This window comes from Pseudomonas sp. BLCC-B112 (assembly GCF_028550695.1).
In the GTDB taxonomy this organism is placed as follows: Bacteria; Pseudomonadota; Gammaproteobacteria; order Pseudomonadales; family Pseudomonadaceae; genus Aquipseudomonas; species Aquipseudomonas danubii.
In genome coordinates this window covers 56585-114255 of the sequence record NZ_JAQQGK010000013.1, presented here as the reverse complement: position 1 = coordinate 114255, position 57671 = coordinate 56585, and the positions used below count along the sequence as shown (strand labels likewise).

The window sequence follows — 57671 nt, the reverse complement described above, 5'->3', positions numbered from 1 at the left end:
AGATCGTCCGGCTGGATGGCCAGCGTCGGCACTAGGCTGGAGCCGGTATCGATGTTGCGCCAGTAGCCGGCGCTGGCCGGGTCGTCCAGGACCACGCTGCGCACCTGGGCAAGCGCAGAGCCGGCGAGTTCTTCCAGGCGTGCCGCGGTGCAGAGGACCAGCACGGCCTGGGAATCCCCGGCGATCTTTTCCAGGCGCGACACCGGGCTCAGAGGGTCCACCGGCACATACACCACCCCCAGCCGCAGGGCCGCCTGCATGACCGCCACCAGGTCCACCGACTTGTGCGCCCAGAGCAGGATCCGCTGCCCCTGCCCGACCCCCAGGGCACAGAGCATTGCCACGAATTCCCGGGTCCTGAGCTCCAGTGCCTCGTAGCTCAAGGCATCCTGCTCATCCACCACCGCCGTCTGCCGCGGGTAGCGGGCAAGGCTGTGCATCATCCGTTCATGGAGCAGCTTCATAGCTTCAGCTCCCGGGCAATGATCTCGTGCTGCATGTCGCTGGTGCCGGAAAAGATCGTAGTGCCGATGGAATCGCGCAGCATCGCCTCGATCCCGAAAGACTCCAGGCAGCCCCGGCCGCCAAAAATCCTCACCGCATCGATGCTCGATGCCAGCGCCCCCTCACTGATGGCCAGTTTCGACAGGGCAATGTTGAGCTGCCCCGGATCGCCCTGGTCCATGCCCCAACACGCCCGGAACAGCAGCAACCGCGCCGACTCCAGGCGCAGCTTCATTTGCGCGATACGGTGCGAAACCGCCTGGTTGTCGCCAATCGGCTTGCCAAACTGGCGCCGGGTGCGCGCATGCTCGATGGTCTGTTCCAGTTGCCGCTCCATCATCCCCAGGAACGCTGCGAACAGGCAGGCACGCTCCCAGCCCATGGAGCTCTGGAACACCTGCCGGCCCTGCCCCTCCTCACCCAGGCGGTTGACCTCAGGAACCAAGCAATCGTCAAAGAACACTTCACCCGCGGGGCAGCTTCTCAGGCATACCTTGTCCAGGGGCTCACTGACCCTGAGCCCCGCACTGCTGCGGTGGACGATAAAACCGCTGACCCCCAGGGCACCGTACTCGGGCTGGGTGGTGGCATAGGTCACGAAGATGTCGGCAATCGGCGCATTGCCGGCAAAGCTCTTGTGGCCGTCAAGGCGATAACTGCCATCGGCCTGGGGCCAGGCACGGCTCTTCAAATTGCTAGAGTCGGAGCCGGCCTCGGGTTCGGTGATCGCGTTGGAGCCGATGAATTCACCGCTGGCGAGTTTGGGCAACACATCGCGTTTGGTTTCCGGTGTTGCGAACTCGACGATCGGCATCGCACAGGCAAACTGGTGGGCCGCCGCCGCGAACACCAGGCCCATGTCTGTGCAACCCAGGCCAAAGGCGTGCATGGCAATGGCCGTCGACAGTGCACCCAGGCCCTGGCCACCGTATTCCCGGGGAATCGACAGCCCCAGCAATCCGGCCTCGCCGCAGATCGCCCATTGCCGGGCAGTGAAATACCGCGAGTGTTCATTGCCACAGGCCGCCAGTTGCTCGGCACACACCTGGGCGATCATGGCCGCATGTTTTTTCTGGGTATCGTCGTAGTTGAAGTCCATTTCAACTCTCCTTGCGCAGGGAAGGCTTTCTGAAGGATCGATAGAAAATCAACCGTCCGACCTCTGAGGGCACTTGCATCAGGCCCCACCAGAGCGCCTTGAGCTTTCTCAAGGTGGTCAGTTGATAGACACGAGCGTGAGGATTAGCAAAATCAAAAATAGGCGGAACAAAACTGGCGTTGGCAAGCTCCGCAAAGATGCTGCTCGCCGCGTGCGCAGCAGAGACCTTGGCGCTTCTGACGTCATCACAAAGGCCCAGCGTCGTGTTGAGAATATCCTTGTACCCCTGATACAGAGGCATCCAGAAACCGTCCTCCGCGAGCTGGTCGATTTCATCGAACACTCGCGGGTCCAGGTCCTTGGCAAAGGCATCGTTGATCTTGCGCGCGGTGATGGTGGCGGCAATCGACTGCAGCAGCCAGACACGGGCGAAGGCATTCCACAGCACGGGGTCGCGAAACGACACATAGGCCGCTGAGGCGATCCGGTCACTCAAGCTGATGATGCTGTCCTGGGTCAGGACAAAATCATTCAGGGCCGGGCTGCGGTAGTCACCGCTGTGCGCCGCCTTGATCAGCCGGTGCGCCAGGGCCAGAACCAGTTCCGCAGCATTGGACAGTTTGCGCGAGAACAACAGATCGTTGCTCGCGGCGCCCTCATCGAACATCAGGCAGCGGCGTTCGAGCGCCGTGCGATAGACCTGCCGGGGCGGCTGGCGCAGCGCCCACTCGCGCACCCGCCGGGCGCCGGACAGGTGCCGCCCCAGGCCGGGGTACAGCTCGATCAGGCCGGCCAGGACCTGGTCGCCGTCCATGCTCGGGCAGAGGTCCTCACGCAGTGAAACCAGCACGCTGACCAACGGGTTGCGCGAGTGCTGATGGTTGTTGAACGGGATGACCCCCACCCAGCCCCCATCGAACACGTGATGCAGAGTGCCGCCATGCCACTGGCCGGGAAAATCGCCCTGCACGCACTCATCGAACGGCACCACCCCGAGCATATGAGTGGAGAATTCCAGGGTCCGGGTCTTCTGCGTCGAAGGCTGGCTGACCAGGCCCGCCTGCCGCGCCAGCACCTGGCCGCCCTGGCTGCCATCAACCATGAAATCGGCAGTGACCCAGCGTCCCAGCGCCGTAGCTACCTTGACCCCGCTGTCCTCGACCAGCACCTCGGGGCTGTTGTCGATCTCCACCAGCTGCGCGCCATAACCGATGGCCGCCGCCAGCAGATAGGCATCGATATCGGGCCTGAACAGATGGTTCTCACCATGCTCGGAGGGCACGTTGAATTGCAGCGCCTGGCCCAGGTCCACCGCCCGGCTGCGCTGGTGATAGATGAACCCGAGGTTCTTCTTGACCCCGGAAGACGGCATCACCTTCTGCTGGATATCCCGGGTGCGGGCGATATTCTTTATTTCCGGCACGCCATAGCGGTCGGCAATCAGCTCGAAAATCATCGAGGTATAGGGAATCGTCGCCTCACCGGTAAGGTCGGGGGGCATCTGCCGGTTGCGCAACATACCGACCCGGACCTTGTTCCGGGCCAGGCAGGCGGCGAGCATGATCACGCTGATGCTGTTGCCCGCCAAGAGAATGTCGTAATGCTCTGGCGCCTTGCCAGACTGCACATCGTTCATAACCACCTCAATCACAGATCATGGGTCTGGGTTGCACTGCCCGCGGCCCGTCAGGCCTCGGCCACGCAGCCCTGTTCCTTTATCGAACGGGCCAGGAAGTCCGGCCACATCAGGCCCGGACACTCAAGAAACTCGCGGGCCTTGATCTCCAACTTCAGATCGCGCCGGCAGCGGGCGACCATGTCCATCACCAGCAGCGAATCCAGGCCGAAGTCCATCAGGCTGCCGCCATCCTCGAGCTTGGCCCGCACCTGTTCGGTCTTGACCCCGAGCAACTGCGCGTACTGCTCCCACACATAGTCATCCAGCAATGCCAGGGCAGCGGCTTCGTCGGCGCCCGCCAGTTGCTGCAGGATCTCCACGTTGCTGCTGTCGCCGGCCCTGGCGGCCGGAGCCTGGCTGCGGATGTACTGCAGCAGCGGTTGCGGGCCGCGGGATTCGAGCAGTGGTTTGAAGCGATTCCAGTCCACCCCTGACACCACCAGCTGGGGCAGCTCGCTGGCCAGAATCCGCGACAGCAGGCCGACGTTCTGTACCGGGGCGATCTGTTTCAAGCCAACGCTGGTGAGGAAATTCAGCACCTGCTCGTCGAACAGGTGACTGCCGCCGGCCCACAGTCCCCAGTCGATCACCAGGGCACTCAGGCCCATGGCCCGACGCTGCCACGCCAGGCTGTCGAGGAACTGATTGGCGGCTGCGTAGCTGGCGACATGCTGCGAACCCCAGACACTGGCGATGCTCGAACACAGGGCAAAGAAGTCCAGGTCCAGCCCCAGGGACAGTTCGTGCAACAACCAAGTGCCCTCGACCTTGGGCCGCATCACCTGGTCGAAACTGTCACGGTCGACGTCCTTGAGATCCTGCGGAATTGAAATCCCGGCGGCATGGAAGATGCCCTTCAGGCTCGCGCCCGACGCCTCCAGACCGCAGAACAGCCGCTGCATGTCCTGGGGCGAGGTGATGTCGGCCTGGACGTAACTCACCCGCGATGCCGCAGCGCCGAAGCGCTCCAGGCCCGTAGCAACCTCCTCCAGTGGCCGCCGGCCGGTGATCAGCACAGCGCCAGCGCCTTTATCCAGAAGCCACTGGGCCATGGCCAGGCCAATTCCGCCCATGCCGCCGGTAATCAGGTAACTGCCCTGCGGGCAAGGCGCATAGGCCTGTGCTGGCAACTGCGCAGCGCTGAAATGGTTCAGGCGCTGGACATAGCGCTTGCCCGGGCGCAGGCAGATTTTGTCCTCGCCATCGGGGTCGCTGACTTCTTCGGCCAGGGCCCTTGCCCAGTGAGGATCGTCGGGGGCCACGTCGATCAGCCCGCGCCAGTGTTCGGGGTGCTCCAGGGCGAGCGTCTTGCCCAGCCCCCACAACGGCCCGGTCGCCACTTGCAAGGGCTGGTCGCGATCCAGGCCAACGGCGTTTGCGCCTTGGGTCACCAGCCACAACCGGCCACCGCGCGGGCCCAGTTCGATAAGCGCCTGGACCATCTCCAGCAACGGGTGGAACAGTGTCGCCTGCAGGCTCGACAGGCTCTGCAGCGTGGTCGAGCCGGCATCCTCGATGTCTTTGCCATCGAGCACGATGATATCGGCGGCCAAGGCCTCGCCTTCATCGGTCAATGGCTGGCTCGGGTCCTGGGCCAGCACCCTCCGTGCGCTATCGAGCAACTGCTGCGGGCACAGGACCCGGGCACGATGCCCGCCACGCTGCAGGTGTTCGACCAGGGGAGCGGCGGTCTCCGGCGAGCGGCTGACCAGGGTGAACAAGCGGTCCTGCTGCGGCACTTCGGCGCGCTGGCGAGGGCGTTCGAGCCAATCCAGGCTGTAGAGCACGTCGGGCTGGTAAAGCATGCCACGCAGCACCTCCTCGCTCGGGGAGGCAGCCAGGGTCAGCCCTTCCAGGCTGCCTACACACTGGCCGTGCGCATCGTACAAGGCGCAGTCGAACTGCTGCGGATGTGCCTGGCTCGTGGCAATCACCAGGCTTTGTGCCCGGGGCGAAGCGGACCGGCTGGCAACCCAGCGGCGGATGCCGCTTATCGAGCCCGGCGCATCACCCGGCACCGCCTGCCCCAGGTACTCGAGGACCTGCCCAAGGCGATTGCCGTGCGGATCGGGCTCTGCCGGCAACTGCATGTGGTAGACAAAGCCTGCGTCCTGGGTGGCGGCATGGCCCGGGTCCGGCAGGCTGCCACGGATAGCCGCCGGCATGCCTTCCAGGGTCAGCGACAGGACCGGCTGCCAATCGGCACCGGCAACCTTGGCCGCTGCGCTCAGGGCCGAGCAGTTGACCTCCCAGGCCGCCCCGGACAGCGGCTTGAGTTCGGTAAACAGATGCAACTGGTCATCGACATGGAACGCCAGGGCCGGGGTGATGCTGGCGAGGCTCACCCCATAGGTGTCCAGCTGCAAGTGGCCGGCCAGCTCATCGCTCAGGGCTGCCAGCAACCGGTCAGTACGCAGCAGCGCCAGGTCATCGCGGATCTCGCCGCCCACGGCCTTCAGGAGCGCGCTATCCAGCGTCGACTCGAATGCCGGAGTGGGTGCATTGACCGAGTGCCCCAGCAGCCGGCCGACCGCTCCCGCAGCGACCTGTTGCAGGGGCGAGCCGCTGGCGTTGTCGAACCAGTAGCGCTGGCGCTGAAACGCATACCCGGGCAAGGCCTGGCGCAAGGCCCCGTCATGCTCGTGCAGCCGGGCCCAGTCGAGGTTATGGCCGCCCACGTAGAGCTGCGCGGCGGCCAGGCGCAGGTCCCTGGGCGGATCGCCGGCCCGGCGCAGGCTGGCCAGGACCAGGCTGTCGTCCGCCAGGGGGTGACGGCCGATCAGCGGCGTCAACACAGCATCGGAGGCCACTTCAAGGAAGGTTTTCACCCCCAGCTCTGCGATCAGGGTGTTGACCCCTTCGCTGAACCTCACGGCCTGGCGGGTGTGCGTACACCAGTAATCGGGCGAGCTCAGGCTGGAGAGCGTATGCACCCGGCCAGTGACACTGCTGATGACCGGCAAGCGCGGCTCGCTGAAGGTGATCTGCGCCACCGTCTGGCGGAACGCTTCAAGCATCGGCTCGGTGGCTGCGGTATGGAAGGCATGGGAAACCGCAAGTTTCTTGACCTTGCAACCGCTGGCGAGCGCCGCTTCGGCCAGCGCCTGGACCTCGGCCTGCGGCCCGGCCACCACCACGTCTTGCGGGCTGTTGACCGCCGCCAGTTCGATCGCGCTGCCGGGCCGGTCCTTGAGCAGCTCCAGCAGTTGCGCCTCGCTCATGCCCAGTGCGTACATCACGCCGCCGGCCGTCATCAGTTGCTGGGCCAGGCGCCCACGCGCCTCCACCATACGCAGCGCGTCAGCCAGGGATACCGCCCCGGCCACACAGATTGCACTGATCTCGCCGAAACTGTGTCCGAACAGCGCATCGGCAGCGACCCCCCAATGCATCCACAACCGCGCCAGGGCATATTCGACCGCGAATATCGCCGGCTGGGCATAGCGGGTCTGTTGCAGGTAGCTGTCACTGGCCGCACCCGCGTCCAGCACCAGGGTCAGCAGGTCCACGTCCATCAGCGGCTGCAACAGGGCGCGGCATTCATCGATCTGCGCCTTGAAGAATGGTTCGCTGTCATACAGTGCCTGGGCCATCGCCCGGTACTGGCAGCCCTGCCCCGGAAAGAGCATCACCAGCGGCGCCACCGCTCCCTGGCAGCGCCCTTCGAATACATGGCCCACCACCTTGCGTGACGCATAGGCCGCCAGTTGCTCGCGCAGCCCTTCACGGCTATCGGCCACGGCCGCGAAACGATGGCCAAAGTGCGCCCGCCCGACGTTCGCCGTGTAGCACAGGTCCTTGAGTTCGAACTGGCTGTTGTCGGCGATAAAACGTTCATAGCGTCCGGCAATCTGGCGCCTGGGCGTCTCGCCCTTGGCCGACAGAGTGATCAGCTGCCAGGGGTTGTCGCGCCCCTGGGCACGTTCGCGCAGCGGCGCGTCGCCCACTAGCACATGGGCGTTGGTGCCGGTGACACCAAACGAACTGACACCAGCGTGCCGCGCCTTGCCCTGGCGTGGCCAGGGCGTGGATTCGGTGACCACCTTCAGGGCCAGGCGATCCCATTCGATCCGCGGATTGGGCGTGTTGAAGTGCACCTGGGGCACCAGGGCCTCTTGTTGCAGGCACAGCAGGACCTTGGCCAGCCCGGTCACCCCGGCGACCGGTTCGAGATGCCCCATGTTGGCCTTGATCGAGCCCACCAGCAGCGGCGCATCCACGGGCCGCTGCTTGCCCAGTACCGCATGCAGGGCGTGCAGTTCGATCGGGTCGCCCAGCGCGGTGCCGGTGCCATGGGCCTCGACATAGTCGACCTCGCTGCCCTGGAGCCCGGCCTGGCCGAGCGCCAGCCTGATCACCTCTTCCTGGGCGTGGATGTTGGGCACGGTGATGCCGCTGCTGGCGCCGTCGTTGTTGACCGCACTACCCTCGATCACGGCCAGCACCGGGTCCTGGTCGCGTACCGCATCGCTCAGCCGCTTGAGCGCAAGGATCACGCAGCCTTCGGCACGCCCGTAGCCATCGGCCGCAGCGTCGAAGGTCTTGCAGCGGCCATCGGGGGCCACGGCCCGCAGCTTGCTGACCAGGATGAAACCGTAGGGCGACAGGATCAGGTTGACCCCACCGGCCAGCGCCAGCTCGCTCTCACGACTGCGCAGGCTGTTGCAGGCCTGGTGCAGGGCCACCAGGGATGAGGAGCAGGAGGTATCGAGCACCACCGCCGGGCCCCTGGAGCCCAGGGTGTAGGCAATGCGCCCGGCGACGAAACTGGTTTCGCCATAGAACTGGTAGGCGTTGACGTCCTCGACCGCGCCCAACTGCTGGCGCAGGCGCACGTAATCATTGGTACTGACCCCCATGAACACGCCGAGCTTCTTGCCATGCAGGCTGTCGGGGGCGATTGCGGCGTTCTCCAGGGCCTCCCAGGCGACCTCCAGGGCCAGGCGCTGCTGGGGGTCCATGCCTTCGGCTTCCTTGGGCGAAATGCCGAAGAAGCCCGGGTCGAACTGATCCACCCCCTCGATGAAGCCACCGCGCATGACGTAGGCCTTGCCGGGTGCCTGGGGATCAGGATGGTAATAGTCGGTGCCGTACAGACGGTCGCGGGGCATGTCGCTCACCGCATCGGTGGCATTTTTCAGCAGGCTCCACAGCCGCTTCGGTGTGTCGGCACTGCCCGGCAGCCGGCACCCCAGGCCCACTACGGCGATCGGTTCGACAGGCGCCGAGCTCTTGCCGGCCACCTTTTCCTTGAGCGCACGGATGGTGGTGATTGCCTGAGCAAGACTCTCTTGCAGCTGTTCCTTGCTTACATCGCGGACATCGTTATCCATAAAGGCCTCGATCAGTGATTCTCTGGCAGTTGTCATCCAGCCCCAGGGCTAGTAATTGGCGATATCGCGCAGCTCGTCTTCGAGAGCACCAATCAGCTCGGCCCGTGACAGTTCATGCAGGTCCTGATGCCGCGACGCTGGCGACACAGGTTCGGGCGCCGCCACCGGCTCCCGGGTTTCAGGCGCCAGGAGCTGGCCCATGAGATAGTCCGTGACCTGTTCGATGGAGGTGTATTCGAAGCCGAAGGTCGAAGGCAGGTCGATGCTCAACGCCCGGCCCAGCCGTGAGCGCAGGTCCAGCGACATGACCGAGGACATGCCCATGTCGAAGAAGCCCTTCCTGACATCGAGTTCCAGGCCATCGGCAACGCCGAACACTTGCCCCACTACCTCGCAGACCAGCGCCTGCATGGCCCGGCGCTGCTGCAGCGGTGGCAGGCCAATCAGCTCGGCCAGACGCTGATCCGATGCGCTATCCGCTGCACCCAGGTGTTCGAGCAAGGGCCAGGGCAGCACGCCCAGGTACAGCCCTTTGAGTTGTTGCCAGTCGACATTGAGCAGCCCGCACTGGCCCTGGCCGCCCAGCACGCGGGCTATGGCTTGCACTATCTGCGAGCGCTGCAAAGGTTGCAGGCCGCTGCCTTGCATGGCCGTGCGGGCTGCGGCGCCCTGCTCAAGCTCCTGTTCGCTCTGCGTCAGGTGCAGCAGCTGGCAGTTCAACCCCAGGCGCCGGCGCTGTGCATGCACCCACGAGGCATACGCATCGGCAATCGCCGAGCGGGCGAAGCCGGCCCCGCCAAGCAGGGAAGACACGCTGCCCAGGATCAGGAAGAACGCTTCGGGGTCATCGATCAGCTGGTGAACCTGCTGCAAGACCTCAAGCGGCCGAACGCCTTCCTGCATTCGCACGACAAACTCTGGCTCCTTGAGCGCAACCGTGCGCCAGTCAAGATCGAGGTGGATAAAGCCGGCGATGCGGTCTTGCTCTCGCAGCGTCGCGAAGGTGTCAGCCAGTTTTTCCCGGCTCAGGTCCGAGAGGCTGCTGATCGCCATCGCTTCGGGCATCCGCTCAGGCATGTGCAGTTGCCCGGGGGCCTCGCAGAGCAGCAGCACACGCTGCACACCCCGCTGCCCGAGCGCCGTCAGCACAGGCTCCAGGTCAGATCCCGGGACGGCATGCAGCACAACGGTTCCGTTCAGCGCCGGCGGCTCCAGGCGCTGTAGCGGATCGGCTTGATCCTCCACCAGGTATTGCACCTCGACCCGGGCGCCGCTGATCGCAAAGTGATCATGGCCAGGTTGGCCGTGCAACAGCCGGCAGAGGCTGGCGTAGCTTCTTCCGTCGCTGCCCTGCAAAGTCACCAGACCGCCCCACCAGGCAGGATGCTCCAGGGCGAAGATATGCGCGGCGCCCTGCCAGGTGGCCTGGACAGCGGCCATGGCCGGCGATGCAGCATCCCTGGCATGAAGGGCGAACCAGACCGGCTTTGCCGGTGTTCCGACGTTGGCAATCGCGCCGGCGAAGGCCTGTACCAGCGCCGCAGAGGCCACCAGGGATGTACCGAGGCCGTCGGCCTCCTGAGCATCAACGCCGGCAACGATCACCCCCAGGCAGGACGGATCGGCCACTGCCCCGCGCAACGCCGAGGACAGTTTGCGGGCCAGAGGTTGTTGCCCGGCGTGCAGCTCGATGACTTCGACCGGACGCTGTTCAGCCGCAAACGCCGCAGCCAGTGGCTGGACCTCGGCGGTGCTCCAGGCCAGCACCATCCAGTAGCCCTCGCGTTGCCGAGCACCCTCGCCCGGTATCGGATAGTCCTGCCATTGGCGAACGATCATCGGCAGGTCGAGGGGTGCGGTCTGGAGGTCGGGCAAGTACCACGAACCAGGATGGCCAAACTGCGGACCTTCGAACAGTGCCAGCTGGCAACCCCGGGCATCCACTACCTGCAGGCTGTCGGGTTTGTCGGCGTCATGGCCGGCCAGCACAATCCATACCTGCGCCGGTAGGTCTGCCCATACCTGGAGCCCGGAGAACCCGACCAGCGCGGCGGCGTGGGCGCCTTCAAACAGCTCGACCACACTGGCCAGCAACTGGGTCTGGCGCTCAGCCGCCGTCAGGGAGTGGGCAAAGCGGTACAAGGCCCGCTGCCCGCCCGTGGCCGCACACCCGGACCATGGGCACAGGCCAACGTCCGGCGCCGGCGGTGAAGGCTCATCGAGCATCGACACCCCGCGCAGGGTTTCCTCCTGCAACTGCGCTGTACAGTCAACCAGGGTTCCGCTCATGCAGACCTGGCGGCGCTCGTCGCCGGCCCCTTGCAAGGCCAGTTCGAAGCAGGCGTCAGGGGCCTGGGTGAGGTGGATGCTCAGGTGCGAAGTGAGGTGCTGTTCGCCGCGCAGACGCAACTGGGCAATCTGCAAGTCGCGGATCTGCTGCACGCCCCGCGGGGTTTCCCGCACCGCCTGGAGCACGGCATCCAGCAACAGGTGAGTCTTGACCCTGTACCCCTGTTCGCCCAGCGGATCGTAATGCCCGGCCTGAGGAGCGAGAGCCCCCGACCAGTACCAGAGCTGCCCGGCCGGCCGTACCAGCATCTGCAGGCAAGGATGGCCCGAGGCTGCCCGGTCGGGCTGCATCGCCGTAGCCGGCTGCCCAGCATCGATCCAGTAGTCGTTGAGCTGCCACGGATAGGTGGGCAACCCGATGGCCTGACAGCCGTCCGGCAAGCGCTCGGGGCCCGGCGGCTGGACGCCGCGGCCAAAGGCCTCGGCCAGGGTTGCCCAGGGTTCGCCGGCCGCGGGTTTGCGGTCATTGGCGATGGGGCTGCCGGCCAGCCAGGCCTGTAGTTCCTGAGCCAGCTCGCGGCAATCCTGGCCGTGGACGACCAGGCGTTCCTTGAACGCCGTGCGCCGCACCAGCGCGTTGTAGCAGATGGTCTGTGGGCAGTGCTCGGTAGCGCCCAGGAAGGACACATAGCGCTGGGCCAGCTCCGCCAATGCCGCCGGGGTGGCCGCGGACAGGCACAAGGCCACTGGCGCTGTGGCGGGAGGCAAAGGCGCTGTCGCTGGCGCCGTATAGCCCTTGAGCAGCACATGCACGTTGGTCCCGGTGAAACCAAAGGCACTGACCCCGGCCACCCGCGACTCTGGCCGGCCCGGCCAGTCCATGGCCTGATGCGCCAGCTTGAGGTTCATGGTCGCCCAGTCGACACGGGTGTTGGCCCGCTGCAGATGGGCTTGCGGGGCAATCCGGCCGTGCTCCACCACCAGGCAGGCCTTGATCAGCGAAGCGATGCCCGCTGCCGCCTCGAGGTGCCCGATATTGGCCTTGACCGAGGCCACCGTCAGCGCCGGACTGTCGGGGCTGGCCTGGCGATAGGCGTTGTGCAGGGCGTTGAGCTCGATGGGGTCACCCAGCACCGTGCCGGTGCCATGGGCCTCGACGTAGCTGACTTGCCCCGGATGCACACCGGCGTTGGCCAGTGCTTCGCTGATCAGCGCCTCTTGCGCCGGACCATTGGGCACTGTCAGCCCGGCACAGGCACCGTCGTGATTGACCGCCGAACCGAGAATCGTCGCGACAATCGGGTCACGCTCCCGCTCGGCCTGGGCCTGGCGCTTGAGAATGACCACGCCGCAGCCCTCCCCTCGACCGTAACCGTCGGCACTGTCGTCGAAGGCCTTGCTGATGCCGTCCGGGGCCAATGCGCCGGCCTGCCCCATGGATTGAAAGATCGACGCCGAGGCGATGACATTCACCCCACCCACAATCGCGATGTCGCACTCCGCGGCACGCAAGCTGTTGCACGCCAGATGGATGGCCGTGAGCGATGACGAGCATGCGGTGTCCACCGTCAGGCTCGGCCCACGCACGCCGAGAAAATGTGAGAGGCGCCCGCAGATCGCCGAAAACGAACTGCCAGTGCCGTAGTGGGCATCCACGCCTTGCGCGCTACCCAGGACCCGGGTTTCGTAGTCGTGGGAGTTGGCCCCGACAAACACCCCGACCCTCTGTTCCAGCAGCTTCTCCTGAGGGATACCGGCCCGTTCAAGAGCCTCCCAGGCCACCATCAGCAACAGCCGTTGCTGGGGGTCCATGCTCCGGGCTTCCTTGGGGGAAATGCGGAAGAACGCTTCGTCGAACCCTTCGGGGCGCTGGATAAGGCTGGCAAACCGCGGGAAGGTTTCCCCCGGTTTGGCGCCGGCGAGCCGGGACGGCGGTACCGGCCCTACGGTGTCCGTCTGTTCCAGCATCAGCTTCCAGAGTGCCTCGGGGCTGTCGGCCTGGGGAAACCGGCACGCCATGGCCACCACGGCGATGCTCCCCGCGGCGTCGCTCGCCCCGGCATCGACCGTTACCGGGGTGCTGGCCGGCTCTCGGGACAGCAGCCCTTCCAGGTACTGGCCCAGCCGGTTGATGGTGGGATAGTCGAAGCCCACGGTCGCCGACAGCTTGAGGGCGAACTGGCGTTCCAGCATGCGCTTGAATTCAACCAGGGAAATCGAGCTCAGGCCCAGTTCGAAGAAGCCTCGATCCGGGTCCGGGTCGGCACAGGCCACGCCGATGATCTGCGTCAGCAGTGCACCAATCTGCGCCCGCACATCCCCCACCGGCTGCGCCGCTGCGGGCACCTTGGCCGGTGCCGGCACAGCGACTTGTGCCAGCTCCGGCACGCTCAGCGCCACATCGTTGGCCTGGGCGCAGAGATTGCCCTGGGCGTCATACACCAGTACCTGCGCCCGCAGCTGGGACACGAGCCCTGCCGGCTGCGGCCGCGGCGCCGGGGCAAACCAGAAACGCTCCTGCTGCCAGGGATAGGCCGGCAGCTCCAGCGCCGCCTCCCTGGGTTGGAAGGCTTGCCAGTCGGGACCCGCGCCCCACTCGTACAGGCGGGCAACAATACTGGCCAGCTCCAGGGCGGCGTCGCCCTGCTTGTGCAAGGCGCCGCACACCAGCCCCTGGGTTCCCTTGTCGGCCAGGGCCTGGTTGATCGACGCCGCCAGCACGGTGTGCGGACCGATCTCGACGAACAGCCGGTGCCCCTGCTCGATCAACTGTTCAATGGCGCGATCGAAGCGCACGATGCCACGGGCATTCCTCGCCCAGTAGTCGGCATCTGCCAGGATCGGCTCCTCGGGCATCGCGCTGGTGGAAATCCAGGGCGTGTGCGCGGCAACCACCGGCAAATCCTCCAGCCCCGCGCGGATCTGCGTCAGGCACTCATCCATCTGGCAGGAGTGGAAGGCATATTCCGCCGGCATCAGGTAAGTGAAGATGCCTTCGTCACGCAGTTGCTGATCCAGAGCCTGTACAGCCTGTGGGCTGCCGGACACCACACAGCTGTTTCGACTGTTGACCACCGACAGTTCCAGTTGCGGGTTGTTCGCCAGACGCGACTGGAGCGTCGGCGCGGGCAAGCCCACCACCAGCATCCGCCCCTGCCCCAGGGTGTCCTTCATGGCCTGGGCCCGATGGTGGATGACCCGCACCGCCGACTCCAGGTCCAGTGCTCCGGCGCAATAGGCCGCGGCCACCTCCCCCATGGAGTGGCCGACCACCGCCGCCGGGATCACACCCCACTGGCGCAAGCATTCACTGATCGCCACCTGGATGGCAAAGATGCAGGGCTGGGCAAATTCGGTCAGGTGCAGGCGGGACCCACTGGCGTCGCTGCGCAGCTCGGCCTCCACCGACCAGTTTGCCCACTGGGCCAGCGCCTGGTCGCAACGCCGGATCATCGCCAGGAAGGCCGGCTCCCGTTCAAGCAGGTCGCGGCCCATTCCCACCCACTGGGCGCCCTGCCCGGTAAACACCAGCACGGGCCCGCGCCGATCCTCTTCGTCCGTCGCGCAGGCCAAGGTCGGGGCCGGCAGTTGCTCCAGCTGGCTCTTCAATTGCGCGGCGTTCGCACCCACCACGGCCGACCGGTAGGGAAAGTGATCACGACGATGAATGGCGCTGGCGACAAAGGCTTGTAATTGCCTATCGTCCTGCTGCGGCAGATGAACGGCATAGGCCCTGGCCTGCTCCACCACGGCCTGCGCGGACCTGGCCGATACCGGCAGGACCCAGGGCCGGCCCTGTGCCGATCGTTCCTGCTGCGGCTGTGCCTGCCGATAGGCGCTGGCATCTTCGAGAATCATGTGGACGTTGGTGCCACTGAGCCCGAAACCGCTGATTCCAGCCAGGCGCGGCCGGTCGGGCAACGACTCGATCGCCGTGGGCACCGCCAGCCGGGAACGCTTCCAGTCCACCAGTGGGTTCAACTGTGCGAGATGCAGTTGCGCAGGCACCTCGGCGTGCTTGAGAACCATCATGGTCTTGATCACGCTGGCCATTCCGGCGGCCGCATCCAGATGGCCCATGTTGGCCTTGACCGAGCCCACCCACAGCGGCCGCCCACGCCCCTGGAAGGCTCTGTCCAGCGAAGACAGTTCGATCGGATCGCCCAGGGGCGTACCGGTGCCGTGGGCCTCGACATAGTCGATGTCGTCCACGCTCAAGCCGGCCACTTTCAGGGCCTGGCTGATCACCGCAGCCTGGGCATTGGCGTTGGGCACGGTCTGGCCGGCACTGGCGCCATCCTGGTTGATCGCCGAGCCCCTGATCACCGCCTGGATCGGGTCGCCATCGCGCAGGGCATCTGCCAGGCGCTTGAGCACCGTGACCCCGCAGCCCTCGCCCCGGACGATCCCGTCGGCCGCCGCATCGAATACCCGGCAGCGGCCACTGGGCGAGATCGCCCTGATCTGACTCATGTAGATCGTCAGGTCCGGCGCCAGCATCAGGTTCACCCCTCCGGCCAGGGCCATGTCCGCCTCCCCTGCCTGCAAGGCGCGACAGGCCAGGTGCATGGCCACCAGGGAAGAAGAGCATGCAGTGGTCACGGTCATTGCCGGCCCATGAACACCCAGGTGGTAGGCAATACGCCCGGCGGCGAAGCTGAATTCCTTGCCGGCGGCATAGTAGGGATTGATCTGTTCGATGCCGGCCTCGCGGGAATGCAGCGCCAGGTAATCCATGCCCAGCATGCCGACATAGACCGCGGTCCTGCTGCCTTTGAGCTGCTCGCGGGTCAGGCCGGCACGGGCCACGCTTTCACAGGCGACCTCCAGCAGCAGACGCTGCTGCGGGTCCATTTCCTTGGCTTCAGAGGCCGAGATGCCAAAGTAATGCGCATCGAAGCGGTCGATGTGCTCGAGGAACGCCCCCACCTTGCTGTAGGTCGTACCGGTTTCAGCAGCGTTCTCATCGTAGATCGCTGCTGTGTCCCAGCGCTCTGCGGGAACCGGTCCGACAAAATCGGTCCCAGCACGAAGGAGCTCCCAGAATGCCTCGGGGGTCGATGCACCTTTGGCAAAGCGGCATCCACTCCCGATGATTGCAATGGGTTCAAAATCCATGGGCGCACGAGCATCCATTCAGTCATCTCCTTCGACTGGGTGTTTAGTGTTTAGAACGCGGGTTTGGCGGTAGGAACCTGCATGTCGCCCAGGTACTTGTGCCAGAGGTGTTCCGGGTCGCTTTCAACCGCAGCGATGATTTCGCGCATCTTGTCCAGCACTTCCAGGCGCTTGCCGCTGTAGACGTCCCCTTGCAGCAATTGCAGGATGTCCAGGCGGTAGCGTGGGTCTTGAACGAACGCGGTGAAGAGGATGTTCAGGCGGTAATAGAGCGTGATGAACTCATACCAGTTCTTGATGCCATTCCTGATCATGCCTTCGTAGTGAGTGAAACTGGACTTGCTGAAGTCGTTGTTCTTCACCGCCTCGATGATGTCGCCGCTGGCGATGCGCGCACTGTTGAGTGCAACGCTGACGCCGCTGGAGAAGATCGGGTCGACGAACCGCGCGGCATCGCCGATCAGCACGAAGCTGTCGCCACAGACTTCTTTCATGCCGTAGCTGTAGTCCGCCTCTTTCTTGAACGGGCGGACCTGCTCCGAGGCCTTCAGCGCGTCATGCAGGTTTTCCCGGGTCTTCACCGCTTCCCAGAAGAACTCTTCATAGGTGAGGTCGGAGTTGGTGTAGTTCTGCTTCTGCGTAACCACGCCCACGCTGGTAATGGTTTCGGTGATCGGGATCTGCCAGACCCAGGTATTGGTCATCGGCAGGAAGTGAATGAAGATGTAGTCGACCTTGTCCGGGCTTTGCGTCGCCGACTTGCGGTCGAAGTTGTCGAACCAGGAGTGAATCGCGAACTGGTTGAAGACCGGGTCCTTTTCTCGCAAGCCCAGCCGGCGGCCCAGCAGCACGTTGCGACCGCTGGCATCCACCACCATCTTCGCCTTGATCTCGACGCTGCGCTTGCCCAGCTTGGCATTGACAATGACATTGCCCGGGCTGAGAAACTCGACGTCAGCGATCTCCACGCCCTGGAAGACCTTGGCCCCCAGCGAACCTGCGTGCTCCAGAAGAATGCGGTCGAACTTGCCGCGGTCGACGTGGAACGTGAAGTCGCGATCGACCCCTTCCTGCTTGCGCTCGTTGAAGAGGATTTCCGCCGAACGGAAATCGTGGTCCAGCCCCTGGAAGCCCATCTTGTCTTCGGGGCCGGAATCTGCCGAGGTCCAGGCAGCGCCGAACTTCTTCGGGAAGTTGGCTTTCTCGATCTTTTCCATCGCCCCGATTTCCAGCAGCACCGGAGTGGTGGCCGGTACTAGCGACTCGCCAACATGCTCGCGCTCGAACAGTTCTTTTTCGAACACCGCGCATTTGACACCGGCTTTTGCCAGGTAGGAGGCCATGGTCGAACCCGCCGGCCCGCCACCGATAATCACTACATCATAATCATGATCGCTCATTGCCCACTCCCTGTTAGGCGCACTCGGCCTTTAGTTGCTCGACAGTCCTGGATATTGCATTCAGGTCTTTGAAATATTTGCCGGTGATATGGGTACTTGGAATCGAGACACCCATTTCATCCCTGATGTAGACCATGAGCTTGACGATATTCATCGAGTTGAGAATGCCCCACTCCAGTAGTGGAGTCTGGTCATCAAGCTCATCTTCCTTTGCACTTGGCCCGATCAAATCTTCCATGATGTAGCGACGAATCTTTTCTTTAACTTCCTCTCCGTCCATAGACGTACGCTCCTGCACTCGACAATCGTGGGTTGGGAAAACCCGTCTACAATCCTCAATAAGAATGCACTTGTGAATAGCCGATTTTGCAAAAGGCCTTTGCATATCCGCAAAGGCAAAACAGCCCCGACAACATCGAAGCCAACACAACTTAACGATGTTCCACAGGCCTATATGACGACCTTCAGAAAGTCATCTTCGAGCCCCAAAGCATAGTTTTGGCGCTCTGCGCAATTAGCCACTAGAACTATTTTTGTATCCAGATAGTGCAAACCAAGCCTTGCACTTGGACGGTGTTCCGCTCTGCGCCGGGTAGAGCTGTGGCGCCTGAAATATTATGAATCAATTTTACCAAAGCCAACTAATCATGGCCCCAGCACTGCTTGACAAACAAAAAGCCTAGCCGTACTAAGTAGGTTGTCATGATCTATTTGTAATTTTACTTTACAAAAAAAAGACACTAAAAATTCTAAAAGGATTTAGGAATGAAGGCGCTAGGCGTTGTCAATGACATAGACCTTTATATATCCGTAACTAAAACGGGTAGTTTCTCCGAAACAGGAAGACTACTTGGCATCCCACCTTCTTCGGTGATGCGCAGAATCAATAGCCTCGAAAAAGAACTTGAAACCTGCTTATTCAATCGATCGACAAAATGTTTGATACTTACCGACACAGGCCTGCTCTTTCTCGAACATGCAAAGAACATCTCGAGATGCATTGGGCATGCTAGATCAGAAGTAAAAGAACACACTGCATCGACCCTTGGTATTCTCAAGGTTTCAGCACCCGTGGCCTTTGGACGGCGCCATGTAGCGCCTTTGTTGAGCAGAATACTGAACCATCATCCCGGTTTGAAAATTGAATTCTCGCTTAACGACAAAGTTCTCGACCCCAGCATCGATAACGTCGATATCTGTATCAAGCTGGGCATATTGCCGGACAGTAATCTGATTCCAACGAAACTTGCGGATATGCGGCGCGTGCTCTGCGCAAGCCCGGAATACGTCCGGCAACACGGCTGTCCGCAAACTCTTGAAGACCTGTACCAACATGCCTGCCTGATCCACAGCACCTGCAGCAACTTCTCACTGACTTGGCAATTCAAGGTCGATGGCCTGCTCAAGAAGCTCATGCCCAGCAGCCGGCTATCGGTCAACAGTTCCGAGTTGCTGGTGGACGGCGCCCTTCAAGGCATAGGAATCATCCACGCGCCCACCTGGCTGGTGCATGAACAGATCGCCAGCGGCCAACTGGTGTCGCTGCTCGACGAATATTGCGAGGCCGATCCGCAACAGGGAGCGATTTACGCACTGAGGGCACGCAGCAGCGTTGTCCCGGCCAAGACTCGCCTGTTCATCAATGAGTTGAAACGCTCGATCGGCAGCACGCCTTACTGGGACTTGCCGTTTGAAAAGGAAATACCGCAGACCCTGGCCACCCTGCATTTCGATACCGCAATGCATTCAGCGCTTTCCAGAGCCACCACCTTGCAAGACAAGAGCCAGACATCATGAATCAGTACGACGTCATTATCATCGGTAGTGGTATCGCCGGCGCGCTGACCGGCGCCGTCCTCGCGAAGTCCGGGCTGAACGTTCTGATCCTCGACTCGGCCCAGCACCCACGATTCTCCGTCGGCGAAGCGGCGACACCGGAAAGCGGTTTTCTGCTGCGCTTGCTCTCAAAGCGCTTCGACATCCCTGAAATCGCCTACCTCTCGCACCCCGACAAGATCATCCAGCACGTCGGTTCAAGCGCCTGCGGGATCAAGCTGGGCTTCAGTTTTGCCTGGCATCAAGAGAACGCGCCGTCGTCCCCCGACCACCTTGTGGCCCCGCCGCTGAAGGTGCCGGAAGCTCATCTTTTCCGGCAGGACATCGACTATTTCGCTCTGATGATTGCCCTGAAACACGGCGCCGAATCCAGACAGAACATCAAGATCGAGTCGATCAGCCTCAACGACGACGGGGTCGAGGTGGCATTGTCCAACGCCGCCCTCGTCAAGGCCGCGTTCATCATTGACGCTGCTGCCCAAGGCTCTCCGCTCTCCCGCCAACTGGGCTTGCGCACCACCGAAGGGCTGGCGACCGACACCTGCTCATTCTTCACCCACATGCTCAATGTGAAGAGCTACGAAGATGCCCTGGCTCCGTTGTCCCGCACTGGTTCCCCCATCGAACTGTTCAAGAGCACCTTGCACCACATTTTCGAAGAGGGCTGGTTGTGGGTCATCCCCTTCAATAACCATCCGCAGGGCACCAATCAGTTGTGCAGCGTCGGCTTCCAGTTCAACAACGCCAAGTACCGTCCCACCGAGGCGCCGGAGATCGAGTTTCGCAAACTGCTGAAAAAGTACCCGGCCATCGGCGAACACTTCAAGGATGCGGTCAATGCCCGGGAGTGGATCTACGCGCCGCGCATCAACTACCGCAGCGTGCAAAATGTCGGGGATCGCTTCTGCCTGCTGCCGCAAGCCACAGGGTTTATCGACCCGCTGTTCTCCAGGGGGTTGATCACCACCTTCGAGTCCATCCTCAGGCTGGCCCCCAAGGTGCTGGACGCCGCCCGCAGCAACCGCTGGCAACGGGAACAGTTCATCGAAGTCGAGCGCCATTGCCTGAACGCGGTGGCGACCAATGACCAGTTGGTTTCCTGCTCCTATGAAGCCTTCAGCGACTTTCACCTGTGGAACGTGTGGCATCGGGTCTGGCTCAGCGGCTCCAACCTGGGCAGTGCCTTTCTGCAAAAGCTGCTGCACGACCTGGAACACAGTGGCGACGCCCGCCAGTTCGATGCAGCGCTTGAGGCGGTGCGCTTCCCTGGCTGCCTGTCCCTGAACTCGCCCGCCTACGAAAGCCTGTTCAGGCAGTCGTGCCAGGTCATGCAACAGGCCAGGGAGCAAGCCAGGCCGGTGGCCGAAACCGCCAACGCGCTGCATGAGCTGATCAAGGAGCACGAAGCCGAGTTGTTGCCCCTGGGCTATTCGCGGATATCCAATCGTTTCATCCTCAAAGCCTGAATGCCGGAGTGATGCCCGGGGCCGGGTGCCGGTGTCTGTGACCGGCAGCCAGCCCTGGCGATCCACCCGTGCGCCGAAAACCACAACACTTCCCGCGCAAAAACCCGGATAATGCCCGCCATTTTTTGCTTTGTGATGCCGGTGCCCCCCATGGAAATCAAGGTCAACTTTCTCGACAACCTTCGACTTGAAGCCAAGTTCGACGACTTCACGGTGGTGGCCGACCAACCGATCCGCTACAAGGGCGATGGTTCGGCGCCGGGTCCGTTCGACTATTTCCTGGCTTCTTCGGCGCTGTGCGCGGCGTACTTCGTCAAGCTGTACTGCCAGACCCGCAACATCCCCACCGACAATATCCGCCTGTCGCAGAACAACATTGTCGATCCGGAAAACCGCTACAACCAGATCTTCAAGATCCAGGTCGAACTGCCGGCGGACATCTCCGACAAGGACCGCCAAGGCATCCTGCGTTCCATCGACCGTTGCACCGTGAAGAAGGTGGTGCAGACCGGCCCCGAGTTCATCATCGAGGAAGTGGAAAACCTCGACGCCGATGCCCAGGCGCTGTTGATGCCGCAATCGGGCGCCAGTGCAGGCACCTACATTGCCGGCAAGGACCTGCCCCTGGAGCAGACCATCGCCAACATGTCCGGCATCCTCGCGGGCCTGGGGATGAAGATCGAAATCGCTTCGTGGCGCAATATCGTGCCCAACGTCTGGTCGCTGCATATCCGCGATGCGCAGTCGCCGATGTGCTTCACCAACGGCAAGGGCGCGACCAAGGAAAGCGCCCTGGCGTCGGCCCTGGGCGAGTTCATCGAGCGCCTGAACTGCAACTTCTTCTACAACGACCAGTTCTGGGGCGAGGAAATCGCCAACGCCGAGTTCGTGCATTACCCGGACGAGCGCTGGTTCCAGCCGGGGCGCAAGGACGAGTTGCCCAAGGAGATCCTCGACGAACACTGCCTGGCCATCTACAACCCCGATGGCGAGCTGCGCGGCTCCCACCTGTACGACACCAACTCGGGCAATATCGAGCGCGGCATCTGCTGCCTGCCCTATGTGCGCCAGTCTGACGGCGAGGTGGTGTACTTCCCCTCCAACCTGATCGAGAACCTGTACCTGAGCAACGGCATGAGCGCCGGCAACACCCTGGCCGAAGCCCAGGTGCAGTGCCTGTCGGAGATCTTCGAGCGGGCGGTCAAGCGCCAGATCCTCGAAGGCGAGCTGGCCCTGCCGGACGTGCCCCAGGAAGTGCTGGCCAAGTACCCGAGCATTCTGGCGGGCATCCAGGGCCTGGAAGAGCAAGGCTTCCCGGTGCTGGTCAAGGACGCGTCCCTGGGCGGTGAGTTCCCGGTGATGTGCGTGACCCTGATGAACCCGCGCACCGGCGGCGTGTTTGCTTCGTTCGGTGCTCACCCGAGCTTCGAGGTGGCGCTGGAGCGCAGCCTCACCGAACTGCTCCAGGGCCGCAGCTTCGAAGGCTTGAACGACCTGCCGCAACCGACCTTTGAAAGCCAGGCGCTGATGGAGCCGAACAACTTCGTCGAGCACTTCATCGACTCCAGCGGCGTGGTGTCGTGGCGTTTCTTCAGTGCCAAGGCGGACTTCGAATTCGTCGAGTGGGACTTCACCAGCCAGAGCGGCTTCAGTGAAAGGGAAAAAGCCAGCGCCGAGGAAGCCGCGACCCTGTTCGGCATCCTCGAAGGCCTGGGCAAGGAAGTCTACATGGCGGTGTACCAGCACCTGGGGGCCACCGCCTGCCGCATCCTGGTGCCGGACTATTCGGAAATCTACCCGGTGGACGACCTGATCTGGGACAACACCAACAAGGCGCTGTTCTTCCGTGAAGACATCCTCAACCTGCACAGCCTGAACGAAGACGGTTTGCGCTCACTGCTGGAGCGCCTGGAAGAAAGCGAGCTGGACGACTACACCGACATCACCACCCTGATCGGCATCGAGTTCGACGACAACACCGCCTGGGGCCAGTTGACCATCCTCGAACTCAAGCTGCTGCTCCACGTGGCCCTGGGGCAGTTCGACCCGGCCAAGGAACTGGTGGAGATGTTCCTGCAATACAACGACAACACCGTCGAGCGCGGGCTGTTCTATCAGGCCTTGAACGCGGTGCTGGAAGTGGAACTGGACGACGAACTGGAGCTGGGCGACTACGAAGCCAATCTGCGCCGCATGTTCGGCAACGAACGGATGGACGCGGTGATCAGCTCGGTGGACGGTAGCGTGCGCTTCTACGGCCTGACCCCGACCAACCTGCAGCTCGAAGGCCTGGACCGTCACCTGCGGCTGATCGACAGCTACAAGAAGCTGCACGCGGCACGGGCCAAGTGGAGCGCAGCCAACCGCTGACTCCTCGGGTGCCTAGCCGGTTTTTTGAGGGTGCCTGACCGGTTCGGTGAGGCCATGGCTTGCTCGCAATGAGGGCGTGAGAGCCGCGTTGATTCAACAGCGCGCATACTCGTCAGCCCCCATCGCAAGCAGACTGCTCTTGCGGTTCGTCGTCAGGCGCGCTCGCGTGCCCATGACCGGCAACGAATCTGCTTCAGCAACGCTTGCAAGTGCTGATGCCCAAGAGCGTGTAAAGCGGGCAGAAACTGAATAGGCCGGTGGCCAATGGCACCAGGCCAATCCAGCCCCACAGGCCTATCACCCCAGACAGACTCAGGCCTATGAGCAGCAGGCCGACGACCACCCGCACGCTGCGGTCGGCTATTCCAATGTTCGCTTTCATGACGTTCTCCCGATCAGTGACTACGCCGGGTCTCCAGCGCAGTAAACAACAACATGCCAGCCAGCATGGCCAGCACGAATACGACGATTTGCCAGTGGCCTGTCAGCAGTATTGCCACCGCAGGCCCAGGACAAATCCCCGCGATACCCCAACCAATACCAAACAGCAGACTGCCGCCGATCAAGCGCGGGTCCAGTCCACACTTGGTGGGCAATTGCATTGCGTTACCCAGCAGGGAACGGGATTGACGCCGAGCCCAGGTCAACGGACCGATGGCGACGCCAATGGCACCGCACATAACCAAGCCCAGGGACGGGTCCCAAGCCCCGGCCAGGTCGAGAAAGGCCAGGACTTTTTGCGGATTGGTCATGCCCGCCAGAAGCAAGCCCAAGCCAAACACTAGACCCGCGATGAATGCCGTTAGTTTGGTCATGTTCAGCTTCCCAAGACGTGCCGTACGACGAACACCGTGGCGAAGCCACTGGCCATGAAACAGCCGGTGGCGATCATCGAGCGCGGGGACAGCCGCGACAGCCCACAAACCCCGTGACCACTGGTGCACCCTGAGCCGTAGCGGGTACCGATCCCCACTAATAGGCCAGCGCCGAGCAACCCGAGCCAGCCCCCCTGGAACTCGATCTTCGGCAACGCGATGAACAGCCCCCACAACACCGGCGCGACAAGCAGCCCGAGCAGAAACAGTGCTTTCTCCCCCACCCCTTCACTGCCCCGTTGCAGAACACCACCGAGCAGACCACTGATGCCGGCAATCCGGCCGTTGGCGACAACAAACAGACTGGCTGCCAGACCAATCAATGCACCGCCGGCCAGTGACGACCAAGGCGTGAAGTTGAGCCAATCGATGGTCACGATGCTTCTCCGGCACAAAATTGTTGATAGAGGGTTTGAATGACGGCTAATGCGGCGGGGCTGCTAATACGATAGAACACCTGCTTGCCGTCACGGCGTGTTTCCACCAGCCCTTCACGACGCAGCACCGCCAACTGTTGCGACAGCGTCGGTTGCGGTATGCCCAATAGCGCCTCTAAATCACTGACGTTGCGCTCGCCCTGGGACAGCTGGCACAGCAGCAACAAGCGGTCCGGATTGGCCAGGGCCTTAAGAAACTGGCTGGCCGCATCGGCATTGGCGCGTAGCTGCTGGATATCAAGTTCAAGCATGGACCCACTCATTTCTTGCTCTCATTCGGCGCCAACGCGGCATGTGGATGAACAGCCGATGCCGTCGATTTGAATACAACGCCGGACAAGCGCGACGGTGAACGGTCGACGGCTAAGGCGTTCGATCTACAATATTACATTATATTTATATTGCAATTGTTTTTGGGCTCAGCCTCGATCTGCCGCCGGCAGTCCAGTCAGATAAGGTTGAGCGGGATCTTCAGATAGCGCGTCCCGTTTGCTTCAGCCTCGGGCAGATGGCCCGCGCGTATGTTGACCTGAACCGACGGCAGGATCAGCGTCGGCATCGACAACGTTGCATCGCGCTTGCCGCGCATCACCACAAACTCTTGCTCACTGATGCCATTGCGCACATGAACGTTGTGCGCACGCTGTTCTGCCACTGTGGTCACAAACTGCACTTCGCGACCCTCGGGCGGATAGTCGTGGCACATGTACAGCAACGTGGCGGCCGGCAGGCTCAACACTTTGTTGATTGACTGGAACAGCGTGCGCGCATCGCCACCGGGGAAATCACAGCGCGCAGTGCCGTAATCGGGCATGAACAGGGTATCGCCGACAAATGCCACCGTTTCCCTGGCATCGCTGATCACATAAGTCATGCACGCGGGTGTGTGCCCCGGTGTATGAAGTGCCCGACAGTGCAAAGCGCCGATGGCGAACTGCTCTTCGTTGACAAACAGGTGATCAAATTGGCTGCCATCACGGGCCATCTCGTCGGCAATGTTGAACAACCGGCCAAACACCTCCTGTACCGTCGCAATGTGACTGCCGATGGCTATTTTTCCGCCCAGCTGTTGCTGCAGGTAGGGGGCGGCGCTCAAGTGGTCGGCGTGAGCATGGGTTTCAAGAATCCAGTCGACCTGGGCATTGAGCGCGTTCACCCTGGCAATCAGTTGGTCGGCGGAAGTTGTGGTCGTGCGACCTGATTCAGGGGCGTAATCCAGAACGCTGTCGATCAGTGCGCAACGTTGAGTGGCCTGATCAAGTACCAGATAGCTGATGGTATGCGTCGCCGCATCGAAGAATCCTTCGACGTGAAGGGTATTGTTCATGATCGGTCTCCTTGCGGACTTTCGCCGGGCCACTTGTGGTGAACATGACCTAAGCAATAAATCGGCCAGGACAACATCGTGTCGGACAATCCATGCAAGCCATTGAGTGGGTAAAGGTTATTTTTTAAGTTGCGCTTTCTCGCGTTCTGGAGCTTGCTAAATGCACTGCCATGGCAGTACGCATTGGCATAGGTGGCAGTGCCACAACCGCCTCAATGGACTCTCGGGAGCCACGATGACAAATACCCTGCCCTCGCCGGCCAACTCGCTGCCTCGCCCGGATCAAGTGCAATCGCTGGTGTCGTTTCTAGAGCACGAGTCCCAGCCGATGATCGTGCTCGATCCGCACTACAACATTCTGGCGGCCAACACCGCCTATCAGCGCCAGTTTGGTAGTGCAGACAAGGCTTACATCGGTCAGAAGTGCTACAGCGTTTCACACCGGTACGAGGTACCTTGCGATCAGGCCGGTGAACATTGCCCGATGAAAAAAGCTCAGGAGATGCGCAGCCCGGACAAGGTCCTGCACATTCACCACACCCCGCGAGGCCCTGAGCACGTGGAAGTGGAGTTACGCCCGATTCTCGATGAGCACGGTGAAATCAGCGCCTATGTCGAGCGGCTGAGCATGGTGCGCAGCGCCTCTGCGCGGCCAAGCAACGAAGGGCTGGTGGGCTGCTCGCCGGCATTTAACCTGGCCTTAGCGCAACTGCAACGGGTGGCCCCCTCAATGTTGCCGGTGCTGCTGTTGGGTGAGTCCGGCACAGGCAAGGAGCTGTTTGCCCGGGCCGTGCATGAAACCAGCGAGCGCGCCACCGGCCCATTCGTGGTGGTGGACTGCTCGGGGTTGACCGAGACGCTGTTTGAAAGCGAACTGTTCGGCCATGAAAAGGGCGCCTTTACCGGCGCGGTCACGCGCAAGCCCGGGCTGGTTGATACGGCCCGGGGCGGCACTTTGTTTCTTGACGAGATCGGCGATGTACCGCTGGCCATGCAGGTGAAACTGTTGCGCCTGATCGAGTCTGGCACCTATCGCCGGGTCGGCAGTGTCGAAACCCTGCATGCCAACTTCAGGTTGATTGCCGCGACCCACAAACCCCTGGAGCGGATGATGGAGAGCGGCGAATTCCGGCCGGACCTGTACTACCGCATCAGTGCCTTTCCCATTCTGTTGCCGCCTTTGCGCAACCGGGTCGAAGACATCGGCCTGTTGGTCAATTCCTTCCTACAACGTGCCGCAATAGGCAAACGCAGGCTGACCATCGACGCCGATGCGCTGGCCCGACTGCAGCGCTTCGCCTGGCCGGGCAATATCCGCGAGCTGCGCAACGTGCTGGAACGCGCCAGCCTGTTCGCCGACGACGGCGTGATCCGCGCCGCGTATTTGCCCCCGGCCCCTTGCACCGTTGCCCCCCAGACGCCGACTCGCGTCGACGGCAACACGCTGGCGCAGACCCTGGCGACGTTCAAAGGCACCCGGGGTGAGTTGGCCAAGCACATGGGCATGAGTGAGCGCACGCTCTACAGAAGACTGAAAGAACAAGGCCTGGTCTGACTCCCCGCCCCTGCCTGCCAGCGCTGCCAAGACTGCCATCCTGGCAGTCCTGGCAGTAGCAGCATCTGCCACAACCGCTCCGTCTGGCGTCACAAAAAAAATCTAAGTTATTGTTATAAAACAATAAAAAGTCGACGCCCGACATTGGCACAGCCTGTGCTATCTCCTGTTCATGACTCATTCAGACCAACGACTGCGGCGGCATCTGCTGCTCGCCGTACTGATCAAACTGGCGGTGCTGACAGTGCTGTGGTGGCTGTTTATCCGCGATACGCACGTCAGTGTTGACGCCACCGTCATCGGCAACAGGCTCGGTATACCCACCTCGACTCAAGGGGCAAGCAAGTGATTTCAGAACACCTGGTGGATCTGTCACGGCTGCAATTTGCAGCTACAGCGCTGTACCACTTCCTCTTTGTACCGCTCACGGTAGGAATGGTGTGGCTGCTGGTCATTATGGAAAGCGTCTATGTGATGACCGGGAATGTCATCTGGAAAGACATGACCCGCTTCTGGGGCAAGCTCTTTGGAATCAACTTCGCTCTGGGGGTGACGACAGGTATCACCCTGGAGTTTCAGTTCGGCACTAACTGGGCCTACTACTCGCACTACGTGGGCGACATCTTTGGCGCCCCGCTGGCCATCGAGGGGCTGATGGCGTTCTTCCTCGAATCGACCATGATCGGCCTGTTCTTTTTTGGTTGGGAGCGCTTGAAGAAAGAACACCACTTGCTGGTCACGCTGCTGATGGCCATCGGCACCAACCTCTCGGCCTTGTGGATCCTGATCGCCAACGGCTGGATGCAAAACCCGGTGGGGTCCGAGTTCAGCTACATCACCATGCGCATGGAGATGGTGGATTTTTGGGCGGTGGTGTTCAATCCGGTGGCGCAGGCCAAGTTTGTCCACACCGTCTCGGCGGGTTACGTCACCGGCTCGATGTTTGTGCTATCGATCTCCAGTGGGTACTTGCTGAAAAACCGCGATGTCGAGTTCGCCAAACGCAGCTTCAGGGTCGCAGCGGCATTCGGCCTAGCTTCGGTGCTCAGCGTGATCGTGCTCGGCGATGAATCGGGTTACACCGTGGGTGAGGCGCAACAAACCAAGCTGGCGGCGATGGAAGCCATGTGGGAAACAAAACCTGCGCCCGCAGGTTTGACCCTGATCGCCAGCATCAACGAAGCACAATCGAAGAATAACTGGGAAGTGGACGTGCCCTGGGTCATGGGCCTGATCGGCACCCGCTCGGTCAGCCAGCAGATTCCGGGCATTCATGACATCAAACAAAAGAACCGCGCGCGGATTCTACGCGGGATCACCGCCGTCAATGCGCTGCAAGCGCTCCGAGCCGACCGCAGCGATGCCGCCGCACGGCAGACCTTCGAAGCCTATAAGGCTGACCTGGGCTTCGGCCTGCTGCTCAAGAAGTACGTTGCAGACGTCAATCAGGCCACGCCGGCCATGATCGAAAAAGCCGTCAACGACACCGTCCCGCGTGTTACCCCAATGTTCTGGGGGTTCCGAATCATGGTCGGCCTTGGTTTTGCCATGCTCGCGCTGTTTGCTATGGCCTTCTGGAGCACCGTGAAGTCCACCTGTTCACAACGCCGCTGGTTGCTGCGCTGGGCGCTTTGCATGCTGCCGGCGCCCTGGCTTGCCTGCGAGCTGGGCTGGTTCGTCGCTGAATACGGCCGTCAGCCCTGGACCATCTACGGCGTGCTACCGACCCACATGAGCGTATCGACCCTCAGCGTCAACAACCTGTATGGCTCGCTGGCAGGCTTCGTCATTTTCTACAGCGTACTGCTGATGGTTGAACTGTTCCTGATGGTCAAGTTTGCCCGTCAAGGCCCCGGCAGCCTCGGTACCGGCCGTTATGCCCACGATGCCCATATGAAGGAACTCCACCATGCTTGATTACTTCACCCTGAAAATTATCTGGTGGGCGCTGGTCGGCGTACTGCTGATCGGTTTCGCCATCATGGACGGTCACGACATGGGGGTTGGCACCTTGCTGCCCTTCGTCGGCCGCGATGATATGGAGCGGCGCGTGGTCATCAACACCGTTGGCCCGCATTGGGATGGCAATCAGGTCTGGTTCATCACCGCGGGGGGCGCCTTGTTCGCTGCCTGGCCGGTGGTCTATGCCACCGCATTCAGCGGCTTCTACTGGGCGATGATTCTGGTCCTCTGGGCACTGTTCTTCCGCCCGGTGGGTTTCGACTATCGCAGCAAGATCCACAACGCCACCTGGCGTCGCACCTGGGACTGGGGGCTGTTCATCGGCGGCGCGGTGCCGCCCCTGGTGTTCGGCATTGCCTTCGGCAACCTGCTGCAAGGCGTGCCGTTTCACTTCGACAACCTTCTGGTCTCGACCTACACCGGCAGCTTCTGGCAACTGCTCAACCCCTTCGCTCTACTGACTGGCGTTGTCAGCAGCGCCATGATCACCCTGCAAGGCGGCACCTATCTGGCTCACCGCACCGAGGGCGTCATCCAGTCCAGGGCTATCAAGGGTTCGATGATGGCGGCCGCGGTGCTGATCGGCGCGTTCGTCATCGCCGGGATCTGGCTGCAATCAATCGAGGGCTATCGCATTACCTCGGTCATCGATACGGCTGGGCTGCCGGACATTCTCAACAAGTCGGTGGTGCGCGAAGCCGGCGCCTGGATGGCCAACTACGCCCATTATCCTTGGCTGTGGCTGCTGCCCGTGCTGGGCCTGGCAGGGGCGGCGGGGGCGGCGTTGTTGCTGAGCCGGCGCCATACCCTGTCGGCGTTTGTCGCCTCCTCGCTGGCGGTGGTCGGGGTTATCTGCACGGCCGGGGTCTCGATGTTCCCATTCGTCATGCCGTCCTCTTCGGTGCCCGCCGCCAGCCTGACAGCGTGGGACAGCGTTTCCAGCCATTTAAGCTTGGCCATTATGTTCTGGGCGACGCTGATCTTCATGCCGCTGATCGTGATGTACACCTCGTGGGCGTATCGCGTGATGCGAGGCAAAGTCACTGCCGCGCACATCAAAGCCAACGAACATTCCGCCTACTAAGCAGGCGCAGAGGAGTAACGGACATGTGGTATTTCGCCTGGATGTTGGGAGTCGGCTTTGCATTGCTGCTGGCGATCTTGAATGCAATGTGGGGCGAGAACGAAGCGAGTCGCGCCAAAAACCAGCAAAACGAGGCACCACAATGATGCCGAATACCGCCCCGGCACAAACCTCACGCCTTCACCTGCTGAGTTTGCTGATCGCTCTGGCAATCATGCTCGCCTGCACGCTCTACCCTCCCCTGATGGCCACCGCGGACGGTAAAGCCGACCACGCACTGGCCATCGCGCTGTTCGCGGCAATGAGCGTGGCCTTTGTCAAAGGCGTGGGTTTTGTCCCACGGATGTGGGTCTGGCGCGGATTGTTTTCAGGCTGGAGCTGTTGGGCGGCATTGGCGCTGGCGGGCTGGGCAAAATATCTGCATTGAGGATCAACCCCATGACTGAACACCTGAGCGTCCAGCACAAAGACCGCCCCGACACTTACCTCCAGGTAGGAGGCGAGGCAGGCATTCGCGCACTCGTCGAGCGCTTTTACCAGTTGATGGAGACCCTGGCGCAAGCCCGTGTGGTGCGTCAGATGCATCCACCGACGCTCGACGGCAGTACCGATAGCCTGTTCAAGTTCCTCAGCGGTTGGTGGGGCGGCCCGCCGCTGTTCCAGAATGAACGCGGCCACCCGCGTCTGCGCAGGCGCCATGCGCCCTACGCCATCAGCGTCGTTGAGCGCGACGAATGGATGCTGTGCATGCGTCAGGCGCTGGATGAACAGGTGCAGGACGTGGCGCTAAAGAGCAGGTTGCAGCGCATGTTTTCCGAAATGGCCGATCATCTGATTAACACGGACATCGCCCCCCACCCAAACACTGCACACGCTGAATCGGAGCCTTAAAACACCATGATGAAAACAGCCCATGACCTGGTCACTGCCGCAAAAGCACTGATTGAAGAAGTCGCGATCGAAAACGCCGATCAAGCGATCCAGAACGCCGACATGTTGATCGATGTGCGTGAAGCCGATGAGTACGCCGCCGGACATCTGCCCGGGGCGATCCACATCGCACGCGGTCTGCTGGAATTCAAACTGACCCACGACAGCACCTTCCACTCCCCCGACCTCAAGGTTGTGCTCTATTGCAAGACCAGCGGCCGCGCGGCGCTGGCGGCGGCCGCCATGAAGAGCATGGGGTACCGGCAGGTGACGTCGATTGCTGGTGGCTTAGATGCCTGGGTCGGTGCGAATAAGCCGATGGTGAGCCCGCGCCTGCCAACCTTCGATTAACCCTCAAGGCTGAGTCGAACGTCTGGTCGCTGCATATCCGCGATGCGCAGTCGCCGATGTGCTTCACCAACGGCAAGGGCGCGACCAAGGAAAGCGCCCTGGCGTCGGCCCTGGGCGAGTTCATCGAGCGCCTGAACTGCAACTTCTTCTACAACGACCAGTTCTGGGGCGAGGAAATCGCCAACGCCGAATTCGTGCACTACCCGGACGAGCGCTGGTTCCAGCCGGGGCCTGGAAGAGCAAGGCTTCCCGGTGCTGGTCAAGGACGCGTCCATGGGCGGTGAGTTCCCGGTGATGTGCGTGACCCTGATGAACCCGCGCACCGGCGGCGTGTTTGCTTCGTTCGGTGCTCACCCGAGCTTCGAGGTGGCGCTGGAGCGCAGCCTCACCGAGTTGCTCCAGGGCCGCAGCTTCGAAGGCTTGAACGACCTGCCGCAACCGACCTTTGAAAGCCAGGCGCTGATCGCGAGCAAGCTCGCTCCCACAACTAGCCAGACGCCCCCTGGCTGATCACACCAGCAGATACCTGAGGAGCGTGTTTGCTCGCTCCGACAGCGACGCGTTAGCCATTGCGCATCCCCGGCGGCCAGGGCTTGCGGTCTTCTCGCTCGGGCGGGCCGTACAGCTCCTGCTCCCATTCCTCGAATGCCGGCACGACGGTGTAGCCCGGATCGCAATACTGGCGAATGTATTGCGCCGCCCGGTACTCGGCGTACTTGGCATTAACCGGTACGCCCTCTTCGTCCAGCTCCAGCACATTGGCAAAAATCGCGTAGGCCATCTCCAGCATGCTCGGCTCTTCGCTCAGGCAACTGCGATAATCGACGCCCTCCAGCAGCGGGTAGCCGAGGGTGCCGTTGGCGACCCAGAAACTGAAGGTGCGCAACGCCCCGGAAAACTCCGGGCTGAGTTGTTTCGGGTAATGCATGCGGCTTGCCTCTGCTGGGTATCGGACCGGGTGGATTCTCCGGTACTGGCCGCTGTGCAAGCAAGCCGACGGCAGCCGCCGTGTTCAACTGACGGCTAGCGAGCGCTGTTCGGCTACCACGCAATTACGTCCCTTCTGCTTGGCCTGATACAACAACTGGTCGGCCTTTTCCAACGCAGCGGTGATCGAACCACTTCCCGGCTGCCACACGCTGACGCCCAACGAAACCGTAATGTGCCCGACGGTATCGATCTGCGCCGCGGCGATCGAGGCTCGCAGGCGCTCTGCGACATCGGTTGCAGCCCGTAGCGAACTGTTCGGCAAGAGCAGGACAAACTCCTCGCCGCCCACCCGGCACGGCAGGTCGTCAGTGCGCGAGTTTTGCTTCATCAGGTCGGCAATCGCTCTCAGGGTTTCATCCCCCACGCCATGGCCGAAGGTGTCGTTCACTCGTTTGAAGTGATCGATGTCCATGGAAACAATGGCGAACGGCTGCCCGGCCTGTTGCCAGTGCGCCAGGGTGTCCTGCATCGCCCGCCGGTTGGCCAGCCCGGTCAGCGCGTCACTTTGCGCCTGCTGGTTGAGCCGGCCGATCTTTTCCTGGAGCAGGCTGGTGCCCAGCAGCAGCGCCCGACGAATCTGCCAACTTTCAGAATACTGCGCCGGGATCGCGCTGATGCGCTCATAGCTCTCAGGGCTGTCCAGGCGCTTGGCACTCTCGGCCAGCCGCGACAGCGGCGCCGAAATCCTCGTCCCCAACCACCAGATCAGCACCAGGCCGAACAACGCCAGCGGCAGTATGCCCTTGGCGACTTTGGACATGGTTACCTGCAGCGTGGCCTGGATGTTGCCGAGGGGCTGCTGGGCGATCACCCCCCAACCGCTGCTGGGCACATGGGTGAAACCCGCGAGCATTTCCACGCCCTGGGCATCCAGCGCCTGCAATGCCCCCCCGCCCTGGCTCAAGGCCGCATCGACGATCGGGTCCTGGACAACGATCTGGCCGATTTGCTCGGGATAGGGGTGATAGAGAACCCGCCGATTACTGTCCACCAGATAGACATGGGCGCCATCCTCACGTACCTGCCGGTCCATCAAATCTTGAAGGGCGTTCTTCTGTTCAAGTCGGATGCTGCCGCCGACCAGCCCCAAGTACCGCCCTTTGCCGTCAAATACCGGCTGGGATACAAAAACCAGCAGATTGCCGGCAATGGACTTGAAGGCCTTGCTGATGATCGGTTGACGCAGCCTGAGCGGTGTCTGGTCTTGCAGGGACTGGCCATTGAGATTCAGGTGCTCGGGCATTGAGGCGATGATGGTGCCGGTCGCGTTGGTGATCAGTACCGAGTTGAAGCTATTGTCCTGCCCCAGCAAGCGCCGGGCTTCGCCGGCCAGTCGTTGCGAGTCGTCAAAGTCCCCGCCCAGGACAGCGGCGGCATACTTCAAGCGTTCCTGATCGGAACTGAGCACCTGCTCCACAGCGGAGGCGATCCGAGCGGCATAGGCCTGGTTGACTTGCAGGGCGTTTTCAATGAGTTCCTGCTTCTGAATCCTGAACATGACCCAGAAGCTGTTGGCCAGGGTGGCTAATGCTGCAAACAGTACGAAGACCAGAATCAGCACACGAAGATTAAGCTTGGGCTTGGGCCGGGTAGGCATGTAAAAAAGTCCGGATGAGCAAGCAGACAGTGGATTTCGATGTTGCGCCAACTGCCTGCCGGCTATGGATCATTCACGTCCGTGCGCCCTAGTCACATGGATAATCATCCGTCGAACATCGTCGAAACGCCTGCACTGTTTGGCTATAAAGGCGTCAGGTGTTAGAGCCGCGCAGTCTACCCGGGTTGCTCCGATTGGCAATCGATAAAATGACCAGGCGTCCAGTGGCGCACGGCCCGTGGTGTTCAGACCCGCCCCAACCCGGCACAATGCGCCACCTCAGGCCAGGGTTGCCTCTCCCCAACCGCCCGCATCACTGATCGCAAGGACCGTCCATGAGCGTCTTCAGCACCTTGTTCGACCCTCTCGAAAAGCCAGCACCGGCGGCCACTGACACACTCCAGGCGCCCCATGAAGAGGATGCAACGCTCGATCCGGTCCAGCCCCAGGAACAGGCCGAGTCCGCCAACCTGGCCCTGCTCGAAGCCGGCGATGCCTACTTCGCCTTTCACCTGTTCGCCGCCCACTTCCCCAGCCAGGCCGAGGCTGAACGGTTCGCCTTCGAACAGTGGGAGCCCGAACCTGCGGCGGATGCCAGCGACGCCGAATTCAGCGCCTGGGAAGCGCGCAATCCCAGCTGGCGCCTCAGGCAGGAATTGGGCTACTACATGGACGCCGATTTCGTCGAGCTGATCGGCAAAGACGACTGCCCGCAATACCTGGACTCGCTGATCCGCAGTGATGCCGAGCAACAGCGGCTGCGCTCGCGGATCAAGGCGCATTACAGCCACTTCATCATCGTCGGCAGCGAGTCGATTGATGGCGACCAGCGATCGGTTGCCTCCGGGCCCAATCAGCGCCCGCCGCAAAGCACGCCGACGCTGGACTACCTGGGCGAGTTCAACGGTTCCTCTGCCCCGCACTAGATGCTAAAAAGGCCCACAGTTTTCCCTTGCACCCCTTGTCGTGCCCAGCCGTACCACGAGAATCACCATGCACAGCCATTACCCGAACACCCGCGCTCCGTTGCGCCCTCTTGACCTCCTCACCCACCAGCCAACGGCGGTAGCCCCATGATCGAAGTCACCGAAGTGTCCATTGCCGACCTGCGCGCCGCCCTGGAATCGGGCCGGACCACCGCCGTGGAACTGGTCCAGGCCTATCTGGCGCGGATCGACGCCTACGATGGCCCCGATACCGCCACCGCCCTCAACGCCGTGGTGGTGCGCAACCCCGAGGCCCTGAAGGAGGCCGAAGCGTCCGATGAGCGTCGCGCCAACGGCCAGACCCTGGGCCCGCTGGATGGCATTCCCTACACCGCCAAGGACAGCTACCTGGTCAAGGGCCTGACGGCAGCCTCGGGCAGCCCGGCCTTCGCCGAGCTGGTGGCCTACCGCGATGCCTTCACCATCGAGCGCCTGCGGGGCGCCGGGGCCATCTGCCTGGGCAAGACCAATATGCCGCCCATGGCCAATGGCGGCATGCAGCGCGGGGTGTATGGCCGCGCGGAAAGCCCCTACAACGCCGCTTACCTGACCGCGCCCTTTGCCTCGGGCTCCTCCAATGGCGCCGGCACGGCCACCGCCGCCAGCTTCGCCGCCTTCGGCCTGGCCGAGGAAACCTGGTCCAGCGGGCGTGGCCCGGCCTCCAACAATGGCCTGTGCGCCTACACACCATCGCGTGGGGTGATTTCGGTGCGCGGCAACTGGCCGCTGACCCCGACCATGGACGTGGTGGTGCCCTTCGCCCGGACCATGGCCGACCTGCTGCAAGTGCTGGATGTGGTGGTGGCCGAAGACCCCGACACCCGCGGCGACCTGTGGCGCCTGCAACCCTGGGTGCCGATTCCCAGCGTGAGCTCGGTGCGTCCTGCGTCCTACCCGCAACTGGCGGCCGACGCCACGGCGCTCAAGGGCAAGCGCTTTGGCGTACCACGCATGTACATCAATGCCGACCCGGAAGCCGGCACCAGCGACAAACCCGGGATCGGCGGCCCCACCGGCCAGCGCATTCACACCCGGCCCTCGGTGATCAGCCTCTGGGAACAGGCGCGTCGCGCCCTGGAAGCCGCCGGCGCCGAAGTCCTGGAAGTGGATTTCCCGCTGGTGTCCAACTGCGAAGGCGACCGCCCCGGGGCACCGACGGTGTACAACCGCGGCCTGGTCAGCAAGGAGTTCCTCCATGACGAGCTGTGGGAACTGTCGGGCTGGGCCTTCGACGACTTCCTGCGGGCCAACGACGACCCCAAGCTCAACCGCCTGGCGGATGTCGACGGGCCGCAGATCTTCCCCCACGACCCCGGCACCCTGCCCAACCGCGAAGACGACCTGGCCGCCGGCATGGACCAGTACGTAACCATGGCCAAGCGCGGGCTCAAGACCTGGGACCAGATCGCCTCCCTGGCCGACGGCCTGCGCGGCCTGGAGCAGACCCGGCGCATCGACCTGGAAGAGTGGATGGATCGCCTGGGGCTGGACGCGGTGCTGTTCCCCACCGTGGCCGACGTTGGCCCGGCCGATGCCGACATCAATCCCGAGTCGGCGGACATCGCCTGGAGCAATGGCGTGTGGGTGGCCAACGGCAACCTTGCGATCCGCCACCTGGGCGTGCCCACGGTGACCGTGCCGATGGGCGTGATGGCAGACATCGGCATGCCGGTCGGCCTGACCTTCGCCGGCCGCGCCTATGACGACTCGAGCCTGCTGCGCCTGGCGTCGGCCTTCGAATCCACCGGCAGCAAGCGCCTGATTCCACCACGCACGCCGGCCTTGTCACCCGCTCGCTAAGCGCAAAGGCCCGGGGCGCCCATAAGGCGCCCCGGGCCTTTACCAGCCTGACAACGCACCACAGCGATGCACCGCCAGGGGCGCGCAACGTTATGCTGCGCAGGCTATTTCAGCTGATTGGCGAAACGCCCCACGGCCCCCACAACCTGGCGCGCACCCTCCTGGATTTCGAGAATCACCGAGCCGGCCTCGTTGGCAAGTGCCAGGCCTTCTTCAGCCTGCCCGCGACTGTTGGCCATGCCGCTTACGGCTGCATCCGCCAGACTCTGGTTCTGCTGTACAACGCTGACGATTTCTTCGGTAGCGGCACTGGTGCGCCCCGCCAACTGCCTCACTTCATCGGCGACCACGGCAAACCCCCGGCCCTGCTCACCGGCCCGCGCCGCCTCGATGGCTGCGTTGAGCGCGAGCAAGTTGGTCTGTTGGGCAATGCCGCCAATGGTCTGGACAATCGAGCTGATCAGCAGTGATTGCTTGCCCAAGGCTTCAATCCCGGCGGATGCCGCCTGCATTTCATCCGAGATCATGCGCATCGTTTGCACGGTGTTCTGCACCACGTCGGCGCCTCGGCGGGCGCTGATGTCGGTTTGTTGGGAGATCTCGAACGCGATGGTCGCCGCCTCGTTCACCTGCTGCTCGCGAGCCACTTGATCGGTAATGACCGTGGCGAACTTGACCACCTTGTAAAGGACGCCCTGTGCGTTGTGCACCGGGTTGTAGGTCGCTTCCAGCCAAACGACTCGACCGTGGGCATCGACGCGCTTGAAACGGTCAGCCACGAATTCACCGCGATTGAGGGTCGCCCAGAACTCCTTGTAATGACTGGACGCGGCATCGGCTGGGTCACAGAACATGCTGTGGTGCTTGCCTTTGATTTGCCCAAGTTCATAGCCCATCGAGCGCAGAAACTGCTCGTTTGCTTGCAGGACATGGCCTTGAAGATCGAACTCGATCACCGCGGTGGAGCGCAGCAGCGCTTGAATGAACGCCGAATTCTCCGCCGAAGTGTCAACGGTCTCGGTGATGTTCGAACCAAAGGCATGGATACTTTCCAACTGCCCCTGTTGATTGACAATCGGCTGCCAGAGGCCACGAAACCACGACAGTCCGCCATCGGGACGCTGAAAACGGTAAGTATCGATAACCGCGTCGTGGTTGTTCACGCTGTCGAGCAAACGACGATAACAATCCATCTGCCGCACATACTGCGGAATGAAATTGTCGAGCGGTTTGTTCAGCACTTGGTTGGCGCCACACCCCAACATGTTCAGAAAGCCTTCATTGGCATCTATAACGTTGTAGTTGGCGTCAAGGACCGCACGCACAAGGCAAGTCTCAATCCCCTTGAGCAACTGTCGAGCCACTGAAAGCTCCGACTGAAGAGACTGCAACTGCATTTTCAAACGAGTATTGAACATGGGCGCATCCTGCTAAAGGAGAGACTCTTTGCTATCGGCAACCGTTGGGGGTTTGTTTTCAGCTTTTTTTATGCTGCAAAAACACTATAGAAGCATTGTTTGCAGCGCTCCATTTTCTCCCCTGATATAAAGCCATGCCCCCAGCCTGGTGGTTACAATCCCTGCGCCACGCCACTAGCGCCCTTCCCCCATATACCGCCCGAGCCGGACCACTGACCATGACCACACACCGCATTACCCTCGCCAACGGCTGGATTGCCGAATTTGCCGAACAAGGTGAATTCCGCATGGGCGCCATCAGCTGGAACCTGCACCTGCGCGGCCCCGAGCAACAGGCCATCCGCTATTTCGAAACCCAGATCGTGCTGGTCAACGACGAGGATGGCGAGCAGGCACGAAATCACATCAGCCTGTCCGAGGACGGGGTCTACGGGTACCTGGGCAACGGTATGAGTCACGGTTGGGTGATCGACTTTTCCCGCGGCATGATCGCGCCCCACCGGGTGACGATTTCCCACTACCACTACGCCTATGACGAATACATTTCGCTGCTGGAGCAACCGGCGTACAAGCGAGTGCGGGAGTACATCAGTGTCATCGGTCGCACCGTCTACCTGACCTTTCCCTTCACCCGGGACGAGGACTTTCCCAAGGTCTGGGAGGAGTACCTGGTGATCCGCCGGCGGCAGCTGGACGAGCTGTATTTTCGTAACTGAGTCAGCGCAGGCTCCACGACACGCCCAGGTACACCCCCAAGCCTTCTCCCGGCGTCGAGCGCGCCGCGTCCAGCCCCTTGTCGTCGTAGCCCGGAGTCACGGTGGCGGCGTAGCGTTTGTCAGTCAGGTTGCGCACATCGACCCAGGTCTGCCAGTCGTTCTTTGGCGCGTTGTAGCCCAGGGTGGCGCCGAACAGCGCGTAAGGATCGGCGTAGTAACTGTTGGCGTAATCCACCGCCACCTTGGACACCAGTTGGGTGTTGACGGCGGCGAAGAAACCCAGGGGCCAGTCGTAGCGCAGCTCGCCCTGGTAATAGTGCATCGGCAGGCCCGGTAGGCGGTTGTCGCCAAAGCGCGAATCGTCGCGGTAGTGGAAGTCGCTGAAGGTGTAGGCCTGGCGCAGGCTCAAGCGGCCGACGCCCGGCTGCGACCACAGTTCACTCTGCAGGCTGGCCTCCACGCCCTGGTGCACCGTGGGGCTGGCGTTGAGTTCGTAGGGCATAGTGGCGTTGGCGTCCGGCCATACCGAGAGCAGTTCGTGGCGCACCTGGGCGTAGTACCAGGCCAGGCTCCACTCGCCCAGGCTGCTATCGCCGCGGCCGCCCAGCTCCAGGGTGGTGGCAGTCTGGTTGCGCAGCTCGATCGGATCGCGCTGGGCGCCCGTGGCGACGCCGCTGCCAAACGGGAAGCGCAGGTTCGAGCTGTAGATCAACGACCAGGGGTGCGGTGCTTCCACCGAGCGCCTGAGGTTGCCAAACATCTGCACATTCGGTGTCAGCTGGTAGCGCAGGCCCAGGCGCGGCGCGTAGTCCCAATCGCCGAGGCTGGTCTTGCCGCCGCCCTCGGGGTAGGTCACCGCGCTTTCACGACGGGTGTAGATGGCCGCCAGCCCCGTGGTCAGCCACAGGTCATCGGCGATCTCCAGATCATTGCCAAAGTGCAGGACCGTGTCCGAGCCCTGGTAGGTGAAATTGCGGATTCGCGTGCCTGGCGCATAGCTGGCGGTGTTGCCTGTGGGAATCCGCACAAACTCGCTGGCCCCGTCATTGGGCAGGTGCTTGGTGACCCGCAGGCCCAGGGTGCTGCGGCTTTCCCGGCCCCAGAGAGTGTCGCGGCGCTTGTAGTCGAAGGTGCCGCTGACGTCGCTGTAGGCCACCTTCAGGCGGTTGGGGCCTTCGCGCAGGTCCATGGGGTAGTCGTGATAGACCAGACCGGTCTGGATGCTCGAATCGTCGTCGATGTAATAGGTGGTCTTGTTGCCGACAAAGGTGCTGCCCGGTTGCTTGCGCCGGTCATCGCGGCTGACATACAGCGGGTTGGCCGCCCGCGGGTCGTGCTCGATGGAATGCTTGCTGACCCGCCCGGCCAGATCGTTGTCGGTCTCGCGGTAGCGCAGGTAGAAACGCGTCTCCAGGTTCGGGTTGAAGCGGTAGCCGAAGTTGCCAATCACCCCCTTGCTCTGGCTGCGGGTGTGGTCCTGGTAACCGTCGGCGTTGGCGTCGGTCAGCGACACGTAGTAGTCGAAATTCCCCAGCACTTGCCCGGAGCTGAGCTGACGCTGCTGATAACCGTGGCTGCCGGTGGCGTAGCGCACCTGCAACAGCGGTGCGTCGTAGCCGGTGTGGCTGATGTAGTCGATGGCGCCCCCCAGGGCCAGGGCGCCACGGTCGAAACCATTGGCGCCGCGCAGCACCTCTACGTGATCGACCCACAGGGGCTCCAGCAACTCATAGGGGGTGCCGCCGGGGCCGGTCAGGGGCAAGCCGTCGAGCATGGTGTACAGCCCCGAGGCATGGGCCCCCGGCGCGCGGTTGATGCCCGAACCACGGATCGAGATCTTCACCCCTTCGTTCCCGGCGGACTGGGCGTAGACCCCTGGCTGATAAGCCAGCACATCCTGGTTGCTGGCCACCCGCCCCTGCAGCGGCCGGCGCATGTCCACCACATTGCCGGCGCCCGGCATCTGGGCCAGCCGCGCCTCGGCCTCTGCCACCTGCTGTCCCTCAGCGCCCTGCTCCTGCCCCAGGACCTGCGCCGGGGCCAGCTCCACGCTCCGGGTCTCGGCGATTGCCGGGCAGGCAAGGGCCAGGCCCAACAGGGCCGTGGGCAAGGATTTTGGCGAAGACATCGAGAAAACTCCGACAGGCAGAAAGGGGGCAATGCAAGTTGCGACGCAGGAAAGAACCAAGAGAACACAGGGGAATTGGGCTTTTTTCGCCAGGAAAGCGGATGTCGGCAGTCACGCCTTCACTGGCGAAGCCACAGCGTCCAGCACGCAGCGCTAAGGGTTCTTGGCCCCCGCCAGAAAGTGCGCCACCAAGGCATTGGCATGACCATGGCCCATGCCGTGTTCGGATTTGAGCCAGGCCACCAGTTCCATGTGCTTCTTGCCGCTGAGGGCGCCAAGCAGCTCCAGCCAGTGGCTGATGGGCTGACCGTAGTTTTTTTCAATGGAAGGAAAGTACGACGCCGGGCCTTTGACCTGGCTGGCTTGGCTCTTGTTGTCTTCGCTCATGCTTCACCCTGTGCTTTTTTACTGCCCTTGATGTTTTCGATCAGATCGACCACGTAGTTCTGGTTGAAACCCGCAACGAAGGACCAGAACAGCAACTTGCCATAGGCGGCGTAGCCGTCAGCGTGCTGGCAGAAAATCACATAGAAGCTGTTCTCGGGGTAGTTGCAACTCTTGTCCCTGACGATCTCGGGAAACAGCTCCCCTTGCACCACACCGGAGATGAACAGGATGTACAGCAGGCCCGCCAGGATGCCGCCAATGAACGACGGCAGCAGCACATTGAACCAGGAACTGCACAGGCTGATGATCTCCTCCTCGCAAAGGTGTGACAGTTGCCGGTGAAACCCCACATAACCACCAATATTGCCGACGATGAACACCACCGAGGGGATGGTGTAACCGTCGGCCATGGCGACCGCTCCCAGGGACGCCGCCAACAGCAGCACAAAGATGATGAACAGTCGCTTCCATAGGATGTTCAGTGCTTCCTGGCGGTTCATGTTCAGCTCGTCGGTTCAGGTTTTCGGAGAGATCCGTCTACCTTGATGACGATAGATGAGCCTTGCCCGGCAGGACCTTTTTTTTCGCCAGGGAATCCTTGCCCCTGCGACCTGCGCCTGCCGTGTCCTCAGGCCGGATACCCGGTGATCTCGCGAATGCTCTGGTACAGCGGCTTGAGCTGGCGGTACATGCGCAGGTAGACCTCGCTGTACAGCCGCTGATACATCTGCTGCGCTTGCGGCTGTGGCTCGAACACCGCGCCGACCCGGGTCATGGCGCTGATGGCCGTGGGAAAGTCCGGGTACAGGCCCAGGCCCACCGCACAGGCGATCACCGCCCCCAGCCCCGAGGCTTCATAGACATGGGGGCGCTCTACCGGCAGGCCGAAGATGTCCGCCGTCAGTTGCATCGCCGCATCGCTCTGGGAGCCACCACCGGCCACCCGCAGGCGAGTGATCTTCAGCTTGGAGCGTTTCTCCATGCGCTCCATGCCCTGGCGCAAGGCGTAAGCCAGGCCTTCAAGGATGGCCCGGTAGATATGGGCCCGGGTGTGCACGTCGCCAAAGCCGATCATCGCGCCCTTGGCTTCCATGCCCGGCTCGCGGATGCCCGGCGACCAGTAGGGTTGCAGGGTCAGGCCCATGGACCCGGGCGGCACCGCCTGGACCAGGGCATCAAACAGCTGTTCCGCCTCCAGCCCCTGCTCGGCCGCCTGCTGCACTTCCCGCAGGCCGAACTGTTGCTTGAACCAGCTGACCATCCAGTAACCGCGGAAGATCATCACCTCGCAGTTGTAGTGGTTCGGCACCGCCGCCGGGTACGGCGGGATCAGCGGCACCACTTCCAGATAGCGGGAACGGGTGGTGGTGATGGTCGCCGTGGTGCCGTAGGACAGGCAGGCCGTGGTGGAATCCTGGACGCCCGAGCCCAGGACTTCGCAAGCCTTGTCGGCACCGGCGGCAATCAGCGGCAGGCCCTCGGGAATACCGGTGTGGCGGCTTGCTTCGGCGCTGATCCGGCCCAGGGTTTCGCCGGGTTTGAGCAGGGTCGGCAACTGCTCCTGACGCACCGCCAGGGCCTGCCATTTCCAGTCGCTGGGGGCGGCCCAGCGCAGGCGCTTGTAGTCGAACGGCAGGTACGCCACGCAACAGCCGACGGAGTCGACGAAGTTGCCGGTCAGGCGATGGGTGAGAAAGCCCGACAGCAGCAGGAACTTGTCAGTGGCGGCCCACACCTCCGGTTGCTGCTGGGCCACCCAGTTGGCTTCGGCCTGGGCCCGAAAATAGTCCACTGTGGCCTCGGCGCCGATCAGCTTGAACAGCCAGCCCCAAGGTCCCTTGATCCGGCCTTCGACCTCGGCCTGGCGCTGGTCGAGCCAGAGAATGGCCGGACGCAGGGCCTTGCCCTGGGCGTCGACATTGATCAGGGTGCCGCGCTGGGTGGTCAGGGACACGCCGCGGATCTGCGAACGGTCGATACCGGTCTGCTGCCAGAGCAATTGGCAGGCTTCGCCGAGCTTGGCCCAGTAATAGTCCGGGTGCTGTTCGGCCCAGCCGGGCTGGGTCGAAAAATAGGCCTCCAGCTCCACCTTGCCCTTGCCCAGCAAGTTGCCCGACAGGTCGAACAGCAGCGCGCGCACGCTTTGGGTGCCGTTGTCGATCGCCAGCAGGTAGTCCTGCTTATTGTTGTTGTGGTTGTCCATGGGGCTCTCTTGGTTGGGGCTCAATCGGTGACGGGGGGCAGGCTGTGATGGCGCTGCCACAGGTCGCGATAGCGCTGTTCTTCGGCCAGCCAGCGCGCGTCGTCCCAGCCCAGGCGGGGCTGGCACAGGCGGCGGATGGCCGGCAAGTACTGCGCCGCGCCTTCGGCCAGCAACAGACCGAGCCGGGTACGGCGCAGCAGCAGGTCGTCCAGGTGCAGGACCATTTCCGCCTCGGCGGCAAAGGCCAGCTCGGCCCACAGGGTGTCGCTGGCGCCGACGCAATCGCCGCCCAGCTCGGCCACCCGCTGCGCTACGCGGGGCAAGTCGCGGCCATGGCGCCCGGCCAGACGCCGCACTTGAGCCGCGCTGAGCCCGGGAATATCCACCGGCGCCTGGGGGGCGAACACCGGTTCGCCGTCGTCCTCCACGCTGCGCCCGAGCATGGCGCCACAGGCTTGCAGCACCTCGATGGCCTGGGGCCGGAAGGTGGTGAGCTTGCCGCCGGCCAGGGTCACGCAGCCCGGCTCCTGCCACAGCACATGCTCGCGGGTTTCGTTGGACGGCTTGCCCTGTTGCTCCCCCCCCGCGCCGGCCACCACCGGGCGCACCCCGGCCCAGGTCGAGAGCACATCGGCGGCGCTGACCTGAGCCTGGGGAAACTGCTGGGCGCAGGCGGCCAGCAGGTAGCGCAGTTCTTCCTGACTGATGCTGGCGCTCTGGTCCAGATCGTCGCGGTGATCAAGATCGGTAGTGCCCACCACCGTGGCGCCTTCCCAGGGGAAGACGAACACCGGCCGACCGTCCTCGGCATGCATGAAGCTCAAGGCCTGGGCCACCGGCAGGCGCCAACCCGGCAACAGCAAATGACTGCCGCGCAACGGGCGCAGCTGGCGCGGAGCCTGGGCCGGGCGCAGGCGCTCGGCCCAGGCTCCGGTGGCCACCGCCAGGGCCACGCAGCCAAGGGTTTGCACTGCACCCGTTTCACTGTCCTCGATCGCCACCCCGCACACCCGCCCGTTCTCCCGCAGCAGGCGAGTCACCCGCAGGCCATTGATGGCCACGGCGCCATCGGCCCGGGCTTCGGCCAGCACCCGCATCACCAGGCGCGCATCGTCGGTCAGGGCATCCAGGAAACTGGTGCCCCCCAGCAGGCCCGGCTCCTTCACCCCCGGAGCCAGGAAGCGCAGGTGCGCGGCATCATGAAAGCAGTGGTTGCGGCGCCCGGCCAGGGCGTCATACAGGGTCAACAGGCCGCCGAACACCTTGGGTCCGGGAAACTTGCCGCGGTAATGGGGCATCAGGAAACTCATGGGCTCCACCAGCCCGGGGGCTTCCTGCAGCAGGCGCTGGCGCTCGCGTACCGAGTCCCGGGTCAGGCGCCACTGGCCCTTGGCGATGTAGCGCAAGCCGCCATGGACCATCTTCGAGGAACGGCTGGAGGTGCCCCAGGCAAAGTCCCGCTGCTCCAGCAACAGGCAACGCCAGCCGCGCCGCGCCGCTTCCCGCAGGATGCCGGCGCCGCTGATGCCGCCGCCGATCACGATCAGGTCCCAGGGTTGCGCCCCCAGCCCGGGCAGCGCCTGTTGGCGCCACTGGCCGTTCCAGTCCTGGCTCATGGCGTCACTGCTCCAGCAGGGTGCCGGGGTTGAGGCGCCCGGCGGGATCGAAGTGGCGGCTCAAGGCCTGCAGGGTGTCGATGGCCAGCGCGCCCTTCTCCCGCCGCAGGTACGGCGCATGGTCCTTGCCCACCCCGTGCTGGTGGCTGATGGTGCCGTGGTGATTGACGATGGTCTGGCTGGCGGCGTGCTTGAGGGCCTGCCAGCGCGCCAGGGTCGCCGGGTAGTGGGCGTCGGGGCGGAATACGTAAGTGGTGTAGATGCTCGACCCTTCGCCATAGACGTGGGACAGGTGGGTGAACACATGCACCTGCTCGCCCTCGGCGGCCAGGCCATCACGCAGGCTGCCCTCGATGCGTTGCAACAGGCGGTCAACGTTGCTCCAGTCGGTGGCGGTTTCCAGGGTGTCCACCAGGTAGCCGGCGTTCCACAGGCTTTCGCGCAGGTAGGGAAAGCGAAAGCGGTTCTGCGCCCACTTCTTGCCCAGCAACGTCCCGGTAAAGACTCCGCCAAACCCCTTGAGCTGGCGCCGGGCGTGACGCAGGGACAAGGCGTTCTGCTGGCGATTGCCGGTCACGCCGAAGGTCAGCAGGCACTTGCCCGGCCCCGCGCCGCGCAGGGCCAGGTATTTTTCCAGCCAGGCGATCTGCGTGGGATGGCCGGCCAGGGCCAATTGGGTTTCGGTCTCCAGGGCATTGGACAGGCGCAGCATCGACAGCGGCACCCGGGCCTGGGCCAGGGCACGCACCGCTTGCAGCGCCTGGGTCCAGTCCGGCAGGAACACCCCATAGAAGCGCTCGTCATCCGGCAAGCGGCTGACCCTGACCTTGACCTCGGAAATGATCCCGAAGCGCCCTTCGCTGCCCAGTACCACTTCCCGCAGATCCGGCCCGGCCGCAGACGCCGGAAAGGTCGCGATGGGCATCGGCCCGGCAAAGGTTTCCAGGGTGCCCCCGGCGAACAGCTGCTCGATGCGCCCATAGCGCAGCGACTGCTGGCCACTGGAGCGGCTGGCCACCCAGCCCCCGAGGGTCGACAGCTCCCAGGACTGGGGGAAGTGCCCCAGGGTGTAACCCCGGGCGCGCAGCTGGCTCTCCACCTGCGGGCCACTGGCCCCAGGGCCGAAGGTCGCCAGCTGGCTGTCTTCGTCCAGTTCCAGCAGGCGGCTCATGCGCGCCAGGGACACCGTCAGCACCGGCCGCTCCGACCAGCCCGGATTGATGTGCCCGGCAACCGAGGTGCCGCCGCCGTAGGGAATCAGGCACAGGTCCCGGTCCTCGGCCAGGGCCAGCAACTGGCGGATCTGCTCGGCGGTTTCCGGAAAGGCCACGGCATCCGGATAGACCCCCAGCTCGCCTTCGCGCAGGGCCAGCCAGTCCGGCAGGCTCTGGCCGCGGGCATGCAGCAGGCGCTCCTGGGGATCGATGCAATACAGCGGGTGGGCAGCAAGGCGTGAGGCCGGCACCTTGGCCAGCGCCTGTTCCAGAGTCGCCTCCGGCAAGCGGCGCCCCGGGCCCAGGCGCTCGGCGAGAAACCCCGCGCCCTGGGCCGGCAATTCGACCACCGTGGATGCATCCCCCCAGCCGTTCCAGCGTCGCATACGTGTGTCCTTGTGCTGTTCTTATAGGTCTTGCTTCAGGCTCCCTATACTAGTGCGCGGCTGAACGCTGTCACGGTCGCATCGCGCCAGAGGATGTAGCCGATTGAGTCAGGCGCAGGTGACATCCGGCGCCAGTTACCGAAGAATCCTCCCCTCCCCATCACAGGCTCGCGTCCATGCCGGCATCCCTGAAAACCTGCGCCCCGCTGTTCTGGTCCACCGACCTGGGCATCGACTACGGCGCGCCGACCTTGCACCTGCACGACTTGCTGCCCGTGGTGGGCGAGGAACACTCGGCCTTCTTCCAGCACCGGGACGGCATCCTGATCGGCGAAACCCTGCAACTGATCTGGTGCCCGCCGGTTGCTGACCTCAATGGCTGGAACGAACAGCCTTCGGAAATTGCCCTGAGCCAGCTGCTGCAGGTCCGGATCACCGGCCCGGCGCCCGAGCCGCCAGCACCACGCAATGCCATCCACCATGGCCGGCCGAGGTACCGCTTCCTGGTCCTGTCCTGCCAGCCACTGCCGGCGGCCCTGCGCGCCCAACCGCTGGCACAGGACGCCTGGTCCATGCCGCTGATCGAGAGCCAACAAGGTAGCTGCCTGACCTGGGATGCCATCCATGACTGTGGTCGCGCCGAGGTCCAGGGGCTGATCTACCTCAGCGCCTACCGCCGCGACGAAACCTATATGGAAATCTTCCTCGAAGCCGTGGGCGAGCAACTGTTTGGGCTGTTTTCGGTGCACCTTGGTCCCGGGGGTGACGACTATGAATTGGGCCGCCGCGCCCTTGAAGGCGCAGAGTTGCGGGCCATCCGCCGCGCCCTGGACAGGGCCCAACCCTTGATGGATTCACAGGCCGCTTACCTGGCGAGCTGAGCCCTACCGATAGCAAAAGAACACTGAAAAAGACTAAGCAGCTGTTTTCAAACTCATTTTTTTGCTTTTGGGGCTTCACAGCCCGCGCAGAAATTGATAAATTTGCGCCCGTTCTTGCAGCGGCCCTCCCCGGACCGGCATTCAAAGCAAGTAACGTCGCAACAGCTACAGGGGCGTCGCCAAGCGGTAAGGCAGCAGGTTTTGATCCTGCCATGCGTTGGTTCGAATCCAGCCGCCCCTGCCATTTTTCTTCATCGCTATACCTTTAGATTATCTACGCGTATTTCAGTCTCAAGACTGGAGTGAACAACTCCCCGTCTGTTAATGACTTTTCGTCCCGGCGTACGTCGTTGCAATAAATCGAATAAGTCATTCAGCTGCCGACTGGACGGTCTTGAGCAGTTCCGAAGTCATCTCGTCACTTGGCTCCATCGCCAACACGCCGTCTATTGCGGATCGCCGCTGCGCCTGGTCAGCCAATGGCATTGCCTGAGTGAGGACCCAAAGCAAATTACGCTGCCCCTCAGCACTGGATTGTGGGAACTGTTGAATTGCTGCGGGAATGGCACGCGGATCCTTGAGATTGACCACTACGTTGGTGGCAAACGACTGGATAGTCTCATCTTTATTGGTTGATGCCTTGACCAGCGCCGTCATATCTTCGTCGTCAACAAGAGTCTTCAAATCTGCCTCTTGCCCGGCCTGGGACTCAGTAATCTCATTGAGAGAAACAAGGGCACCAAGCGTTGTGCGATAACTGCTATCCGCCTTTCTGACTTCGTTCAACAATGGTTTCACTGCCGGCGTGCCCAACTTGCCAAGTTCAGTGCGCGCGTCACGTCGCACATTGGTGCTATCGGAACTCAGATTCTCGATAAGGCGGTCGATACCCACGGCCTCGGCGGATGTAGTGACGGGAGCGGATTCGGTAGCGTTGGCAGTCGGCCAGAAGGACCAGTTTAAATCACCACTATCAACAGAGGCTTGAGCAAGATTGCCTCCTGTGCGGGCTGGACCACGGCATGGCCCTACATTGGCGATCACGTTATTGGCTCCATCACGAAGGCTGGCCTCAGCAGCACTGTAAGTCCATTGAAGCGTATCTCCAGACCCCAAGTGAGGGAGTAACAAAGAGCTATCGATGCAACTGAATATTTGCTCCATACCACCGATATTAACAATAAGCTTCAATTTTTTACGGTTAATATTCTTATCAAAAACAACGAAGTCGTAGCTATTTTTGAGTCGAGATCCAAAAAAATCGTTATCTCCTTCAAATGTCATAACGGCCTGCCTGGTATCATTTCCTTCGATCATCACGCGCAAGTAGCGCCCATCCATATTATTGAGTACCACAAAGAAAATACCGATTGCCAGAGCAGCTGACCCCACAACAGTCAATGATTGACCTGGGATGCTAAGCCTGGCCGTAGAACCAAAGGCACCAAGAATTATTCCTATACCTGCACAAAACATGAATACTTTCAAAGAAAAATTGCTCAGGTGCATCACTTCGAATGCCGCACCTATACCAATCATTACCAGCCCCATTACAAGTGCCGAATAAAAAATCGGCCCAAGTTTAGTTGACTGACTGCCATCCATATTATTATCTTTTTCCATGATAGCTCCGGACTGCCGAAATAGTATTGTTAACACCACTCAACTCAACAACCCAATGAGTACTCAACACCTCCTAAAGTGGCGACTAGCACAAAGCTAGTAGGCCTCCAAGATCTTGTCCAGCCCCAACTTAAGACAAGATCAACGACTAAGCGATTAAAAAACCAAACCACTCTACAAGTTACTGTTTAACCTCCAGAAACTCTGGATAACCAGAGCATGCCCGAAAGAAAACAGCCCCATTTGAGGAAAGTACTCCTTTTAAAGCCGCTATGGCTTGCCATTAGCCAGCATCAAACAGGCGTCCAGCGTTTCTATTAATGCACTGACCTTGGGCAACCCCTGCCGGCTTTTCAGCCACAGCAGATGAATCGCCTGCCCTTCGCTGGCCCACTGCGGCAGCACTTCGACCAGGGTGCCTTGCGCCAGCTGCTGCTTGACCAGCCACGAAGGCAATTGCGCGATGCCGTAACCGTCCAGCACGGTCATCAACAGCCCCTCGCCATCCCCCACCACGCAACTGGCGGACATGACCCGGCGCTCGCTCTCGCCCGGACGCCCGGTCGCAAAGTTCCAGGGGCTGACCCGGCCGTCCACCCAGCCATAGGCAATGCACTGGTGCCGTTCCAGGTCCTGGTCGGTCAGCGGCGTGCCATGGCGCCGCAAGTAATCGGGAGAGGCGCAGAACAGGTGCCACTCACGGCCCAGGCAGCGATGCCCCAGTGCCGCCGGCCACAGCTCCGAACCACCGAGGCGCACGGCAATGTCCACGCCGGCTTCGAGGGGGTCGATGGCGGAATCGGAAAAGGTGATGTGCGGCTGCAAGCCGGGGTGTTCCCGGGCAAACCGCAACACGGCAGCCAGTACCTGGGAGCGGCCAAAGGTCCCGGGCAGATCGATGCGCACCCGCCCCCGCAGCTCGGTGTGTTCCGCGTTCAGCGCCAGCTCGGCCTCTTCCAGATCGGCCAGCACACCGCTGCAGGTGCGGTAGAAAGCCGTCCCCGCGTCGGTCAGCGCCAGGCTTCGAGTGGTGCGCTGGAACAGCCGCGCCTGCAACCGCCCTTCCAGCCGGGCAATGGCCTTGCTGACTGCCGAGGCCGTGAGGTTGAGGCGCTCGGCGGCGGCCTTGAAGCTGCCGCAGTCGGCGACGCAGACAAATACATCGATCCCCTTCAAGCGCTCGGAAGAAAACATCGGTGCCTCGCATTCATGAATCTGATTCCATTCATTGGGTAAAAATCATCATAAAACAGAATCAGATTCCCCAGTAAGCTGGCTGGCATTCTTCCAAGACCCTGCTACAGACGATGAGGCACGGATGCTGCGCACCCTGAAAGGCTACCCAAAGGCGATCAACCTGCTGCTCACCGGCACCCTGGTGCTGACCCTGGCCCGGGCCATCACCCTGCCCTATCTGGTGATCTACCTGAACAGTGCTTTCGGCCTGCCGGTCAGCGACATCGGCCTGGTGATCGGCAGCAGCCTGATCCTCGGTTCGCTGCTGAGCCTGTATGGCGGATTCCTGGTGGACAGGACTCCCAGCCACCGCCTGATCCTCGGCTGCTGTGCGCTGTTCACCCTGGGTTTTGTCGGCACCTTCGCCGCCCGCCAGCTGTGGCTGTTCTACTTGTGCCTGGTGCTGATCAACCTGGCCTACGCGGTGATCGACATCGCGATCAAGGCCGGCTTTGCCCAGCGCCTGCCGGTGGAGCAACGCAGCGAAGCCTTCTCGATCAAGTACACCCTGACCAACATCGGCTACGCCGTGGGCCCGTTTCTCGGCGCCGGGCTGGCGCACCTGAGTATCAGCCTGCCGTTCCTGATATCCGCCGCCCTGGGCGCCGGGTTCCTGGCAATCCACCACATCTGGGGCGACAGACAGCTGGATGCCACTGGCGCCACATCCACGCCACTCTCCTTCCTGACCCTGGGCAAACAGCTGCTGCGGGACTACCGCCTGGTGTGCTTCACCCTCGGCGGCCTGCTCAGCGCCGTGGTCTTTGGCCAGTTCTCGGCCTACCTCTCGCAGTACCTGGTGGTCACCACGTCCCCGGAGGCCACCTACCGCATCATCAGCACCCTGGTGGCGACCAACGCCCTGCTGGTGATCGCCTTGCAGTACAGCATTGGCCGCAGGATTTCCACGCGCCATCTGAACCGCTGGCTGGCAACCGGGCTGGGGCTGTTCCTGCTGGGGATCAGCGGGTTTGGCCTGTCCACCAGCCTGCCGCTGTGGGTACTGTCGATGGTGGTGTTCACCCTGGGGGAAATCATCGTGTTTCCCGCCGAGTACATGTTCATCGACCTGATCGCCCCTGAGCCGTTGCGGGGCCTGTACTACGGCGCCCAGAACCTCTCCAGCCTCGGCGGCGCCCTGGGCCCGATACTCTGCGGCATGGTCCTGGCCAGCCAGCCGGCGCACTGGATCTTCTACATGCTGGGAGCGTTCATAGTCGCCGGTGGGCTGTTCTACTGCCTGGGCGCGGCCAACTTGAGCCAGCCTGTAGCCAGGGAGGCGGATTGAAGCTTGATCCTGTGCTGGCGCGGCCAGCAGATTCACACCCACCACCTTCCGCACGTTCCTCTTTGCACCCCCAACAAAGAGGAATACCCGATGAAAAACACCGACCTCAGCCAACTCATCCTCAGCGACCACGCCCGCATCGAAGCCGCCATCAGCACTGGCGCTGCCTGGGAAGTGTGGTTTCAAGTGGAGTTTCTGATGCTGCTGCGTTCGGCCCATGTGGCCGCCGCCCGCGAAGTGCCCTATCCCAATCCGAATTCAGGCCTGCGCCTGGACGTGCTGGCCCAGCAAAACGGTGAGAACTACGCCATTGAGCTGAAAGTGGAAAGTGCCACCAACGCCGGCAACAAGCTGCTGGCCGAAACCCAGAAGGACATCGAAAAACTCACCAAGTACACCAGCCCCGTCGCGGCACGCTGGGCTGTGGCCGTGGGGTACAGCGACGTCGCCAAACGTGGCTTGCGGGACTTCGCCAACGCCCACAACACCCGGGTCATCTACCAGGAATCCGGCGCCATAGGCTGCATGATCGCCACGGTTTGACCACCCGCTGCAAAACGGCCCCGCCACGGCGGGGCCGTCGCTGCCCAGGGCTATACGCCCCCTGGGCAGCACCTTCATCCCACGCCTTGCTACCACGAGAGAACCTTACAGCGTCAGTTGCCCACGCTCCTCATCGGTCAGGCGCGCCCGGGCCTGTTCGCTCAAGGGCCCGGCCCCCAGGACCTGCACCGGGCTGTCGGGGTTGTAGCCCGGGGCGCGGCTGGCTTCTTCACGCTGGCGTTGCACCGGTTCGGAACCAAAGCCCAGCACTTCCACGGTGACGATGGACGCCCGGCCCTGCTTGGCTGCCGCCTGCTGATTGCGCGCCGCGTCCTCCGCTGCCTGGGACGCCGCCGAACCCGCGGCACTGGCCGAGCTCATGGCGCCAGTGTTGACCGCCGCCGTGACCGGCACCCCGGACGACTTGCCCTGGGTCTGGATGTTCGCCGCGTTGACCACTCGCAGGGCGGCGATGTTGACGTTGCCCGAGACCCGGATACCCGCCTCGCCGGCATCGATGGTGCCCAGGGGCGCGATCAGGTCGATGTCGCCGGCCGCCACCTCGGGAATCGGGTTGAGGGTGGCAATCCCCGCCCCGGTGCTGGGCACCGACGGCGACAGGCTGACATTGCCCCAGGTGTCGTAGACCCGCTTGGGCGGGGTGTAGACCACGGTGGTTTTGGAGCCCCGGCCGGCGTTGATGTCGCCCGCCGCCGACCAGCCCATGATCGAGCCGCCGAAGGTGGTCATGATCCGGCTCTGGCCCAGGAGGATGCTGCCCAGGGAGTACAGCTGGATGTCCCCCGCGCCCTGGGTGATGACCCCGGCCGAGGCCGGCGGCGCCGTGCCTTCGATGCCGAAGGTCTGGTGGCCACCCGGGGTCAGCATCTGGATATTGCCGCCGAAATCGGTGTGCACCCCCGCACCGCCGAACAGGGTGATATCGCCCTTGTAGGTGATCGGGTTACCGGCCACATCGGTACTCGGGAACAGCCCGGCAATCGCCGCCCGGCCCCGGGCGTAGCTGCCCTGGCGTATCCCGCCGTCCTGGGTGTACTCGCGGCCGGCGGCCTTGAGCTCGGCAAAATACACATCCCGGGCAAACACCCGCTGCTGCTCCGCCGGCAAGGCCGCGTAGTAGGCCCGGGCCTGGCTGCTGTCGCCGACAAAGCCGAAGCGCTGGGCCAGCCAGTCCACCAGCTCACCCTCGTAGGTCTTGGCCACCTTGCCCGCCGAGAGGCTTTCGCCAGGCTGAGCCAGGCGGCTCGGGTCCAGATAGGCCTCGACAAAGCGTCGATAATCCGGGCCGCTGGCACCGACCCCGGCCTGCATCACGATGCTCGCCCCGGGACGGCTGTCCCCCGCCGCCACGGCGCCGAGGCTGGTGACGCTGACCCGATCTTCCATGAGGATGTTGCGCCCCGCGGTCAGCTCCAGGGTCCCGGGGCCGGCAACGTTGAAGCTGCTGTAGAGAATGTCGCGCCCGGCACTGGCGATGGAGATGTCGCTGGGGTTGTGGTGCACGAACAGGTTGCCGCTGAAGGTGTATTCGCCATAGGTGCTGTTGCCGCCCTTGGCCCCGCCAAGACCGGTGCCGCTGCTGACGATGTCCTGGCCGGCCTTCATCCAGACTGCGCCACCGCCTTCATAGTAGGTCTGCCCCAGGCGTGGGTCGGACGCCGTGGTGAGGGTCAGGACGCGGCCGCTGCTGACCCCCAGCAAGTCGCCGTTGATGGCATAGAACCGCGACGGCTCGGTGTTGCCCGCCCACTGGTTGGTCGCCGTGTTGGGGCCGAAGGCAAACAGCGGGAACACCCCGCCGCGGGCCCGGTTGCCATCGGCGGAGAGATTGCCGCTGGCCGCCAGGGGAATCCCTTCCAGGGTCGCGCTGGTGGCCATGAAGGCTGGGTGCTCGGGGGTCGCCAGCGCCTGCGCCGAGGCGCTGGAGCGGCTGACGGTCAACTCGCCACCGTAGATCGAGTCACCGGCCAGCAGCTGCAACTGGCCGTTCAGCGAAGGCGCCAGCACCAGTGCCGCCGGAACCACCGCCGCCCCTGTCTCATACAGGCTGGATTGGCCGTAGTAGAGGCTGCCGCTGGCCGCCACGGCGCGCAGGGTCGGCGGGTAGACGGTGGCCATGTCGGTTTCCGTGCCCCTGGTCAACGGCGTGAGGTTGCCCCCGGCCGAGTACAGGTCGATGGCGCTGCGCTCGGTCCACAGGGAGAACCAGCTCTGGCCGATGCCGGTGGCCCCGCTGGCGCTCTGGTAGGCCCAGCCATTGGCCAGGGGCGCGCGCCCGGGGTCGGCCACGGTCTGCAGCACCAGGTCGCCACGGGTCGACAGGCTGAAGGTGGCATCGCCCGGCATCAGGGTCATGCCGCCTGCGGCCACCGCCAGGGTCGCCCGCTGCGGCTCGAAGGCCCGGGTTTCGCTGCGGCTCTGGTCCGCCGCCTGGGCGCCGTAGTGCAGGTCCAGGCTGCCCAGGGCCGCGCTGCTCAGTTGCGCATGGCCGCGCAGGTTCACCAGGGCGCCGTTGAACACGCCAAAGCCGACCTGGCTGTAGGGGTTGACCTGCCCGCCGACGCGCAGGGTCAGGTCGCCACCGCCGGTCACTTGCCGGCTGCCATCGGCGGCCACCCGGCCGGTGCTGCCCACCGCCAGGATCAGCCCGGTGCTGCGCGGGTTGACGTAGCTGGCGTAGACCGGCGCCGCCATGGGCGCCAGGGCACCGGCATCACCGCCGACCTCGACCTCCAGGTTGCCGCCGCCCAGGGTGCCGAAGCCGGTGAAGCCGACCATCTGATCGGCGCCGCCGGCGCTGTTGGCGGTGTAGGTGCCGAAGTTGATCCACCAGGCGGTGTCCCGCGCCACGCCGCCGCTCAGGTCGTTGCCCTGGCGCCACAGCCAGTTGCCCACGTTGCTGGAGTCGTTGCCGGTGTCGCTGGCCACCGGGCGGCCCGGGGGCAGTTGGTTGGGCAGGGTCACGATGTTGCCGCCGAGGTTCGCCCCGACCTTGATCCGCAGGTTGCCGCCGCCGTCCGGGTACCAGGCCCGGTAGACACTGCCAGCGCCACCGTCCACCAGGGACTCGTAGCCGCCAGCGACGTTGTTCAGCACTTTCTGGCCGTTGCCTCCCCGCGCCAGGTTGTACGGATCGCTGGCCGAGGTGGCACTGGAGGAGGTGCCGGCGGTGTACACGCCGAACAGCGAATCCATGCTCAGGTTGCCCGCCGCCAGCAGGTCGAGGTCGGCGGCACCGGTGCGCACAACGCTGAAACGGGTGCTGCTGGGCACCAGGGTGTAGGAATCGCCAACGGCGCAGTAGCTGGGGGTGTTATCACACAGCGCAGGGTCACCGAACTCGTCGAAGTTGACCGGCTGGCCGACCATGCTGTCGTCGCCGAAGAAGTCCAGGGAGCCCTCTTCGGTCCAGACATACTGCGCCTGGCCGAACATCCCGTAATGGCTGTCCGCTAGGTGCAGGTTGCCGGCCGTGGGCTGGCTCTGCAGCACGCGGCTGTCGGCCGCCGCGGTATCGGCCCCGGCCACCAGGCGCAGGGACCAGGACTGTGCACCCTCTGTCAGCATCGGCGCGATGGCCCAGAGCTTGCCCTGGCGCCCGCCGTTCTCCGGCCGCAACAGCACCGAGGCCACCCCGCCCGGCAGCTTGATATCGGTGCCCGACGGAATCAGCGCCCCACGGGACAGTTCTTTGCCACCGTCGAGCACCACCAGGTTACGCGCCCCGGCTACGCCCGGCAGGGGCACGCCCTTGGGCCAGGTCAGGGCATTCACCGCGGTATTGGCGGTCAGCAGGGTGCCGGCCTCCAGCACGCTGCCCGGGTTCAGGGTCAGGCTCTGGTTCAACAGGGTGCCGGCGGCGAACAGCAGCGTACCGTTGCTGTCGCGCACCGCGGCGGCCAGCACCGTGCCCGCTGGCAGCACCAGGCTCTCGCTGAGGGTCGCCGCCACTGGCAGGCGCGTGCCCTGCGGCAGGGTCAGGGCCTTGATCGGCAAGTCGTAGTTGAGGGTGCTGCCACCGGGGAACAGGGTGCCATCGGCCAGGGACAGGCCGCCCCCCGGAATCACGATATCGCCACCGGTGAAGTCGATGCCGGCCCGCAAAATCCAGCCATTGTCGTCATCGGTGCCCGGCGGCGGCGCGAAACCATCGTTGATGCTGCCGTAGACGTTCAGGTCGCCACCGGCGCGCAGGCTCAGGCTGCCCACTTCACCGGAGCCGTAGACGTTGTCGTCCTTCTGGGTGTGGGGGTTGAGGCTGGCGTAACGGTAGCCGGACAGGTCCAGGTCGCCCTGCACCACCAGGTCGCCGTCGGCGGTCTTGCTGACGATCTGCACCCCGGGCCGCAGGTGCAAGGCATCGGCGTAGGTGGCGTTGTTCAGGCCGGCCAGCTTGTTGTGCAGCAGGTCGTTGTTCTGCAGCGCAGCGTTGATAAAGGCAGTGCTTTGCAGGTGCTTGGCATCCAGGTAGGCCTGGGTGATCTCCTGGTAAGGACGCCCGCTGGCGGTGGCGTCGGTTTTTTCCGTGGCATCGTCGTAGCTGATCATGCCGTTGACCGCGATCGAGCGCGCACCCTGGATATCCAGGCGGCCACGGGCATCGATGTCGATGTCATTGCTGCTCTGGTCCGCCTGGACGATGCGCGGCGCGTTCAGCTCCAGGGTGCCGCGGCTGCGGCCGTCGTTCTGCCCCGGGGCGCTGCCCGACGCCACATCGGTGCCGTGGCGCAGGTCGATGCGTGCGCCGTCGGCCAGGGTCAGGCGGCCCTGGCCCGAGCTCAGGACCACGCTGGCGCGGTTCGGCGAATCGATGATCTTGCCGAAGCTGTCGACCCGCAGCGTGCTGCCGTGGGCATCCAGCAGCGCGCCGCTGTCCAGGGTCAGGCCCTGGCTGGCCGCCAGGTTGATGCTGCCGACCCGAGCGCCACTGGCGTCCACCCGCCCGGTGACTCGCAGGCTGCCGTGGTCCAACGAGACGTTGACGCTGCTGGCCTTGACCCCGTCGCCAATGCTCAGGTCGCCCT

Annotated in this window: 40 protein-coding genes, 1 tRNA gene and 3 pseudogenes (2 of these 44 running past the window's edge); 19 read left to right on the top strand and 25 right to left on the bottom strand. The window is 63.1% G+C overall.

The annotated features are described in order from the left end of the window. The 7 genes in view from pltF to PQT43_RS27990 are tightly spaced (at most 50 nt apart) and all read right to left on the bottom strand, a layout consistent with a single transcriptional unit that may run on beyond the window. A protein-coding gene (gene pltF, locus PQT43_RS28020; protein WP_253085671.1) for an L-proline--[L-prolyl-carrier protein] ligase crosses the window boundary here: on the bottom strand, positions 1-464 show its 5' portion. The gene continues 1033 nt to the left of window position 1, outside the view; 464 of the gene's 1497 nt are visible here — the first part of the coding sequence; it begins with the start codon at positions 462-464; its stop codon lies off the left edge, out of view. After that, entirely contained in the window at positions 461-1603 is a 1143-nt protein-coding gene (gene pltE / locus PQT43_RS28015; RefSeq protein ID WP_253085672.1) for an L-prolyl-[peptidyl-carrier protein] dehydrogenase, read from the bottom strand. Before pltE ends, pltF begins: the two co-directional genes overlap by 4 nt. A gap of 1 nt (position 1604) precedes the next feature. Beyond that, complete coding sequence (locus PQT43_RS28010) at positions 1605-3239, bottom strand: NAD(P)/FAD-dependent oxidoreductase (protein WP_272755249.1); 1635 nt, start codon at positions 3237-3239, stop codon at positions 1605-1607. A 50-nt stretch (positions 3240-3289) separates the two neighbouring features. Next, positions 3290-8614 (bottom strand): type I polyketide synthase, encoded by a 5325-nt coding sequence (locus tag PQT43_RS28005; RefSeq protein WP_272755248.1) that lies wholly within the window; start codon positions 8612-8614, stop codon positions 3290-3292. Positions 8615-8662: 48 nt separating this feature from the next. Beyond that, positions 8663-16039 (bottom strand): type I polyketide synthase, encoded by a 7377-nt coding sequence (locus tag PQT43_RS28000; protein ID WP_272755247.1) that lies wholly within the window; start codon positions 16037-16039, stop codon positions 8663-8665. Positions 16040-16071: 32 nt separating this feature from the next. Beyond that, positions 16072-17421: an NAD(P)/FAD-dependent oxidoreductase gene (locus PQT43_RS27995; RefSeq protein WP_210482147.1), complete on the bottom strand. Its 1350-nt coding sequence runs from the start codon at positions 17419-17421 to the stop codon at positions 16072-16074. Positions 17422-17434: 13 nt separating this feature from the next. Then, positions 17435-17701, bottom strand: a complete 267-nt coding sequence (locus tag PQT43_RS27990; protein WP_011061078.1) for a phosphopantetheine-binding protein — start codon at positions 17699-17701, stop codon at positions 17435-17437. Between the two features lie 485 nt (positions 17702-18186). Between PQT43_RS27990 and PQT43_RS27985 the strand changes: the two genes are divergently transcribed. The 3 genes from PQT43_RS27985 (at position 18187) to PQT43_RS27975 (ending at position 23093) form a co-directional block, all read left to right on the top strand. Continuing rightward, positions 18187-19218, top strand: coding sequence for a LysR family transcriptional regulator (locus PQT43_RS27985; protein ID WP_267268314.1), 1032 nt, complete (start codon positions 18187-18189; stop codon positions 19216-19218). Next, positions 19215-20723 carry an NAD(P)/FAD-dependent oxidoreductase gene (locus tag PQT43_RS27980; protein ID WP_253085677.1) on the top strand — a complete coding sequence of 503 codons (1509 nt, stop codon included), beginning with the start codon at positions 19215-19217 and terminating at the stop codon, positions 20721-20723. The genes PQT43_RS27985 and PQT43_RS27980 overlap by 4 nt, the downstream gene beginning before the upstream one ends. A 150-nt stretch (positions 20724-20873) precedes the next feature. Beyond that, entirely contained in the window at positions 20874-23093 is a 2220-nt protein-coding gene (locus PQT43_RS27975) for an OsmC domain/YcaO domain-containing protein (protein WP_272755204.1), read from the top strand. 193 nt (positions 23094-23286) lie between these two features. On the opposite strand, the gene PQT43_RS27970 is transcribed toward PQT43_RS27975, so the two are convergent. From PQT43_RS27970 to PQT43_RS27950, 5 genes are all read right to left on the bottom strand, one after another. Continuing rightward, the gene (locus PQT43_RS27970) at positions 23287-23475 is read right to left on the bottom strand and encodes a YgaP family membrane protein (protein WP_253085678.1); all 189 of its coding nucleotides are present in this window, start codon (positions 23473-23475) and stop codon (positions 23287-23289) included. A 13-nt stretch (positions 23476-23488) separates the two neighbouring features. Continuing rightward, positions 23489-23908 (bottom strand): DUF6691 family protein, encoded by a 420-nt coding sequence (locus PQT43_RS27965; protein WP_253085679.1) that lies wholly within the window; start codon positions 23906-23908, stop codon positions 23489-23491. Positions 23909-23910: 2 nt separating this feature from the next. Continuing rightward, positions 23911-24345, bottom strand: a complete 435-nt coding sequence (locus PQT43_RS27960) for a YeeE/YedE family protein (RefSeq protein WP_253085680.1) — start codon at positions 24343-24345, stop codon at positions 23911-23913. Next, positions 24342-24656 (bottom strand): ArsR/SmtB family transcription factor, encoded by a 315-nt coding sequence (locus PQT43_RS27955; protein ID WP_253085681.1) that lies wholly within the window; start codon positions 24654-24656, stop codon positions 24342-24344. Before PQT43_RS27955 ends, PQT43_RS27960 begins: the two co-directional genes overlap by 4 nt. Positions 24657-24853: 197 nt before the next feature. Continuing rightward, on the bottom strand, positions 24854-25732 hold the full coding sequence (locus PQT43_RS27950; protein WP_267268317.1) for an MBL fold metallo-hydrolase: 879 nt from the start codon (positions 25730-25732) through the stop codon (positions 24854-24856). 235 nt (positions 25733-25967) lie between these two features. On the opposite strand from PQT43_RS27950, the gene PQT43_RS27945 reads away from it, so the two are divergent. The 9 genes and pseudogenes from PQT43_RS27945 to PQT43_RS27905 all read left to right on the top strand — a co-directional run. Then, entirely contained in the window at positions 25968-27287 is a 1320-nt protein-coding gene (locus PQT43_RS27945; RefSeq protein WP_267268318.1) for a sigma-54 interaction domain-containing protein, read from the top strand. 172 nt (positions 27288-27459) lie between these two features. After that, positions 27460-27636, top strand: coding sequence for a cytochrome oxidase putative small subunit CydP (gene cydP / locus PQT43_RS27940; protein ID WP_253085684.1), 177 nt, complete (start codon positions 27460-27462; stop codon positions 27634-27636). Next, a complete protein-coding gene (locus PQT43_RS27935) occupies positions 27633-29204 on the top strand; it encodes a cytochrome ubiquinol oxidase subunit I (protein WP_253085685.1) in 1572 nt (523 codons plus the stop codon). Before cydP ends, PQT43_RS27935 begins: the two co-directional genes overlap by 4 nt. Next, positions 29197-30333 (top strand): cytochrome d ubiquinol oxidase subunit II, encoded by a 1137-nt coding sequence (gene cydB, locus PQT43_RS27930; protein ID WP_267268319.1) that lies wholly within the window; start codon positions 29197-29199, stop codon positions 30331-30333. Before PQT43_RS27935 ends, cydB begins: the two co-directional genes overlap by 8 nt. A 23-nt stretch (positions 30334-30356) precedes the next feature. Continuing rightward, complete coding sequence (cydX, locus tag PQT43_RS27925) at positions 30357-30479, top strand: cytochrome bd-I oxidase subunit CydX (protein WP_253085687.1); 123 nt, start codon at positions 30357-30359, stop codon at positions 30477-30479. Next, positions 30476-30760, top strand: coding sequence for a cyd operon YbgE family protein (locus PQT43_RS27920; RefSeq protein WP_253085688.1), 285 nt, complete (start codon positions 30476-30478; stop codon positions 30758-30760). Before cydX ends, PQT43_RS27920 begins: the two co-directional genes overlap by 4 nt. Positions 30761-30771: 11 nt before the next feature. Continuing rightward, positions 30772-31224: a group II truncated hemoglobin gene (locus PQT43_RS27915; protein WP_253085689.1), complete on the top strand. Its 453-nt coding sequence runs from the start codon at positions 30772-30774 to the stop codon at positions 31222-31224. Positions 31225-31233: 9 nt separating this feature from the next. Then, complete coding sequence (locus PQT43_RS27910; protein WP_253085707.1) at positions 31234-31614, top strand: rhodanese-like domain-containing protein; 381 nt, start codon at positions 31234-31236, stop codon at positions 31612-31614. 17 nt (positions 31615-31631) lie between these two features. Then, positions 31632-32076, top strand: a pseudogene (locus PQT43_RS27905) (YcaO-like family protein); the annotation flags it as partial. 100 nt (positions 32077-32176) lie between these two features. On the opposite strand, the gene PQT43_RS27900 reads toward PQT43_RS27905, so the two are convergent. Beyond that, positions 32177-32542 (bottom strand): DUF7677 family protein, encoded by a 366-nt coding sequence (locus PQT43_RS27900; RefSeq protein WP_102879133.1) that lies wholly within the window; start codon positions 32540-32542, stop codon positions 32177-32179. Between the two features lie 84 nt (positions 32543-32626). Next, positions 32627-34201, bottom strand: coding sequence for a sensor domain-containing diguanylate cyclase (locus PQT43_RS27895; RefSeq protein WP_272755203.1), 1575 nt, complete (start codon positions 34199-34201; stop codon positions 32627-32629). 335 nt (positions 34202-34536) lie between these two features. Here PQT43_RS27895 and PQT43_RS27890 point away from each other — a divergent pair, with 335 nt between their 5' ends. Continuing rightward, complete coding sequence (locus PQT43_RS27890) at positions 34537-35127, top strand: hypothetical protein (RefSeq protein ID WP_272755202.1); 591 nt, start codon at positions 34537-34539, stop codon at positions 35125-35127. 147 nt (positions 35128-35274) lie between these two features. Then, positions 35275-36987 (top strand): amidase, encoded by a 1713-nt coding sequence (locus PQT43_RS27885; protein ID WP_253085692.1) that lies wholly within the window; start codon positions 35275-35277, stop codon positions 36985-36987. Between the two features lie 104 nt (positions 36988-37091). Here the strand turns inward: PQT43_RS27885 and PQT43_RS31575 are convergent. Then, positions 37092-37526 (bottom strand): annotated as a pseudogene (locus tag PQT43_RS31575) (methyl-accepting chemotaxis protein); the annotation flags it as partial. A gap of 105 nt (positions 37527-37631) precedes the next feature. Next, positions 37632-38384: pseudogene (locus PQT43_RS31570) on the bottom strand (PAS domain-containing protein); the annotation flags it as partial. 239 nt (positions 38385-38623) lie between these two features. Here PQT43_RS31570 and PQT43_RS27875 point away from each other — a divergent pair. After that, on the top strand, positions 38624-39121 hold the full coding sequence (locus tag PQT43_RS27875) for a hypothetical protein (protein WP_110596888.1): 498 nt from the start codon (positions 38624-38626) through the stop codon (positions 39119-39121). Between the two features lies 1 nt (position 39122). Here PQT43_RS27875 and PQT43_RS27870 read toward each other — a convergent pair whose 3' ends face one another. The 6 genes from PQT43_RS27870 to PQT43_RS27845 form a co-directional block, all read right to left on the bottom strand. Then, positions 39123-41249 (bottom strand): TonB-dependent receptor family protein, encoded by a 2127-nt coding sequence (locus PQT43_RS27870; protein WP_272755201.1) that lies wholly within the window; start codon positions 41247-41249, stop codon positions 39123-39125. 153 nt (positions 41250-41402) lie between these two features. Next, complete coding sequence (locus PQT43_RS27865) at positions 41403-41636, bottom strand: DUF4287 domain-containing protein (RefSeq protein ID WP_102879127.1); 234 nt, start codon at positions 41634-41636, stop codon at positions 41403-41405. Then, a complete protein-coding gene (locus tag PQT43_RS27860) occupies positions 41633-42136 on the bottom strand; it encodes a hypothetical protein (RefSeq protein WP_110596890.1) in 504 nt (167 codons plus the stop codon). The genes PQT43_RS27865 and PQT43_RS27860 overlap by 4 nt, the downstream gene beginning before the upstream one ends. 128 nt (positions 42137-42264) lie before the next feature. Next, positions 42265-43839 (bottom strand): FGGY-family carbohydrate kinase, encoded by a 1575-nt coding sequence (locus PQT43_RS27855; protein ID WP_110653336.1) that lies wholly within the window; start codon positions 43837-43839, stop codon positions 42265-42267. A gap of 20 nt (positions 43840-43859) precedes the next feature. After that, positions 43860-45455: a glycerol-3-phosphate dehydrogenase/oxidase gene (locus PQT43_RS27850; protein WP_272755200.1), complete on the bottom strand. Its 1596-nt coding sequence runs from the start codon at positions 45453-45455 to the stop codon at positions 43860-43862. A gap of 4 nt (positions 45456-45459) precedes the next feature. After that, positions 45460-47055 (bottom strand): FAD-binding oxidoreductase, encoded by a 1596-nt coding sequence (locus tag PQT43_RS27845; protein ID WP_267268331.1) that lies wholly within the window; start codon positions 47053-47055, stop codon positions 45460-45462. A gap of 176 nt (positions 47056-47231) precedes the next feature. Here PQT43_RS27845 and PQT43_RS27840 point away from each other — a divergent pair, with 176 nt between their 5' ends. Both PQT43_RS27840 and PQT43_RS27835 read left to right on the top strand, forming a co-directional pair. Then, positions 47232-47936, top strand: coding sequence for a hypothetical protein (locus PQT43_RS27840; protein ID WP_272755199.1), 705 nt, complete (start codon positions 47232-47234; stop codon positions 47934-47936). A gap of 169 nt (positions 47937-48105) precedes the next feature. Then, a tRNA-Gln gene (locus PQT43_RS27835) sits at positions 48106-48180 on the top strand. Positions 48181-48305: 125 nt separating this feature from the next. On the opposite strand, the gene PQT43_RS27830 is transcribed toward PQT43_RS27835, so the two are convergent. Both PQT43_RS27830 and PQT43_RS27825 read right to left on the bottom strand, forming a co-directional pair. Continuing rightward, positions 48306-49559, bottom strand: coding sequence for a HEAT repeat domain-containing protein (locus PQT43_RS27830; RefSeq protein ID WP_253085703.1), 1254 nt, complete (start codon positions 49557-49559; stop codon positions 48306-48308). Between the two features lie 270 nt (positions 49560-49829). Further along, complete coding sequence (locus tag PQT43_RS27825) at positions 49830-50753, bottom strand: LysR family transcriptional regulator (protein ID WP_272755198.1); 924 nt, start codon at positions 50751-50753, stop codon at positions 49830-49832. A gap of 124 nt (positions 50754-50877) precedes the next feature. Between PQT43_RS27825 and PQT43_RS27820 the strand changes: the two genes are divergently transcribed. Next, positions 50878-52083: an MFS transporter gene (locus tag PQT43_RS27820; RefSeq protein ID WP_272755196.1), complete on the top strand. Its 1206-nt coding sequence runs from the start codon at positions 50878-50880 to the stop codon at positions 52081-52083. A gap of 90 nt (positions 52084-52173) precedes the next feature. Next, a complete protein-coding gene (locus PQT43_RS27815; RefSeq protein WP_110596895.1) occupies positions 52174-52626 on the top strand; it encodes a hypothetical protein in 453 nt (150 codons plus the stop codon). A 105-nt stretch (positions 52627-52731) separates the two neighbouring features. Here PQT43_RS27815 and PQT43_RS27810 read toward each other — a convergent pair whose 3' ends face one another. Further along, positions 52732-57671: the end of a filamentous haemagglutinin family protein gene (locus PQT43_RS27810; RefSeq protein WP_272755193.1), read on the bottom strand. Its footprint extends 7441 nt past the window's final position; the window shows 4940 of its 12381 coding nt (coding positions 7442-12381); its start codon lies beyond the right edge, outside the window; it ends in the stop codon at positions 52732-52734.

Coding starts and splice junctions, on each gene's coding strand:
- pltE (WP_253085672.1), bottom strand. CDS start 1,603: ATGGACTTCAACTACGACGATACCCAGAAAAAACATGCGGCCATGATC.
- PQT43_RS28010 (WP_272755249.1), bottom strand. CDS start 3,239: ATGAACGATGTGCAGTCTGGCAAGGCGCCAGAGCATTACGACATTCTC.
- PQT43_RS28005 (WP_272755248.1), bottom strand. CDS start 8,614: ATGGATAACGATGTCCGCGATGTAAGCAAGGAACAGCTGCAAGAGAGT.
- PQT43_RS28000 (WP_272755247.1), bottom strand. CDS start 16,039: ATGGATGCTCGTGCGCCCATGGATTTTGAACCCATTGCAATCATCGGG.
- PQT43_RS27995 (WP_210482147.1), bottom strand. CDS start 17,421: ATGAGCGATCATGATTATGATGTAGTGATTATCGGTGGCGGGCCGGCG.
- PQT43_RS27990 (WP_011061078.1), bottom strand. CDS start 17,701: ATGGACGGAGAGGAAGTTAAAGAAAAGATTCGTCGCTACATCATGGAA.
- PQT43_RS27985 (WP_267268314.1), top strand. CDS start 18,187: ATGAAGGCGCTAGGCGTTGTCAATGACATAGACCTTTATATATCCGTA.
- PQT43_RS27980 (WP_253085677.1), top strand. CDS start 19,215: ATGAATCAGTACGACGTCATTATCATCGGTAGTGGTATCGCCGGCGCG.
- PQT43_RS27975 (WP_272755204.1), top strand. CDS start 20,874: ATGGAAATCAAGGTCAACTTTCTCGACAACCTTCGACTTGAAGCCAAG.
- PQT43_RS27970 (WP_253085678.1), bottom strand. CDS start 23,475: ATGAAAGCGAACATTGGAATAGCCGACCGCAGCGTGCGGGTGGTCGTC.
- PQT43_RS27965 (WP_253085679.1), bottom strand. CDS start 23,908: ATGACCAAACTAACGGCATTCATCGCGGGTCTAGTGTTTGGCTTGGGC.
- PQT43_RS27955 (WP_253085681.1), bottom strand. CDS start 24,656: ATGCTTGAACTTGATATCCAGCAGCTACGCGCCAATGCCGATGCGGCC.
- PQT43_RS27950 (WP_267268317.1), bottom strand. CDS start 25,732: ATGAACAATACCCTTCACGTCGAAGGATTCTTCGATGCGGCGACGCAT.
- PQT43_RS27945 (WP_267268318.1), top strand. CDS start 25,968: ATGACAAATACCCTGCCCTCGCCGGCCAACTCGCTGCCTCGCCCGGAT.
- cydP (WP_253085684.1), top strand. CDS start 27,460: ATGACTCATTCAGACCAACGACTGCGGCGGCATCTGCTGCTCGCCGTA.
- cydB (WP_267268319.1), top strand. CDS start 29,197: ATGCTTGATTACTTCACCCTGAAAATTATCTGGTGGGCGCTGGTCGGC.
- cydX (WP_253085687.1), top strand. CDS start 30,357: ATGTGGTATTTCGCCTGGATGTTGGGAGTCGGCTTTGCATTGCTGCTG.
- PQT43_RS27920 (WP_253085688.1), top strand. CDS start 30,476: ATGATGCCGAATACCGCCCCGGCACAAACCTCACGCCTTCACCTGCTG.
- PQT43_RS27915 (WP_253085689.1), top strand. CDS start 30,772: ATGACTGAACACCTGAGCGTCCAGCACAAAGACCGCCCCGACACTTAC.
- PQT43_RS27910 (WP_253085707.1), top strand. CDS start 31,234: ATGAAAACAGCCCATGACCTGGTCACTGCCGCAAAAGCACTGATTGAA.
- PQT43_RS27900 (WP_102879133.1), bottom strand. CDS start 32,542: ATGCATTACCCGAAACAACTCAGCCCGGAGTTTTCCGGGGCGTTGCGC.
- PQT43_RS27895 (WP_272755203.1), bottom strand. CDS start 34,201: ATGCCTACCCGGCCCAAGCCCAAGCTTAATCTTCGTGTGCTGATTCTG.
- PQT43_RS27890 (WP_272755202.1), top strand. CDS start 34,537: ATGAGCGTCTTCAGCACCTTGTTCGACCCTCTCGAAAAGCCAGCACCG.
- PQT43_RS27885 (WP_253085692.1), top strand. CDS start 35,275: ATGATCGAAGTCACCGAAGTGTCCATTGCCGACCTGCGCGCCGCCCTG.
- PQT43_RS27875 (WP_110596888.1), top strand. CDS start 38,624: ATGACCACACACCGCATTACCCTCGCCAACGGCTGGATTGCCGAATTT.
- PQT43_RS27870 (WP_272755201.1), bottom strand. CDS start 41,249: ATGTCTTCGCCAAAATCCTTGCCCACGGCCCTGTTGGGCCTGGCCCTT.
- PQT43_RS27865 (WP_102879127.1), bottom strand. CDS start 41,636: ATGAGCGAAGACAACAAGAGCCAAGCCAGCCAGGTCAAAGGCCCGGCG.
- PQT43_RS27860 (WP_110596890.1), bottom strand. CDS start 42,136: ATGAACCGCCAGGAAGCACTGAACATCCTATGGAAGCGACTGTTCATC.
- PQT43_RS27855 (WP_110653336.1), bottom strand. CDS start 43,839: ATGGACAACCACAACAACAATAAGCAGGACTACCTGCTGGCGATCGAC.
- PQT43_RS27850 (WP_272755200.1), bottom strand. CDS start 45,455: ATGAGCCAGGACTGGAACGGCCAGTGGCGCCAACAGGCGCTGCCCGGG.
- PQT43_RS27845 (WP_267268331.1), bottom strand. CDS start 47,055: ATGCGACGCTGGAACGGCTGGGGGGATGCATCCACGGTGGTCGAATTG.
- PQT43_RS27840 (WP_272755199.1), top strand. CDS start 47,232: ATGCCGGCATCCCTGAAAACCTGCGCCCCGCTGTTCTGGTCCACCGAC.
- PQT43_RS27830 (WP_253085703.1), bottom strand. CDS start 49,559: ATGGAAAAAGATAATAATATGGATGGCAGTCAGTCAACTAAACTTGGG.
- PQT43_RS27825 (WP_272755198.1), bottom strand. CDS start 50,753: ATGTTTTCTTCCGAGCGCTTGAAGGGGATCGATGTATTTGTCTGCGTC.
- PQT43_RS27820 (WP_272755196.1), top strand. CDS start 50,878: ATGCTGCGCACCCTGAAAGGCTACCCAAAGGCGATCAACCTGCTGCTC.
- PQT43_RS27815 (WP_110596895.1), top strand. CDS start 52,174: ATGAAAAACACCGACCTCAGCCAACTCATCCTCAGCGACCACGCCCGC.